The following is a 57,359-nucleotide window of genomic DNA, read 5'->3' on the forward strand; positions in this document are numbered from 1 at the left end:
AAAGCGGACGCAGAGCGTCCAGAACTGCATACCCACGCGGAGCATGGGCACGATAGGTGCTCTCCCGAACGCCTATCTTTCCTCACGCTCCAGCGTGGGAATGCCTTGGGTGACGCTCCGCGTCACAAATCTGCGCCACGCCGCATACTCAAAGCGGACGCAGAGCGTCCAGAACTGCATACCCACGCGGAGCATGGGCACGATAGGTCCTCTCCCGAACGCCTATCGTTACTCACGCTCCAGCGTGGGAATGCCTTGGGTGACGCTCCGCGTCACAGATCTGCGCCGCGCCGCATACTCAAAGCGGACGCGGAGCGCCCTGAACGGCATACCGACGCGGAGCGTCGGCACGATAGTCAAGAAATGCACGGTCGCTCCAGCAGTCAATTCCCGCCGACGGCGAAGTTAGGCAGGCTCTGCACTGGTCTGGCGAATTCGTAAGGGATCGATACCAGTTCATGGCCCGAATTGCGTTGTACGACAAAGTGCAGATGCGGGCCGGTGCTGTTGCCGGTATTACCCGACCGCGCCAGCGCGGTTCCGACGCTGACCCGCTGACCTTCCCTGACACTCACCGAACCGCGCATCAGGTGCAGGTAGACGCCCATCGTGCCGTCTTCGTGCAGAATCCGTACGAAGTTGCCTGACGCATTCGACCCCCTGCCTGACTGGCTGTTTTCGATCTTTATCACCGTCCCGCCGCGTGCGGCGATGATCGGCGTGCCTTCGGGCATGGCAATGTCCATCGCATAGCGGCCCTTGGCACCGTAATGACTGTATTTGCCATTCGGCCCCTGAGTCAGGCGAAACGGTCCGCCAATCCACGGCAATGGGTATTTATAGGCCTGCACCGAACCTTTGGGATCGCCCAGGGTTGAAGTCAGCACCGAGGCGTAGTTCATCGGCTTGCTCCCCACTTTGGGGCTCAGCACCACCACACGTTCATTACTGCGCGCAGGGATCGTACGGCGCAGCGTTGCTGACGAGCCAGAGACGCCCAGCACGTTGGTTACGCTGGAAAGCTTGAGTTCGACCTCGACCGGGGCGTACAGATCGTTGCGCACGTACAGGCTGTGCACGCCCTTTTCACGTCTGACACTCAAATGCACCTGGCCGTCGATGCGCTCGACCATCCGGTCCCGAAACACCATGACCGATGCGCCAGGTGTTGGCCGATCCGAGAATGACACCACGCCATCGGCATCGGTGAATTTATAGATCGTGACTGCCCCGGCCGACTGCACAGTCAACATCAGGGCAAACAGGATAAGCAAGCGTGCAAGCATCAGAGGCGTTCGGGTTCAAGGGCACTGGGTGCCAAGCCTAGCAGCCTTGCAGACAGAAGAGGACTCGTCGGTATCAATCGGACATGAATAGCGCGCCAGACAAGCCACGGACACAGCATGATCAGCGAGGGGGTGATTGCAGCGGGGTGAAGTTATCGGGTAGCTGTGCAGTAGGTATTTGGGGCATGCCAACGCGAACGTCGGCATGCCAGTCAGCAGGAGGCGTGTATCAGGCTCCGGGGATAAAGTGCTTCTGAGCCGTGCCACGTGCGATCAGGCGCGACAGGTAGTCGAGCTTCTGCGCATCCTGATCGACAAAGCGGAAAGTCACTTGCAGCCATTCACTGTCAGGCTTCTGCTCGAACGCGGCAACGGAGTGCAGATAGCCATTCAGGCGTGCGACCTCGTTGCTCTCGCCTTGCTCAAGGTCCAGTACCGCGCTGTCGAGCACCTGCGGCAGGTTTTCGCTGACGCGTATCACCAGTGTGGCGTCTTTCAGCGTCAAAGCCTTGATCACGCACGACTGAATGCCGTTGGGCAGGCGCAACTGACCCTGTCCACGACCGGCAGGCTCCGGCGATTTGGCTGCTACAGGCGGCGCTTTGGCGATACCGGCAGGCGCGGCAGCTGGCGTGGCGCGAACCACTTCGGCCTTGCCGCCGGTCAATGCACTGAGCGAGTCATTGAGCGGCGAGTTCATGCGTGCCGGAGCTGTGGACATGACCGCATCAAGCTTGCCGACCTTTGCCAGCGCCTTCTTGACCTTGGTCAGCAACTGCTCGTTGGTGAACGGTTTGCCGACAAAATCGGTCACGCCGGCCTGAATAGCCTGCACGACGTTTTCCTTGTCGCCACGGCTGGTCACCATGATGAACGGCACGGTTCTCAGGTAATTGTCTTGCTCACGACACCATGTCAACAGCTCCAGGCCGGACATCTCGGGCATTTCCCAGTCGCACAGAATCAGATCGAACGACTCTTTGCCCAGCAAAGCCTGAGCCTTGCGACCATTGACTGCGTCCTCGGTATGAATCCCGGGAAAATAATTGCGCAGCCCTTTCTTGACCAAGTCGCGAATGAAAGTCGCGTCATCCACCACCAATACACTGACCTTACTCATCGACGCTCCTGCGGGCGTGTTCACCTGGAGGCGAACTGCGGTATGCCAACACGCCCTTTGTTTCGGCAAGCATAGCGTTGACCGGTGGCCAACTGCCATATTGATTGACTGCGCCGCGACATTTAATCCGCAGGCGACGGGAATACTCGTCTGCACAACGAAAAACGCCCAGCGCATGCTGGGCGTTTTTCTCGCAGGCAATCTTACTTATCGTCAGCGTCGCCCGGAACATTAGCGGTTTCGCTCGAGATACCCTGCACTTCTTCCTTCATGCGCTTGAGCCCCATGTGCCGCACGTCGGTGCCACGCACCAGATAAATCACCAGCTCGGAAATGTTGCGAGCATGGTCGCCGATGCGCTCCAGAGAGCGCAGCACCCAGATGACGTCCAGCACGCGGGAGATCGAGCGTGGATCTTCCATCATGTAGGTCGCCAGCTCGCGCAGGGCGGTTTTGTACTCACGGTCGATGGTCTTGTCGTACTGCGCGACCGACAGGGCCAGCTCGGCGTCGAAACGCGCGAACGAGTCCAGGGCATCGCGAACCATGTTGCGCACCTGATCACCGATATGACGGACCTCGACGTAACCGCGTGGCGCCTCGCCCTCTTCGCAGAGTTTGATGGCACGGCGGGCGATCTTGGTGGCTTCATCACCGATGCGCTCCAGGTCGATCACCGACTTGGAAATGCTGATGATCAGGCGCAGATCGGACGCCGCTGGCTGGCGACGAGCCAGAATGCGCAGGCATTCTTCATCAATGCTGCGCTCCATCTGATTGATCCGGTCGTCGACCTCGCGAACGCGCTGGGCAAGACCGGAGTCGGCCTCGATCAGTGCCGTGACAGAATCGTTCACCTGCTTCTCGACCAGGCCACCCATTTCGAGCAAATGGCTGCGAACGTCTTCGAGTTCAGCGTTGAACTGTTGGGAAATGTGATGCGTATGGCTGTCTTTGTGGATCATGCTGGGTGTCCTTGGAACGTCCGGTTAATAGCGAAAACGCAGCGGTGGTTCAGGTCTGACGAAGCACGTCCTAGCCGTAACGACCGGTGATGTAGTCTTCTGTCTGTTTTTTTGCCGGGTTGGTGAACAAGGTGTCTGTATCACCGAACTCGACAAGTTTGCCCATGTACATAAACGCGGTGTAATCCGACACCCGAGCCGCCTGCTGCATGTTGTGCGTAACGATCACAATGGTGTATTTCGATTTCAGTTCGTAGATCAGTTCTTCAACTTTAAGGGTCGAAATCGGGTCAAGTGCCGAACAGGGTTCGTCGAGCAGCAGCACTTCCGGCTCCACGGCGATCGTTCTGGCAATGACCAGACGCTGCTGCTGCCCCCCGGACAAACCCAATGCCGACTCATGCAGTCGATCCTTGACCTCATCCCAGAGCGCAGAGGCTTTCAGCGCCCACTCGACGGCTTCATCGAGTACGCGCTTCTTGTTGATGCCCTGAATGCGCAGGCCGTAGACCACGTTTTCATAAATCGTCTTGGGGAACGGGTTCGGCTTCTGGAACACCATGCCGACGCGCCGACGCAACTCAGCAACTTCCTCGCCTTTGGTGTAGATGTTGTGACCGTACAGGTTGATTGCGCCTTCAACGCGGCAGCCATCGACCAGATCGTTCATGCGATTGAAACTGCGCAACAGGGTCGACTTGCCACAACCGGACGGACCGATGAACGAGGTCACCTTCTGCTTGGGGATATTCAGGGCAATATCGAACAGCGCCTGCTTGTCGCCATAGAACAGATTCAGACCCGGCACTTCGATGGCCACGGTCTCATCGGCCAGATCCAGGCGCTGCTTGTGACGCCTCAGGGCCGACATGTTCATGCCATGGGTCGGGCTTTCATGCTGCATGGATTGCTCCTGTGCGAACGATTCGCTTCATCGAACGGCTGCGTTTGCCAAAGGGCGAATTCGGGATCAATTGTCGAGCGCCTTATATTTTTCCCGCAAATGGTTACGAATACTCACAGCCGATAGATTGAGCAAGGCGATGACCAGCACCAGCAACAGCGCGGTGGCGTAGACCAGCGGGCGTGCCGCCTCGACGTTCGGGCTCTGGAAGCCGACGTCGTAAATGTGGAAACCCAGGTGCATGATCTTCTGATCGAGATGCAGATAAGGATAGTTGCCATCCAGCGGCAGCGACGGGGCCAGTTTGACCACGCCCACCAGCATCAATGGCGCAACTTCCCCGGCGGCACGCGCCACCGCCAGAATCAGGCCGGTCATCATTGCCGGGCTGGCCATTGGCAATACAATCTTCCACAGCGTCTCGGCCTTGGTCGCGCCCAGCGCCAGCGAGCCTTCGCGCAGGGTCAGCGGAATACGCGCCAACCCTTCTTCGGTGGCCACGATCACCACCGGCACGGCCAGCAGCGCCAGGGTCAGCGAGGCCCATAACAGGCCTGGCGTACCAAACGTCGGGGCTGGCAGCGCTTCAGGAAAGAACAGCCGGTCTACCGAGCCGCCGAGCACATAAACGAAAAACCCGAGGCCGAACACGCCGTACACAATCGCCGGCACACCGGCCAGGTTGTTCACCGCAATGCGGATCAGCCGGGTAACCGGCCCCTGACGCGCGTACTCGCGCAGGTAAACCGCTGCCAGCACACCGAACGGCGTCACGATCACTGCCATGATCAGGGTCATCATCACCGTGCCGAAGATAGCCGGGAAAATACCCCCTTCGGTGTTGGCTTCGCGAGGGTCGTCACTGAGAAATTCCCACAGTTTCTGGAAGTAGAAACCCAGCTTGGTAACGGTGCCCATCGCGTTGGGCTGGTAAGCACGCACCACTTTGCCCAGGCTGAGTTCGATTTCTTTGCCATTGCCATCGCGTGCCGTCAGGCTGTCGCGATCAAAAGCCTCATGCAGGCCGTCCAGACGCCCCTCGATAACCTTGTAACGCGCGTCCAGCTCGGCACGTTCTGCAGCCATGTCAGCTTGCGCAGCGGCATCGAGCCGGCCATTGAGTTCCAGCTTGCGGGCCTGCAGACGCAGGCGCTCAATACCGTGATTGATGGCCCCGATGTCTTTCTTTTCCAGAATGTAGAGTTCGTCAGCCAGCTTTTCGACGCGTTTGATGCGCTCTTGCAGGATCGGCCAGGCAGCTTCGCCTTGTGCCACTATCCGGCCGTCTTCTTTGACGTTGACCAGATAGCCGTAGAAATTGCCCCACTCCCGGCGCTCCAGTGTCATCAGTTCGGCAGGACGACTCTGGTCGGTCAGCCAGTCGCCCACAACCCAGGTGAAATCGCTGGGGTTGAGGTCACGGTTGCCAACCTTGAACAGCTCACGGGTCATGAACTCCGGCCCTTGGTCAGGCACCGGCAGACCCGCGCTTTTCAAACGCGCACGAGGAACCTGTTCCTGCTCGACCCGCTCACCGACCAGCACACTCGATTCCTGATTGGGCACCGCATAACGTGCGACCACCAGATCAGCGGGCCAGAAGTGCCCAAGACCCCGCACGGCGATCACTGCCAGCAGGCCGATGGTCATGATGACAGCGATGGATACGGCACCCGCACTCATCCAGACGCCGGGGGCGCCGCTTTTGAACCAGCTCTTGAGGGAGTTCCGCTTCACCAACGCCTACCTTCCTTACAACGCCGAGTATTGCTTGCGCAGTCGCTGACGAATCAACTCTGCGAGGGTGTTCATCACGAAGGTGAACATCAACAGCACCAAGGCCGCCAGAAACAGCACCCGATAATGGCTGCCGCCCACTTCCGACTCCGGCATCTCCACCGCGACATTGGCCGCCAGTGTACGCATGCCTTCAAACAGGTTCATGTCCATGATCGGCGTGTTACCGGTCGCCATCAGCACAATCATGGTTTCCCCCACGGCCCGGCCCATGCCGATCATCAAGGCGGAAAAGATGCCGGGGCTGGCGGTCAGGATGACTACACGCGTCAGGGTCTGCCAAGGCGTCGCGCCCAGCGCCAGAGAGCCCAGTGTCAGGCTGCGCGGCACGCTGAACACGGCGTCTTCGGCAATTGAATAGATGTTGGGGATCACCGCGAAACCCATTGCAATGCCGACCACCAACGCGTTGCGCTGATCGTAGGTGATGCCCAGTTGGTCGCGGATCCATGTGCTCATGTCGCCGCCGAAGAACCAGCTCTCCAGGTGCGGACTCATGCTCAGTGAAAACCAGCCCACCAATAGCACAACGGGAATCAGGATCGCGCCTTCCCAGCCATCGGGCACGCGCAGGCGAAGCGAGTCAGGCAGACGGGTCCAGAAAAAGCCTGCCAGCAAAATGCCGATCGGCGTGAGCAGCAGCAAACTGAAGATGCCCGGCAAATGACCTTCCAGGTACGGCGCCAGAAACAATCCGGCAAAGAAACCGAGAATCACCGTCGGCATCGCTTCCATCAATTCAATCACCGGCTTGACCTTGCGGCGCATGCCCGGCGCCATGAAGTAGGCGGTGTAGATCGCGGCAGCCACGGCCAGCGGCGCGGCCAGCAGCATGGCGTAGAACGCCGCTTTCAGGGTGCCGTAGGTCAACGGTGCCAGGCTCAGCTTCGGCTCGAAGTCGGAGTTGGACGCCGTGGATTGCCAAACGTACTTGGGCTCGTCGTAATTCTCATACCAGACCTTGCCCCATAGAGAGCTCCAGGAGACTTCCGGGTGCGGGTTGTCCAGCGCCAGCGGCAACAGCTTGCCAGCGCTTTCGATCAGAACCCGGTTGGCGCGCGGCGATAACGCCAGAATGCCGGGACCGTCAGTTACCTTGTCGATCAGCAAGGTTCGGTGCGCGGTGCTGTGGAACACGCCAAGCTTTCCCGAGGCGTCCAGAGCAATGAAGCCCTTGCGCCGCTGTTCGGCCTTGATCTGCTCGATAGGTGCGCTGCTCATTTTAAAGTCGCGGATGCGCATCAGACGCTGCTCGCCGTCAGTGTCCCGGGCCATGAACCACTGGGACATGCTGCCCTTTGAGTTGCCAATGATCAGCGAAATACCGCCGACCAGCTGGGCACTCGCCGTGATCTCGGCGTTACCGTCTTCCAGCAATTTATAGCGACCATTGAGGGTTCGGTCGCGCAGGCTGAACACATCCGCCTGCGCGCGACCATTGATGACATACAACCATTGCTGGCGCGGGTCGATGTAAATCGCTTTAACGGCGGCCGACATCTGCGGTAGCTCGATGCGCGTCTGCTCACGCGTCATCTCGCCGGTCATCATGTTTTCTTTCTGCTCGAGCGAGATAACGTGCAACTGAGTGCCGGTAGACCCTGCCAGCTTGAGGCTGTCGCCATCGGCACTGACGGTCACATGCTCGACTGCGCGACCGGCCTCATCCAGCACCAAAGGCGCTTCGCCGTAGGGCCAGGCCACGCTCGGGGTGATGGTTTTCTGATTGTTCGGATAGGTCGTCAGGTACGAGTGCCTGAACACCAGCACCTGGCCATTGGACAGGCCCAAGGCTATCAATGGCGCGCCGGGCTGATCCTTGCCGATGGAAGCGACGGACACGCCAGCGGGCAGTGGCAAGGCAACCTTATGCAGCTCTGCGCCATCCTTGACGTTGAAAAAGATGACTTCACCCTTGTCGGAAATGCGCATCCCGATCTGGTTCTGCTCTTCGATTGCGATCATCAACGGCGCACCCGCATCCTGCATCCAGGCGGTATTCAGCACGGGTTCGGAGGTGAGGCTTGCGCCTTTGAAGAGCGGCGCGACGACATAGGCCAGATAGAAGAAGATCAGTGTGATCGCCGCCAGAACGGCAAGGCCACCAATAGCGACGTACCAGTGAGTGAGGCGATCCTTGAACGCACGGACACGACGCTTTCTCACCATCGCAGGCGTATTGAAATCAATACGCGCTGGAGGCGAGCTTTGGTCCATCGTCGATTTGAACAGCTCATTCATGCGCACACACCGTAGACGCCTTGTATGACAGAAACATTACAGCAAGGTGACGCAAGAAAGCCCGCTGCCTGCGAAACCGGCGGCGGACTGTTCAATTTGTATGCAGGCCAGTCCATTGAGCCCCGCTCCAACGCGTACGTGACTACTTTACCGCCACGCCGCCCGCGCCCTGCAGGCCAAGATCGGCCAGCGTCTTCTCGACGACACGGGCGGGCAGCGGGATATAACCGTCCTTCATCACCACTTCCTGGCCCTGTCTCGACAGCACCAGTTTTACAAATTCGGCCTCCAGCGGCGCCAAGGGCTGGTTCGGCGCCTTGTTCACGTACACATAAAGGAAGCGCGACAGTGGATAACTGCCGTTCAAGGTATTGGCTTCGCTGTCTTCGACAAACTCGCCCCCTTCCTTCTTCGCCAGCGGCACAGTTCTGACATTGGATGTCTTGTAACCGATTCCCGAATAACCGATGCCGTTAAGCGAATTGCTGATCGCGCTGACCACCGAAGCAGAGCCGGGCTGCTCGTTGACGTTGGCCTTGAAGTCGCCTTTGCACAGGGCTTCTTCCTTGAAGTAACCGTAAGTGCCCGACACCGAGTTACGACCGAACAACTGAATCGGCTTGCCTGCCAGGCTGCCGCTCACACCGACATCACCCCAGGTTTTCGCATCCGCCCTGGCACCGCACAGGCGGGTCGCGGAAAAGATCGCGTCCACTTGCTGCAGGGTCAGGCCCTTGATCGGGTTGTCCTTGTGCACGAATACGGCCAATGCGTCCACAGCGACCGGAATAGCGGTCGGTTTGTAGCCATGCTTCTGCTCGAAAGCCGACAGCTCGCCGTCTTTCATCCTGCGGCTCATCGGGCCCAGATTGGCCGTGCCCTCGGTCAGCGCGGGTGGCGCCGTGGAGGAGCCGGCCGCTTGAATCTGGATGTTCACGCTCGGGTATTCTTTCTTGTAGGCCTCGGCCCACAGGGTCATCAGATTTGCCAGAGTATCGGAGCCGACACTGGAGAGATTGCCCGACACACCGGAGGTCTTGGTATAGGCCTTGATGGCAGGGTCGACGGCAGCCAGCGTATTGGCTGCCGTCGCGCTGGCGGCAACCCATATCAGTGCAGCCATCAAACGCTTGAGTGTCATCCTTGCGCTCCTGGCAGGGTATGTAGGTGTCCACAAGCCTTTTGGGCCAGTCTTGTGACTACTCTATGAATTGATTATGACAATAAGATGAAAAGGCCATCGCCCCTCGCGGGGAGATAGCCTTTCGCTGTAGCGGATACCTTGAGCGTTTTACCAGTGGGTGCTGATCAACGCTTTCTGGTGAGCAAAAACACGCCGATTGCCATACCCAGGCCGCAGAGAATCGCGACATACCAGGCCGGGCCCATCGGGCTGCTCTTGAGCATGAACGTCACCACCATCGGCGTCAGCCCCCCGAAAATGGCGTATGCCAGGTTGTAGGAGAACGACAGCCCGGAGAAACGCACCACGGGCGGGAAAGCCTTGACCATGACATAAGGAACCGCGCCGATAGTGCCAACGAACAGCCCTGTCACGGCATACAGCGGGAACAGCACTTCCGGATGACTGCCGAGGATGTGATAGAACGTCCAGGAACTGACCAGCAACCCTGCGCTGCCCAGCAGAAACACCCAGCCTGCGCCGAAACGATCAGCCAGCGCGCCCGCAGCGATGCAACCCACGCTCAGGAATACAATTGCCAGGCTGTTGGCTTTCAGCGCGGTAGCGGCCGGAAAGCCATAGATGGTTTGCAGGATGGTCGGTGTCATCAGGATCACGACGATGATGCCGGCAGACAGCAACCAGGTCATCAGCATCGACAGCGCAACGGCGCCACGATGATCACGCAGTACCGCCTTGAGCGGCACCTCTTCGGCCAGTGCCTTGCGCAGTTGCAGCTCGGCAAACACCGGCGTTTCATGCAGCAGGCGACGCAGATAGACCGACATCAGGCCAAACACGCCACCCAGCAGGAAAGGGATACGCCAGGCGTAATCCGACACTTCGACGGGGGTATAGATGCTGTTGATCGCTGTGGCGACCAGCGAGCCCAGCAGGATGCCCGCTGTCAGGCCCGCAGTCAGGGTGCCGCAGGCATACCCGACACGCCGTGCAGGCACATGCTCGGAGACGAAGACCCAGGCGCCAGGCACTTCACCGCCGATGGCGGCACCTTGAATGACGCGCATCAACAACAGCAGAATCGGCGCCCACATGCCGATCTGCGCGTAGGTCGGTAGCAGACCCATGATCAGGGTCGGCACCGCCATCATGAAAATGCTCAGCGTGAACATTTTCTTGCGCCCCAGCAGATCGCCGAAGTGCGCCATGATAATGCCGCCCAGCGGTCTCGCCAGATAACCGGCGGCGAAAATGCCGAACGTCTGCATCATGCGCAGCCAGTCGGGCATGTCCACCGGGAAAAACAGCTTGCCGACCACCGCCGCGAAAAACACGAAAATGATGAAGTCGTAGAACTCCAGCGCGCCACCCAAAGCAGACAGCGAAAGGGTTTTGTAATCGCTGCGGGTCAAAGGCCGCGCAGGCTGCGTGGAACTTGAAGGAACAGATGACATGACAAGGCTTCTCTTTACTTGTTCTTTAAAAAGGGGCAAGCGACAGCAACGCTGGCTGCTGCGGGGTGCCGTGCAGAAGCGATTGTCGAGGGCAAAGGCGCAGATAGGCACCAAAATTGCGTGTACAGGCAGTCTTGTCACCTGTAGAGGTCCAGCAAGATAGCAAATTGCTCTTAAAAACACATGTCAAGAACTGCATCATTACAAAATGGAAACCCGACGGTCGTTCTATGACGCAACGCCCGATATACTCGCAAGTCGTCAGCAGCACTGGGAAGTTGTGCGAAAACGTCTGAATCAGCGGGTTTCGCAGAGTTTCTCTATGGGCCACACCGGCACTGGACACACAATGTTCATGCGCATGGTTTTGAATGGCGCCTGTTAACCGCGGCATACAATAATGAGAGTCATGGGTCAGAGGCACCCTAGGCATGATCGAGCTCGAACAAGAAGATCCAACTCCGCAAGGCGACCTTGCACTGCAAATTACCGCCCTTCCCCGCGAAACCAATGGCTTTGGCGACATCTTCGGCGGCTGGCTGGTCTCCCAGATGGACCTGGCGGGTACAGCCATGGCCAGTAAAGTGGCCGGCGGCCGTGTAGCGACCGTGGCGATTGATCGCATGGCGTTTCTGGTCCCGGTCGCAGTTGGCGAGCAGCTTTCCTTTTACACCCGCACCCTGGAAGTCGGACGCACCTCGATCAAGATGATGGTCGAAGTGTGGAGCGATGACCCGCTCACCAGCGAATGGCGCAAGGTCACTGAGGCCGCATTCGTGTTCGTGGCCATAGATTCCAGCGGGCGGACACGCTCGGTTCCCGCACGACGGTAACTGGTTGCTCAACCCAAGGATGGCTGCCCGGTTAAACTCACCTTGCGTGAAGCGGTCTATTTTCGTCACGGTCATTGAGTGAGAACTTTGCATGCCAACATCCCCGGTTGAACCCAACGTTGAATCTGTCCAGTACGACGAACTGAACTGCTGGCGTATTCGCCACGGCGAAGCAGAGCTGCTGGTTGCGCAGCAGGGCGCGCATATCCTCAGCTATCAAGTGGCCGGACAGCAGCCTCTGGTGTGGCTGAATGAAGAGGCGGTTTTCAAGCAAGGCAAACCCATTCGCGCGGGCATGCCCATCTGCTGGCCGTGGTTCGGTAACCTGGAACGCAACCCGCAAAGCGTGCAGGCAATGCGCGACAGCAGCGAACCTGCCAAGGCGCATGGTGAAGTGCGAGCGCTGGATTGGCAGTTGCTGGGGATCGGAGCAGATGGCGACGCACTGCTGGTGGAATTCGTCCTTCCGGAAGCCGAAGGCCACCTGCCAGGCTGGCCGCACAACGTCGCCCTGAAACTCAGCATCCGTCTGGACCATGCTCTGAACGTCAGCCTGGTCAGCTACAACTGCGGCACAGAATCTGTCGTTATCAGCCAGGCGCTGCACACCTATTTCGCCGTCAGCGATGTTCGTCAGGTCAGCGTCGAAGGGCTCGACGGCCTGCGCTACATCGAAACCCTGGCAAACTGGGAAGAACGTGAACAGGCCGGCGACCTGACGTTCACTGGCGAAACCGACCGTATCTACAAGGATACGCCGGGGGTACTCAGCATCGTTGACCCCCAATGGCAGCGCCGCATCCATATCCGCAGTACCGGCTCGAAATCAGCCATCCTGTGGAACCCGTGGATCGAGAAAACCGGCAAATTCACCGACATGGCAGCAGATGGCTGGCAGCGCATGGTCTGCGTCGAAACGGCCAACGTGCTGGACGACGTGGTGACGCTGGCCCCCGACCAGATGCATGTTCTGGGTGTGAGTATCTGGAGCGAGGCGCTCTGATCAGTTATTGATCAAGCCCATCAAAGGTCCGACTCAACCACAACGCGGACCTTTGACGCATCCATCGCATACGCCGCATCAGCCAGATCGTTACTGACCTTCTCGATTTTCAGGGTGCCTTCTACCCACAGTGGTGTGTAGATATCATCCAGTTTCAGGCCTTTGGGGTAACGCACCAGCACCAACTGGTTGGGCGGCGGTGGCGGGACGTGAATGCAGGCGCCTGGATAGGGCACGATGAAGAACAGCGTGCTGTGGCCCTTGGCATTGGTTTCGAGGGGTACAGGGTAACCGCCAAGACGAATGGTCTTGCCGTTCATTGCCGGGACGGTCTTGGTCGAATACATGACCGCTGGCAAACCCTTGCTCTGCTTCAAGCCACCCTTGCTGTCGAACGTGCCCATCGCTTCCGGAGAATTATGGTCAATCTCGGGCATGGCTTCGAGGGCTTTTTGATCGGACTTGGGCATCAGCTCAAGCCAGTCGGTTTCCGGCAACTGGGCGTGTGCAAGCCCGGACAGCAGCAGAAGAGTCATCAACAAGAAGCGGCGCATGATAAAGCTCGGCAAAGAAGGAAGAGTTGCCGCGCATTCTAGCCCTCTGTGCCACGCAGAACAGAGGGCTGAACATTAAACGTTATTTCTTTTTGATCATGCCGTAGATAACCAGCAGGATGATTGCACCTACCAGCGCGCCGAGGAAACCTGCACCCTCGCCCGCTTGATAGATACCCAGCGCCTGACCACCATAAGTGGCTGCGAGCGAGCCGGCGATACCCAGTACGATGGTCATGATCCAGCCCATGCTGTCGTCGCCCGGCTTCAGGAAGCGAGCCAGCAGACCAACGATCAGGCCGATAAAGATGGTTCCAATGATACCCATGCCATTCCCCTCTGTATTAAGTGAATATGCCTGGGCTAATGAGCAGCCCCGACCTACTGCTATCTGAGAACAGCGGCAGGGAATGGTTCCGGCGCAATGGGCAGTTTGCTTCGCGGTGGAGAATTCTTCATGAATGAGAGGGCCTGGCGATAGCGCAGAACGGCTAAACAGGGCTGACACCCCGCTAATTCTCGTTCCCACGCTCCGCGTGGTAATGCATTTCGTGACGCGGAGCGTCACCCAATGCATGCCAACGCGGAGCATTGGCACGATAGTCAGTTGGATTTGTGTATTACGTCGAGCGCAGAGCATTGGCACGATAGCCGCGGGCCTGATCAGCCCTTGATCAACGCTTCAACCAGCTTCACCTGACGATCCAGCGTAGCGCGGTCAGCGCTGCGGACCGTAGCGTGCCCTACTTTGCGGCCTGCCTTGAACGCCTTGCCGTAGTGGTGCAGGTGGCAATCTTCGACGGCGATGACCTTGTCCACTGCTGGCACTTCACCGATGAAGTTGAGCATGGCGCTCTCGCCGACCTTGGCTGTGGAGCCCAGCGGCAGACCGGCAACCGCCCGCAGGTGATTTTCAAACTGGCTGCACTCGGCGCCTTCGGTGGTCCAGTGACCGGAGTTGTGTACCCGCGGCGCAATCTCGTTGGCTTTCAGGCCGCCGTCGACCTCAAAGAACTCGAATGCCAGCACGCCCACGTAATCCAGCTGCTTCAGGACACGACCGGCGTAGTCTTCGGCCAGTGCCTGCAATGGGTGATCGGTGCTGACGATGGACAGGCGCAGGATGCCGCTGTCGTGCGTGTTGTGAACCAGCGGGTAGAACCGGGTCTCGCCATCACGTGCGCGAACGGCGATCAGCGACACTTCGCCAGTGAACGGCACGAAGCCTTCCAGCAGGCAAGGCACGCTGCCCAGCTCGGCGAACGTACCGGTCACATCTGCTGCCGAGCGCAGGACCTTCTGGCCCTTGCCGTCATAACCCAGCGTACGAGTCTTGAGCACGGCCGGCAGGCCAATGCTGGCCACCGCAGCATCCAGATCGGCCTGCGACTGAATATCGGCGAATGCGGGCGTCGGAATGCCCAGATCCTTGAACATGCTTTTTTCAAACCAGCGGTCACGCGCAATGCGCAACGCCTCGGCGCTCGGATAGACCGGTACGAACTGCGACAGAAACGCCACGGTCTCGGCCGGAACGCTTTCGAACTCGAAAGTCACCAGATCGACTTCATCAGCCAACTGACGCAGATGGTCCAGATCGCCGTAATCGGCACGCAGATGCTCGCCAAGTGCAGCAGCACAGGCATCCGGCGCGGGATCGAGAAAGGCGAAGTTCATGCCCAGCGGCGTACCTGCCAATGCCAACATGCGGCCGAGCTGGCCGCCACCGATTACACCGATCTTCATGGAAAAACCTCAGGCGTGGCGTGGGTCTGGATTGTCCAGGACGCTGTCTGTCTGCTCAGCGCGGAATTTCTTCAGCGCTGCGTGGAATTGAGGGTGTTTGGCGCCCAGGATACTGGCCGAAAGCAGCGCAGCGTTGATCGCCCCCGCTTTGCCGATGGCCAGGGTCGCTACCGGAATACCGGCAGGCATCTGCACGATCGACAGCAGGGAGTCGACACCCGACAGCATCGACGACTGTACCGGAACGCCCAGCACAGGCAGGTGGGTCTTGGCGGCACACATGCCAGGCAAGTGAGCGGCACCGCCAGCACCGGCGATGATCACTTCAATGCCACGGCCCTCTGCTTCGTCGGCGTACTGGAACAGCAGGTCCGGCGTGCGGTGAGCTGAAACCACCTTGACTTCATAAGGGATGCCGAGCTTTTCCAGCATGTCGGCAGTGTGGCTAAGGGTGGACCAATCGGACTTGGAGCCCATGATCACGCCAACCAGTGCGCTCATCGTCGTGCCTCTCATCGGGCGCCCGCAGGCGCGTCTGAAAACAACAAGCCACGCGGGGGAACCGGCGTGGCTTGTTGTACGAATAGTGACCGATTTAGCCGGCCAAAGGCCGCGCAGTATACCGCAAAGTGGTGAGTTTAAAGCACCTGCGATCACCTTCTGTCAGCAGCACCGCCAGAGATCGACGCAAGCCGTGCCCTGGAGCCGGACACACTGAAATTCCAACACGTTAACCAGCGCGCCTTACAACATGAAAGGCCTTGCCCTACGACGCTAAACGACATAGCAGGACTGTCAGGCCCGGACAGTATTTGTTTAACTGGAAGCGCGACATTGAAGTCGCAATCTAACCTGACTCTCAAGGATGAGAACGTACCAATGAAAAACAAACTGACAGTCTGGCTGTCACTTGCCGTCTTTTTTTACCTGCCATTTGCCAGCGCCGACGGCCCCAATCTGGGACTGTTCGTGATCATGCACGATCAACTGACAAAATATGAACGCGCTGAACTGGGTGACAACTACTTGAATCCCTTTCTCGCTCAGTTGCAGGAAATCACGGGGCGCAGGACAACGGTCACATTCATCAACGACGAACCGGGCCTTACAGACTTCGCCTATCGTGGGGAGGAGGATGAACAGTCGTTATACAGGCTATTTCAGACGAGCACCGCTTACGCAGACGCTAAAAACCTGCCACGCCCGTCCGAGCGCCATAAATACGTGCTGGTGACTTCCAATAAAATCCACGGGACGTTACACGGCGTTGCAGCAACAAGCCATCACGTCGCGATGGCGTCCCTGAAAGATTACAACACGCTGCCGCATGAGATCGGCCACCTGTTTGGCGCTACGCATGAGGCGGCTAGCGGTTTTCCATGCCAGACGACTATGTGGGGATATTCCACCACCTCAATCATCCCCTGCTATTACTTCAGCGATGCCAACAAGGAATTGATTCGCAAATACGTCGATAACATATCTGTTCGCTGAGCAAACGGCCTGTTGTCATGCATCACAACAGGCCGTTTTTATGCTTCGCCCGGCGACGCTGCACTCTCAAGCTTGCGCCACAGCAGGCGCACATTGGCCTTGCGTACCAGAGCGCAACGGTAAAGGCGAATCTCCAGCGGCACATGCCACTGCGGCCCGCCACACACCACCAGTTCACCGCGCGCCAGTTCGGCGCGCACACTCAGTTGCGGAACCCAGGCGATGCCCAGCCCTTCCAGTGCCATGCTTTTCAGGCTATCGGCCATCGCCGTCTCGTAAACCGTCGTGAACCGCAGGTTGCGCTGACGCAGCAGCAGATTCACCGAGCGCCCGAGAAAGGCCCCGGCGCTGTAGGCAAGCAACGGCACACTGCCCTCGCCTTCCATATCGAATAACGGCTGCCCATCGGCATCTGCCGCACAGACCGGCAACATCTCGGTATGGCCCAGATGCAGCGAGGGGAAGATTTCAGCGTCCATTTGCAGCGCGGCGTCAGGATCATAGAACGCCAGCATCAGATCGCAGCCACCTTCACGCAACGCGTGTACGGCATCGCCAACGTTGGTGGCCACCAGCCGGGTGGCAATGTTCAGCCCTTCGTTACGTAGCTGGGCAATCCAGCGCGGAAAGAACCCCAACGCCAGCGAGTGTGCCGCAGCAACCTGCATCACCTCGCCCTGCCCACCTTCCAGATGATGCAGATGGCGCACGACTTCGCCCAGTTGCTCGACCACGGTACGCGCGGTGACCAGAAACAGCTGCCCGGCAGCCGTCAGTTCGATGGGCGTGCGCGAGCGATTGACCAGCGTCAGCCCCAAGGCCGACTCAAGACTGCGGATACGCCGACTGAACGCTGGCTGAGTCACGAAACGACGCTCGGCGGCCTGAGAAAAGCTGCGGGTGGCCGCCAGGGCGCTGAAATCCTCCAGCCATTTGCTTTCCAGATTCATCAGGTCCTCCCGGACAATGGATGACTGCTTCGACAGGCGACTGCGCATGCCCTGCACCCACCCGGCTTGAAGCGACCGCAGTGGGACGACCGGCAATGCGCTGCGGATACATGGCCAGACGGCTCTGGCAAGGCTGCAGAGGCAGCGTCCGGGTGCGACATTTTGCCCCCTTTACGCACTTAACGGAATCCGGGTCACACCCTGATTATGCCGTTATTGCATAGGCCAGCGTTTAACAGCATTGGTCAAGACGGGGTGGGAAGCCCACTATTCGCGGCGTTCCGGCATTGTCCGTGCCTTTTTGAGACTTCTTTTATCATGTCCTCGCCTGCATCATCGCGCATCGAAAAAGACCTGCTTGGTGTTCTCGAAGTACCTGCCAACGCGTATTACGGCATCCAGACCCTGCGAGCGGTGAACAACTTTCACCTCTCAGGCGTGCCGCTTTCGCACTACCCTAAACTGGTTGTGGCCCTGGCCATGGTCAAACAGGCGGCAGCTGATGCAAACCACCAGCTCGGACACCTCAACGATAAAAAGCATGCGGCCATTAGCGAGGCCTGCGCCCGTCTGATCCGTGGCGACTTCCACGATCAGTTCGTGGTCGACATGATTCAGGGCGGCGCCGGCACGTCCACCAACATGAACGCCAACGAAGTCATCGCCAACATCGCCCTGGAAACCATGGGCTTCGAGAAAGGCGAATACAAGCACCTGCATCCCAACAACGATGTAAACATGGCGCAGTCGACCAACGACGCCTACCCGACCGCGATCCGCCTGGGTCTGCTGCTGGGCCATGACGCCCTGCTCGCCAGCCTCTCCAGTCTGATCCAGTCGTTCGCCGCCAAGGGCGAAGAATTCAACCATGTGCTGAAAATGGGTCGTACTCAGTTGCAGGACGCCGTGCCAATGACCCTGGGTCAGGAGTTCCGCGCCTTTGCCACCACCCTGACAGAAGACCTCAACCGCCTGCGCAGCCTGGCACCCGAGCTGTTGACCGAAGTGAACCTGGGCGGTACGGCCATCGGCACCGGCATCAACGCCGACCCTGGCTACCAAAAGCTTGCCGTCGACCGCCTGGCGCTGATCAGCGGCCAGCCGCTGGTGCCGGCAGCCGACCTGATCGAAGCGACCTCCGACATGGGCGCGTTCGTACTGTTCTCGGGCATGCTCAAGCGTACTGCGGTCAAGCTGTCGAAGATCTGCAACGACCTGCGCCTGCTGTCCAGCGGCCCGCGTACCGGGATCAACGAAATCAACCTGCCGGCACGCCAGCCAGGCAGCTCGATCATGCCCGGCAAGGTCAACCCGGTAATCCCGGAAGCGGTCAATCAGGTTGCTTTCGAAATCATCGGCAACGACCTGTCGCTGACCATGGCCGCTGAAGGCGGACAATTGCAGCTCAACGTGATGGAGCCACTGATCGCTTACAAGATTTTCGACTCTATCCGCCTGTTGCAGCGCGCCATGGACATGCTGCGCGAGCACTGCATTGTGGGCATCACGGCCAACGAACAGCGCTGCCGCGAGTTGGTCGAGCATTCGATCGGCCTGGTGACCGCACTGAACCCCTACATCGGTTACGAAAACTCCACCCGTATCGCCCGCATCGCGCTGGAAACCGGCCGCGGCGTGCTGGAACTGGTGCGTGAGGAAGGTCTGCTCGACGATGCCATGCTCGACGACATCCTGCGCCCGGAAAACATGATCGCTCCGCGTCTGGCCCCCTTGAAGGCCTGACAGGAAATGACCTGCGCACCAAGCTCACCAGATTGAGGGCCTAGACACCCCTCAATTTTTTGAGGGTCTGGGAGTGATTCTCCAGACCCTTTTTTTTGCCCGCAGCAAAGGGCTCCGACACTGGACCCAGAGCCTTCGGCACCCCACTTTGGCGGAGTAATCTGTGGAAGTATTCATTCATCGTCGCGAATGAAGAATCAGACGTCCAAGAAAGCGACTACAGACGTAAAAACTTTGCACCGGTATAGTGCGCCCCCTCAAAAGTAGCGAGGAATAACAAAAATGCTGGAAATGATTAACGACTTTCTCTCCGGTAAGGTACTGATCGTACTTATCGTTGGCCTGGGTAGTTACTTCACGATCCGCTCGCGTTTCGTTCAGTTTCGACACTTTTTCCACATGTTCTCGGTTTTTCGCGACAGTCTGCGCAGCAGCGCGGGTCAGTTGAGTTCGTTCCAGGCCCTGATGCTCAGCCTTGCGGGCCGCGTCGGAGCAGGCAACATCGCAGGCGTCGGCATTGCCGTAACGCTGGGCGGTCCGGGCGCCGTATTCTGGATGTGGGTCACCGCACTGGTCGGCATGTCCAGCAGTTTCATCGAGTGTTCACTCGCCCAGCTCTATAAACGCAAGGATTCCGAAGGACAGTTCCGCGGCGGTCCGGCGTTTTACATCCAGCACGGTCTGGGCAAGCGCTGGCTAGGCATGGTCATGGCCGTACTGTTGCTGGTGACCTTCGGCTTTGCCTTCAACGGCCTGCAATCCCACGCCGTGACCGACTCGCTGAAAAGCGCGTTCAACATCGACACCCGAACCACCGGCATCTGTCTGGTCGTGCTGCTGGGTCTGGCCTTCGTCGGCGGCATCAAGCGTATCGCGGCAATTTCCGACCTGCTGGTTCCAGTCAAGACCCTGATCTACATCGCGGTCACCATCTACGTCATCGTTCTGCAGATCGACCACGTTCCCGGCATGCTGATGACCATCGTCAGAAGCGCCTTCGGTCTTGACCCGGTATTCGGCGGCCTGATCGGCAGCGCTATCGTGATGGGCGTCAAGCGTGGCGTGTTTGCCAACGAAGCCGGTCTGGGCAGTGCGCCCAACGTGGCTGCCGTGGCGCATGTAGAGCACCCGGTTGCACAAGGCGTGGTTCAGGCGTTCAGCGTGTTCCTCGACACCTTCGTGATCTGCACCTGCACCGCCTTGCTGATCCTGCTGTCCGGTATCTACGACATCGGTTACGACGGCAACGGCATCGTTCTGGCGCAGAACTCGCTGGCCGCAGTGGTCGGTGACTGGGGTAGAATCTTCATCAGCGTGGCGCTGGCACTATTCGTCTTCACCTCGATTCTCTACAACTACTACCTGGGTGAAAACAGCCTGCGGTTCCTGTTTGGCGAGAAGATCCAGACCATCATCATCTACCGTATCGCGGTGCTGGTACTGATCATGTGGGGTGCCGTCGTCGACCTGAAAGATGTACTGGCGTTCGCCGACATCACCATGACCATGCTGGCGTTCGTTAACCTGATCGCACTCGCCATGCTGTTCAAAGTCGTCAAGCGCATTCTGAACGACTACGATTCGCAGCGTCGGGCGGGTATCAAGACGCCGGTGTTCGATTCCAGCCAGTTCCCTGATCTGGACCTGGACCGCAACGCATGGCCAGCCAATCCGACCCGTCAGTCGACACAGGACGCCGAAGCGGCCGCCAAGCCTGTACCCGAAGCACGATAACCAACGCGACCTTACGCCGGAGAACAACCATGACTGATCATGCACATAAACCCGCTCAGAGCGTCATGGTTCTTTACACCGGCGGCACCATCGGCATGCAGGCCAGCGCCAACGGCCTGGCACCCGCCTCGGGTTTCGAGGCGCGGATGGCCGGGCAACTGGCCGAGCACCCGGAACTGCGGGTGCCGCAGTGGCGCTTTCGCGAGATGTCGCCGCTGATCGACAGCGCCAACATGACCCCGTCCTACTGGCTGCGCCTGCGTGAGGCGGTGATCGAGGCGGTGGAGGTCGATGGCTGCGATGCTGTTCTGGTGCTGCATGGCACCGACACCCTGGCGTACAGCGCAGCGGCGATGAGCTTCCAGTTGCTGGGGTTCAGCGCACCGGTGCTGTTCACCGGCTCTATGCTGCCTGCCGGCGTGCAGGACAGCGATGCCTGGGAAAACGTCAACGGTGCCCTGCTGGCGCTGGGTTCGGGTCTGGTGTCAGGCGTTCAGCTGTATTTCCACGGGCAACTGATGACGCCTGTGCGCTGCGCGAAAATTCGCAGCTTCGGTCGTCAACCGTTCGCACCGCTGCAACGCTCGCGTGGCGGTCATGCGGTGGTTTCGCTGCCCGATGCACTGAACTACCGGCAGGCGAAGACGCTGGCGGAGGTCGCCGTGTTGCCGCTGTTTCCCGGCGTCGGCGCAGCTCAGCTGGACGGTCTGATCAACAGCGGTATTCGGGGTCTGGTGCTTGAGTGCTTCGGCAGCGGCACCGGGCCAAGTGATGATCCGCAGTTTCTGGCCAGCCTGGAAAATGCACGAGCGCTTGGTATCTGCGTGGTGGCGATTACCCAGTGCCACGAAGGCGGTGTCGAGCTGGATGTCTACGAAGCGGGGAGCCGTCTGCGCGGTGCAGGCGTGCTCTCCGGTGGCGGCATGACCCGTGAGGCAGCGCTTGGCAAACTGCATGCACTGCTGGGGGCAAGCCTGACGACCGAGGAAGTCAGGCGGCTGGTCGAATTGGACCTGTGTGGCGAGCTGCGTTAAGCCGCCGCAATCTCTGCGTTATCCGAGGCGTTCTGCACACGCGCAACGCCTCACCCTCTTTACGAAGCCTTGCTTTCTTCCTGCGCGCCCCTGAGCATCGAATCCAGATTACGCTCGATGTTTTCGCACAAAGCCGTCATCTGAATCTCATGTTCGCTGGCACGGAACGGACTCTGCAGGTCGGTGCCGATCTTTTCGATGGCCAACAGCATGAAACCCACCACGGTTGATGCCAGCGGCGTGAACCATCCCAGGGTCTCCACCAGGCCAATCGGTACGATCAGGCAGAACAGTGTGATGAACAGACGCGGAAAAGCGACGTACGGATAAGGCAATGGTGTGTTGGCAATACGCTCCATACCGCCCTGGCAATTGGAGATGTCCACCATGGTCGACTCAAGACGCGCCAGACGAATGCTGTCCAGTCGCCCCGCCTGATACTCCTTGGCCAACAGCGCAGCCGACGTATTGAGCAGGTCGTTGGGAAAGTTGTTGGTGTCGTGACGACGTTCGAATTCCTCGCGAGGAATCAGCATCTGAACCTCATCACCACATTTGGCGCCCTTCAGGTGCGCGGACAGGCATTTCACGTAGGCAACATGGCGACGCAACAGCGTGGCCTTGACCGGGTTGATCCCGTCGTCATCCTCGACCAGCGTCAACACCTGCCGAGCGAAGCTGCGCGAACTATTGACCAGCGCGCCCCACAACGTTCGTGCTTCCCACCAGCGGTTGTAGGCGCTGGAATTACGAAAGCTGGTGAGGACCACAAGTGCCGAGCCCAGCAGGGTCAACGGCATGGAAGGCAACGTGATCTTGCGCTCCAGATACAGCATGAAGTCGACCGTGACGATCACATCCCAAATCAACAACCAGAAAAGCGACCAACCCACGTAACCGATGGTCTTGCCGAGAAAACGGATTTTCGAAATGATCGTTTGCTGCAAAAGAACTACCCCATCGAAAAATAAGCGAATCGCAGGCTGACATCTGCCGCATGGCCTTTGAATGCCAAACCGGCAGATGGTTCGCAAACGACCCGCTTTATCTTGGGGTTACAGACTTCCTCAGCAGCCAGTCAGCGTCACTTGCGGGCGTTCGCCAGCAAAGAAAATCGGCCTCAAACGCACGCCGATCACGTTACCGGCGTAGGCTGCAACCAGCCATAGCCAGCCGTGCAGGCTACCCGAGGCAATACCGCTGAAGTACGCGCCGATGTTGCAGCCGTAGGCCAGTCGAGAGCCATAACCCAGCAGCAACCCGCCGATGACCGCAGCAACCAGCGAGCGCGTGGGAATGTCCAGGCTCGGCGCAAAACGGCCGGCCAGCCCTGCCGCCAGCAAGGCACCGAGCATGATGCCGATGTCCATCACACTGGTGACGTCTTCCCACACCGGAGCCGCCAACGCCTTGGCATTCGCCGCGCTCTGCCAGAACACCCAGCTGCCGACGTCCACACCCAGACCACTGGCTACCTTCGCGCCCCATAGCGCAAACGCCGAGGTGATGCCCCACGGACGACCCGCCAGCGCCAGTGTTGCGTAATTGAGCAGCGCCAGCGCGACAGCGCCCCAGACCAGAACCCATGGCCCGCGCAGCACCCGGCTCAACCCACGATGGTCAGTGGTAACCGGCGTTTCAAGCTGTCCATGACGCCGCTTTTCGAGCTTCACGGTTATGAAAGCGATCAAGGCGAACAGAGCGAGATTCACGATCAGCGCAGGCAATACGCCGAAGGTCTTGACCACCGAAACTGCCGGGAACGAAGGCAGGGCAAACCACCAGTCGACGTGATGGGTCGCAATCAACGAACCGAGGATGAAAAACAGCAGCGTCACCAGCATGCGTGCATTGCCGCCACCTGCGGTGAACAACGTACCGGACGCACAGCCACCGCCCAGTTGCATGCCGATACCGAAGATGAACGCCCCCACGACGACCGAAATTCCGACCGGCGCAACCAGTCCGGTAACGGGCTGACCGAACAGCGTGCCAGCACCCAGCGCAGGGAAAAACAGCACCACAGCCACCGCCAGCATGACCATTTGCGCCCGCAAACCCGCACCGCGCCGCTCACGGATAAACACCCGCCACGCCGAGGTGAAGCCGAATGCCGCGTGATACAGCGTCACGCCCAGCGCTGCGCCGACGATCCACAGCATTACCTGGCGGGCGCCGACACTGAGCAGCAGAAACTGGGCGCCCATCAGCAGCAGGAACAGCGCAGCCAGCGGCGCGCCGAACTTGCGTCCGGGTGTTGCAGTAAGAGAGTTGTTCATGGGTATCTCAGGACAAGTAACAGAAAGTGCAGATTATACGCCTGCCAGCGGGACTACTCGGACCAGGCCTTGCGCAGCCTGTTCAATGCAACGGCGATCTCGACCTCGGGCACGGCGGCGAAACCCAAAACCAGCCCGGCGCGGTTATCCACTGGCTCACTGGAGTCGGGCAGCCAGTAATCACTCAAGGCATTCATCTCGACGCCAACGCTACCAGCCTTGGCAATCAGTGCCTGCTCACGCGCGACACTGTCTACCTTGACCATCACATGCAGCCCTGCAACCACCCTGGGCATTGCAGCGCACCCTGCTATGTCGGCAGGCCAGTTATCCAGCAGCGCATTGCGACGACTCAGCGCCGCGCGACGCATACGACGGATGTGTCGTTGGAAATGCCCCGACGCAATGAATTGCGCCATGACCGCCTGCACGCCAATCTCGGTATGGCGCATGTCTACCGCCTTGCGCTGGCTGAACGGGCGGACAAGTTGCTCAGGCAGAACCAGATACCCCAGGCGCAGCGCCGGAAAGGCGACTTTTCCGAATGTGCCGACATAGAGCACTCGACCACTCTGCTCCAACGCAGCCAACGGGGCCAATGGCGAACCGCTGTACCGATACTCCCCATCGTAATCGTCCTCGACAATCCAGCTCTGGTGCCTCTCGGCCCAGGCCAGTAACTCCAGGCGCCGTGCCAGGCTCATGACTACGCCAGTCGGGTACTGATGCGAAGGGGTCACATACGCCAATCTGCAATCGGCCTGCTCAAGCTCGGCGCAACGCATGCCCTCGTTATCCACAGGCACGCCGTGCAATCGCGCACCTGCCAGTGCAAACGCATGACCCGCCGCGCGATAGCCTGGATTTTCCACAGCAACGCCATCGCCCGGCGTCAAAAGCAACTGTGCACAAAGGCTGATTGCATGTTGCGCGCCACTGGTGATCACAATTTGCTCAGCCGTGCAGTGCAACCCACGCGATGAACGAAGATAAACGGCAATCAACTCACGCAGCCGCGAATCTCCCGCAGCGGTGCCGTAACCCAGCTGAGCAAGGTCCGGCTTGCGCCAAAAGGCCGCATACAGCTTGCCCCACAAGGCAAACGGAAAAAGATCGAAGGCTGGAACGCCTACCCGAAAAGCCCGCGGCCTACCCGTCGGCGGCTCGTGCAAATGATGCTTTTCGAGCCGCACGCGTGTCGGGTTGTGGATAACTTCATCGGAACAATTCGACGGCATTTCAGCCGCAATTGTGGACAAACCTGTGTGTAACCCTGTGGATACACCTGTGGGTAAGTTGGTGGATAGTTTTTTACGGCTTGGCCGTCGAGGCGCAGCGCTTCGTTCAGACAGCTGCGCAACATACGTACCGTCGCCAACGCGCCCTTCAATAAAACCCTCGGCATACAGCTGGTCATAGGCCCGTATGACGCTGTTACGGGAGATGCCCAGTGAATGCGCCAAATCGCGACTGGCGGGCAGACGCATGCCGCCACTCAAGCGCCCATCCAGCACTTGCTGGCGCAAAATCTCGTAGAGCTGCTTGCTCAAGCCGTGATTCGGGTCCAGCTCAATGCCGGTAAGCGTGGGTGGAAACGCGACAGGGGCGATGGGCATGAATTGGTCCCATGAAACTTATAAAAAATGGATCTTACATCAGACCAATACCTTGCCTACGATCGCTTCATCAGCCAAGGAACATGACCATGTACATACCTGCTGCCTTCAAGGAAAACGACACGCTCAGCCTGCACGAGCAGATGGATCAAACTCGCCTGGCTATTCTTGTCACACAGGGTGAAGAAGGATTGCACGCGACTCACTTGCCGCTGCTGTTGCGCCGCGATGAAGGTCCGCACGGCACGCTTTACGGGCATCTGGCCAGAGCCAACCCACAGTGGCAGCAGTTGAACGCAGGTGTCGAGGCGCTGGTGATTTTTCCCGGCGGCGATGCCTATGTGAGCCCGTCTTTCTACCCGAGCAAGGCAGAACACGGCAAGGTTGTACCTACCTGGAATTATCTGGCCGTGCATGCCTATGGGCAGGCCACGGTTTTTACCGATGCAGCGCAACTGCACCAATTGCTGGCTGACCTGACCCATCACCATGAATCCAGCCGCCCGCAACCCTGGTCAATCGAGGATGCACCTGCGGACTACATTGCAAAAATGCTGGGGGCGATTGCAGGGTTTGCAATTCCCGTGCAGCGGCTGCAAGGCAAACGCAAACTCAGCCAGAACCGCAGCGCTTCGGACATGGCCGGTGTACGCGACGGCCTCGCAGCAAGCGAGAATGCAAACGACCAGCAAATCGCTCGCCTGATGAGCGCAGGGAGAACGTTTTGACCGATGTCCGGATTCGCGTCGTTACTGTCAACGACCATAAAGCCTGGCTGCCGCTATGGCAGGCCTATCTGCGCTTCTACAATACCGAGCTGGCCGAAAGTGTCAGCGACGTCACCTGGCAACGCCTTGTGGATTCGCACGAGCCGACCCACTCGGCGCTGGCCTGGCTGGATGGCGAAGCGGTGGGCATGGTGAACTTCATCTACCATCGCTCCAACTGGAGCATCAACAATGCCTGTTACCTGCAGGACCTGATTGTCGCGCCCGAACAACGCGGAACAGGCATTGGCAGGCAACTGATCGAGTTTGTTTACGCCACGGCCAAGGCAGACGGTTGCGACAAGGTGCATTGGCTGACCCACGAAACCAACGCCACGGCCATTCAGTTGTACGAAAGGATTGCCGAACGGCCTGGCCTTATACAATTTCGCAAAGCGCTCTGAAACAGGAAGTGATTGATGTCCGACACTCTGCTGGACTGGCAAGCCGCTGCATTGCCCACAACCAACACACTGACAGGCCGTTTCATTCGCCTGGAAAAACTCGACGCCACACGTCACGCCGATGACTTGTGGGCTGCGCTTCAGGGCCCGAATGCCGACCCGAAACTGTGGGATTACCTGCCTTACGGGCCTTTTATCGAGCGCAGTGCCTTTGATGCATGGCTGTCCGGGCATCAGGCAGCGTCCGACCCATGGTTTTATACGGTCGTCGATCAGCAGACCGGTAAAGCCGAAGGTGTCATCAGCCTGATGTCGATCGTCGCCGCCCATGGGCGTATCGAAATAGGTCATGTCACCTTCAGCGCGGCCATGCAACGAACCCCCAAAGGCACCGAAGCCATTTACCTGCTGGCCAGGGAAGCATTCACGCTGGGCTATCGCCGCCTGGAATGGAAGTGCAACGCCAACAACGCCCGTTCCAAACGCGCAGCCCAACGCTTTGGCTTCAGCTACGAAGGCGCCTTCCGCCAGCACATGGTAGTCAAGGGCCAGAGCAGGGACACAGCGTGGTACTCGATCCTTGACAGCGAATGGCCTGAATTGCAGAAGGCCTTTGAATGCTGGCTGGCTGTGGATAACTTCGCGGACGGGCAGCAGATCAAAGGGCTTGAGGCGTTTCGCTGATCCTTAGGACGCAGAGCGTCGAGAACGGCATTCCCACGCTGGAGCGTGCGCAACGATAGCGGTGACAACCGCGCCCGCCTGCACAGAATAAAAAAAGGGAAGCCACGAGTGCTTCCCTGAGGTAAATCGTTGAATTATCTGTATGTGCCCGGTCAGCCTTCGATCTCGACCAGAACCTCACCCGGATTGACGCGGTCGCCCTTGGCAACGTGAATCGCCACAACCTTGCCCGCGACCGACGCCTGGACCTCGGTTTCCATCTTCATGGCTTCGGTGATCAATACCGCCTGCCCTGCTTTGACCATATCGCCTTCCTTGACCAGCACATCGACGATATTGCCCGGCATGGTGGTGCTGACGTGGCCCGGTGCATGAGCCTGCTTGCGTTTGCTGGCACCGCCGCCGACAAATTCGTTGAGCGGTTCGAACACCACTTCTTCCGGCATGCCATCGATGGACAGGTAGAAGTGGCGCTTGCCCTCGGCCTTGACGCCCACGCCGGTGATGTCGACCCGATAGGTTTCGCCGTGCACATCAATGACGAACTCGGTCGGCACGCCCTCGCCGCCCGCTCTGGCCACGCTTCCGGCTTCGGGAATCGGCAGCAGCGCTTCCGGCGTCAGCGTTCCAGCTGCACGCTCTTCGAGAAACTTGCGGCCGATGTCCGGGAACATGGCAAACGTCAGCACGTCCTCTTCGGATTTGGCCAATGCGCCGATATCGGCACGCAGCTTGGTCATCTCCGGCCTGAGCAGATCGGCCGGACGAACATCGATCAGTTCTTCATTGCCAATGGCCTGACGACGCAGCTTTTCATCTACCGGCCCCGGCGCCTTGCCATAACCGCCCTGTAGATAAAGCTTCACTTCATTGGTGATGGTCTTGTAGCGCTCGCCAGCCAGCACATTGAAGAACGCCTGAGTACCGACGATCTGTGAGGTCGGCGTTACCAGCGGTGGATAACCGAGGTCTTTGCGCACGCGCGGAATTTCAGCCAGCACTTCGCCCATGCGATTGAGCGCGCCCTGCTCCTTGAGCTGATTGGCCAGGTTGGAAATCATCCCGCCAGGCACCTGATTGACCTGCACACGGGTATCGACCGCCGTGAATTCGCTTTCGAACTGGTGATACTTCTTACGCACCGCGTAGAAATACAGACCAATTTCCTGCAACAGCTCCAGGTCCAGCCCGGTGTCGAACTCGCTGCCCTTGAGCGCCGCAACCATCGACTCTGTGCCTGGATGACTGGTGCCCCAGGCAAAGCTGGAGATCGCCGTATCAATATGATCCGCGCCGCTTTCAATGGCCTTGAGCTGGCACATGGCAGCCAGGCCTGCGGTGTCGTGGGAGTGAATGAACACCGGTAGCGACTGTTCGGCTTTCAGCGCCTTGACCAGTTCACCCGTGGCATAGGGAGTCAGCAGACCGGCCATGTCCTTGATCGCCACCGAATCGCAGCCCATCGCTTCCATCTGCCGGGCCTGTGCGACGAACGCTTCGATGGTGTGCACCGGGCTGGTGGTGTAAGCGATGGTGCCCTGCGCATGCTTGCCCGCAGCTTTTACCGCTTCGATGGCAACGCGCAGGTTACGCACGTCGTTCATGGCATCGAAAATACGGAACACATCGATACCATTCACCGCCGCCTTGGCGACGAACGCCTTGACCACGTCATCGCTGTAATGCCGATAGCCCAGCAGGTTCTGGCCGCGCAGGAGCATTTGCAACCGGGTATTGGGCAAGGCCGCGCGCAGTTGACGCAGGCGCTCCCATGGATCTTCCTTGAGAAAACGCACGCAGGCATCGAAGGTCGCGCCGCCCCAGACTTCCAGCGACCAGTAACCGACCTTGTCGAGCTTGTCGCAGATCGGCAGCATGTCCTCGGTACGCATGCGGGTCGCCAGCAATGATTGGTGAGCGTCACGCAGGATGGTGTCGGTTACGAAAATCTTCTTGGACATTTCACTATTCCTTACAGACCGGCGTGTGCGGCAATGGCGGCGGCGATGGCCAGAGCCAGCTCTTCGGGTTTGCGCTTGATCGAATAATTGGTCAGCTCGGGGTGGCTCTCGACAAAGCTGGTGTTGAATTCACCGCTGCGAAATTCCGGGTTACGCAGAATTTCCTGGTAATAGGCAGCCGTGGTCTTCACTCCTTGCAGGCGCATGTCATCCAGCGCACGCAGGCCACGGTCCATCGCCTCCTCCCAGGTCAGCGCCCAGACGATCAGCTTCAGGCACATCGAGTCGTAAAACGGCGGAATGGTGTAGCCGGTGTAAATCGCCGTATCGGTGCGCACGCCTGGTCCTCCGGGCGCGTAATAGCGGGTGATCTTGCCGAAACTGGGCAGGAAATTGTTCTTTGGGTCTTCTGCGTTGATCCGGAATTGCAGGGCAAAACCGCGGTGAATGATGTCTTCCTGCTTGATCGACAGCGGCAGGCCGGACGCAATACGGATCTGCTCGCGAACAATATCGATGCCGGTGATTTCTTCGGTGATGGTGTGCTCGACCTGAACCCGGGTATTCATTTCCATGAAGTACACCTCGCCCTCGGCGAGCAAAAACTCCACGGTCCCTGCGTTCTCGTAACCGACAGCCTTGGCCGCACGCACCGACAGATCACCGATATAAGCACGCTGCTCGGGAGTCAGTTGCGGGCTGGGGGCGATTTCGATGAGCTTCTGGTTACGGCGCTGAATCGAGCAGTCGCGTTCGAACAGATGCACTACATTGCCGAAGCTGTCACCCAGAATCTGCGCTTCGATGTGCTTGGGATTGACGATGCACTTCTCGAGAAACACTTCCGCCGAGCCAAAGGCCTTGGTTGCTTCGGAAATCACCCGGGGGAAGGCCTGCTCGAGTTCTTCGCGGCTGTTGCAGCGGCGTATGCCGCGCCCGCCGCCGCCGGAAGTGGCCTTGAGCATTACCGGGTAACCAATACGCTCGCCTTCGACCAGCGCCTCGTCGATGTCCGCGACGTTGCCTTCGGTGCCGGGCGTAACCGGCACACCGGCCTTGATCATGCTGCGCCGCGCTTCGGTCTTGTCACCCATGCGACGAATCACTTCTGCGGACGGACCGATAAACTTAATGCCACGTTCAGCACAGATGTCGGCCAGCTCGGCGTTCTCCGACAGAAAGCCATAACCGGGATGCAGCGCATCGCAGCCCGTCTCTACCGCCAGATTCACCAGCTTGCGCGGGTTCAGGTAACCGGCCAACGGTTCGGCACCAATGCTATAGGCTTCGTCAGCACGCTTGACATGCAGGGCATGCCGGTCGGCATCGGAAAAGATCGCGACCGAGCGAATACCCATCTCGGCGCAGGCACGCACGATCCGGACGGCAATCTCCCCGCGGTTGGCAATCAGAATTTTTGTTATCACTGGCGTTTTCCTCGACCCGTTTTTGTAACAGGGCATGTGACTGAATGCCGCAGGGACACCCTATGCCGAATCAAGGATTAACAAAAATGAGTAAAAGTTGGGACATGCATAAGTAAAAGCTTATAGTTGAAGCTTCTTGTCGTCTCAGGAAGCTCTTATAAATGCGTAAGTCATTGATGCGTATGACATTGCGTCAGCTGCGTATTTTCAATGAAGTATGTGATCTGCGCTCATACAGCCGTGCAGCCGAAGAGATGTCTCTGACGCAGCCTGCCGTCAGCCTGCAGATTCGCCAGCTTGAGGAGCTGATCGGCCAGCCGCTGTTCGAATACGTCAGCAAAAAGCTCTACCTGACTGAGGCGGCGCAGGCACTGCAACTGGCCAGCCGGGATATTTTCGGACGCCTGGAAAGTCTCGACATGCAGCTTTCGGACATGCAGGGCTCGCTGCAAGGCCAGTTGAAGCTGGCGATTGAATCCAGCTGCAAGTATTTCATCCCTCACCTTTTCGCTGCATTCAAACGCCAGCACCCGGAAGTCAGCCTGAGCCTGATGGTGGTCAATCGTGCACAGATAATCAGACGATTATCGGACAACCGCGATGATCTTGTAGTGATGTCAGCGGTTCCGCTGGATATGGGCCTGGAGTTTCTACCCTTTCTCAACAACCCGATTGTCGCCATAGCACCACCCGACCACCCGCTGAGCAGCCATGCGACGCTGAATTTGAAAGACCTGGAGCCCTGGCCGTTGCTGACCCGGGAAACGGGATCAGGTACACGACGGGCCTGCGAGGAGTACTTCAAAGAGAAACGCGTGCATTTCACGCAGACGCTGGAGGTGTCTTCCAGCGAGGCGCAACGTGAATGCGTGGTCGCCGGACTGGGCCTGGCGATACTGACACGGCATGCGGTCTGCCAGGAACTCGCCACCGGTGCTCTCGTGGAGCTACCCGTGGCGGAGCTGCCGCTGTATCGAAGCTGGTGCGTGGCTCAGGCCCGAGACAAACGCCTTTCACCCGTGGCACATGCCTTTCTTGCGTTCATCCGCACCGAACGTGCGCAGATCAACCAGCTTGTCGAGCGTTTCGACGGTCGACCGCGGGCAACTTGATAGTCTGCCATACAGCGTTGTCGATACCATCCATGTAGTCACACAGCTCCTGATTAAGCTGACGCGCTTCACTGTAGCTCTCAATAGCCCGACGAAACTCCATGCGGCGCTGGTCTTCCTGCTGGCGGCGGGTTTTCACGGTGCTGGTAGGTAAATCATCGTAATGCCGAGCCATATCCTGTCTCCCAATACGTTTTGTGGGAGCACCAGAATGGAGCGCGACAGTGACAATCAGGCGGCATGCAGATGACAGATCGATGAATTCCGCTCGGTTGAGCGATCAGTCTTCGTGAGTCTTTATCGACTTCGGCGACAGACGCAAGCCGCGCAGGCTGCGCTTGACGCTCTTGAGGTGATTGACCAGGCTCGGGCCGCGGGCCATTGCCACGCCCATCGCCAGCACATCGATCACCACCAGGTGCGCGATACGGGACGTCAGCGGCGTGTAGATTTCGGTGTCTTCATGTACATCGATGGCCAGATTGACCGATGACAGCTCGGCCAGCGGCGTCTGGCTTGGGCACAAGGTAATCAGCGTCGCGCCGCTCTCGCGGACCAGATTGGCGGTGATCAGCAAGTCCTTGGAGCGCCCCGACTGGGAAATGCATACCGCGACGTCTGTCGGCTTGAGCGTGACCGCCGACATCGCCTGCATGTGCGGGTCGGAATACGCTGCCGCGGTCAGCAGCAAACGAAAGAACTTGTGCTGCGCATCGGCAGCCACTGCACCGGAAGCGCCAAACCCATAAAATTCGACCCGATTGGCCCCGGCCATGGCCGTGACTGCCATCTGTAAAGCATGGGGGTCGAGGTTTTCGCGCACTTCCATCAGCGTGTGCAGGGTAGTGTCGAAAATCTTCAGGCTGTAGTCGGCGACCGAATCGTCTTCGTGAATCGCGAACTGGCCGAAACTCGCACCCGCTGCCAGACTCTGCGCCAGCTTGAGCTTGAGGTCCTGAAACCCGGTGCACCCAATGGCGCGGCAGAAGCGCACGATGGTCGGCTCACTGATGCCGACGCTGTGCGCCAGATCCGCCATGGAACTGTGCATCACAGCCGCAGGGTCAAGCAGCACATGATCGGCAACCTTGAGCTCCGATTTGCGCAGCAAATTACGTGACTGGGCGATGTGTTGCAGCAGATTCAAGGGGCAGACTCGGCAAAAGGAAGATGGGCTGGGTTGTAGCTTTCTTGTAGTTATACTACATGACCTGCAAACCGCCCAGTTAAACGACGCTGAAACCTGTTACACGGGCCCTGAATGGGTGAATCGAAAAAAATTGTGGGAATAATCCTACATTACGCGGAATCCTGCGCCTGGCCTGCGAATGGCCAATCTTCAAGGTCGACTGACCGCGCTCGACCCTGCAACGCTCGACGACCGGTCGTCAGCACCCGGTCATTTTTATTGCCTGACGCAAAGCATGGTTTGCCCGGCATGACGCAGCACCCTAGAATGCGCGGATGCGCGATGATCTCTCTCTTCTTCTGAATTCCCTCAACGATGCCCAACGTCAGGCCGTAGCCGCCTCATTGGGTCGTCAGTTGGTCCTGGCTGGTGCTGGCTCCGGCAAAACCCGTGTGCTGGTGCATCGCATCGCATGGCTGATGCAGGTCGAGCAAGCCTCCCCGCATTCGGTTCTGTCGGTGACGTTCACCAACAAGGCTGCCGCCGAAATGCGCCACCGCATCGAGCAGCTGATGGGCATCAGCCCTGCTGGCATGTGGGTGGGCACCTTCCACGGTCTGGCCCACCGCCTGCTGCGAGCGCACTGGCAGGAAGCCGGGCTGGTGCAAACCTTCCAGATTCTCGACAGCGATGACCAGCAGCGCTTGGTAAAACGCGTGATGCGCGAGCTGGGCCTGGATGAGCAACGCTGGCCTGCACGTCAGGCACAGTGGTTCATCAACGGCCAGAAAGATGAAGGCCTGCGCCCGAAACATATTCAGGCCAGCGGCGATCTGTTCCTGACCACCATGAAAAGCGTCTACGAAGCCTACGAGGTCGCCTGTCAGCGGGCTGGCGTCATCGACTTCTCCGAACTGATGCTGCGCGCACTCGACCTGTGGCGCGATAATCCGGGTTTGCTCGCGCATTATCAGCGTCGTTTCCGCCATGTATTGGTGGATGAATTCCAGGATACCAACGCCGTGCAATACGCGTGGCTGCGTCTGCTCGCTCAGGGCGGCGACAGCCTGATGGTGGTCGGCGATGACGATCAGTCCATTTACGGCTGGCGTGGCGCGAAGATCGAGAACATCCACCAGTATTCGTCTGACTTCCCGGACACCGAAGTCATCCGTCTGGAGCAGAATTACCGCTCCACAGCGAGCATCCTCAAGGCTGCCAACGGCTTGATCGTCAATAACAGCGGTCGCCTGGGCAAGGAGCTGTGGACTGACGTCGGCGATGGCGAGCTGATCAACCTGTATGCCGCTTTCAACGAACACGATGAGGCGCGCTATGTGGTCGAGACCATCGAAAGCGCGCTGAAAACCGGCATCTCGCGCAACGACATCGCCATTCTGTACCGTTCCAACGCCCAGTCGCGGGTGCTGGAAGAAGCCCTACTGCGCGAACGTATTCCATATCGCATTTACGGCGGGCAGCGCTTCTTCGAACGCGCCGAAATCAAGAACGCGATGGCGTATATGCGCTTGCTGGAAGGTCGTGGCAACGATGCAGCGCTGGAGCGGGTGATCAACGTTCCGGCTCGCGGCATCGGCGAAAAAACCGTCGAAGCGATTCGCGAGCATGCGCGTCATGCCGACGTCTCCATGTGGGAAGCCATGCGCCTGCTGGTCGCCAACAAGGGCCTGACCGGCCGCGCCGCCACGGCCCTGGGCGGGTTCATCGAGCTGATCGAGAACCTGTCGGCGAAGGTCATGGAGATGCCGCTGCACCTGATGACCCAGACGGTTATCGAGCAGTCCGGGCTGATCACCTATCACGAGCAGGAAAAAGGCGAGAAAGGCCAGGCGCGGGTAGAAAACCTTGAGGAACTGGTCAGCGCGGCCCGTGCTTTCGAGAATCACGAAAGCGAAGAAGGCCTGACGCCACTTGCAGCTTTTTTGGGGCATGCCTCGCTGGAAGCAGGCGACACCCAGGCGCAGGAGCATGAAGACAGCATTCAGCTGATGACCCTGCACAGCGCCAAGGGCCTGGAGTTTCCGCATGTGTTCCTGGTGGGCATGGAGGAAGGGCTGTTCCCGCACAAGATGAGTCTGGAAGAGCCGGGGCGCCTGGAAGAAGAGCGACGTCTGGCTTATGTCGGCATCACCCGCGCCATGAAACAGCTGGTGATGACCTACGCCGAAACGCGTCGTCTGTACGGCAGCGAAACCTACAACAAGGTCTCGCGTTTCGTACGCGAGATTCCGCCGGCGCTGATCCAGGAAGTGCGCCTGTCCAACAGCGTGAGTCGCCCGTTCGGTGGCACTCCGAAGTTCAACAGCAGCAGCCTGTTCAACGGCACCGGCATTCCGGAAACCGAGTTCACCATGGGCCAGCGCGTACAGCATGCGGTGTTCGGCGAAGGCGTGATCCTCAACTTCGAGGGCGCTGGCGCTCAGGCACGGGTGCAGGTCAACTTCGCCGAAGGCAGCAAGTGGCTGATGATGGGCTATGCGAAGCTGGTGCCGTTGTAGCGTTCAGGGGTTGGGCGCGGTGCCAGTTCTTGTTCCCGCGCTCGGCGTCATACATTAGTCCGCTTTTGATTCTGGCCGCAGGCCGTGGGAGCAAGCTTGCTCGCGAAGGCGCTGTTTCAGTCGATGCATTTTCGGCGATTATAAAGACCTTTTCGCGAACAAGTTCGCTCCCACGCCCTTCGGGCAGAAGCACAGGGGCCATTTATTCCGGGCGTTCCAAGACCTGTGTATAACCTCGGTGCGTGGGGCTAATCAAAAGTCTTACGAAGCGCGCTGAAAAGTCCTACGCTATTTATGTAAAAGTCCGAAACACTAACGCGCTGGTCATGTAGTCATCTGCTGTGCAACATGGCGCGCGTGCAATCACAAAACGGGAATACCCTTATGCAACGTTTTTTAAGCATCGCGATGGCGCTGTGCATCGGGCTCACCATGAGCCTGGATGTGAACGCCGCGCGTTTCGGTGGCGGCAAGAGCATGGGCTCGGCGCCTACGCATCAGGCACGCCAGACCGCACCTTCCACTCCGGCGGCTGCACCTAACGCTGCTGGCCGTCCTGCGCCTGCGGCAAGCGGTGCGTCGCGCTGGCTGGGCCCATTGGCCGGTATCGCTGCCGGTGGCCTGCTCGCGTCGATGTTCATGGGTGACGGCTTCAACGGCCTGCAACTGTTCGACATCCTGATCATGGGTCTCATCGCCTTCCTGATCTTCCGCTTCATTGCGCGTCGTCGTCAGCAGCAACAGCCGAAAATGGCCGCTGCCGGTGCACCGTACCAGCGTGAAAGCAGCCAGCCTGTGCAGAACCCGATCTTCGGCAGTTCCTCACCGGCCTCCGCTGCGCCAGTGATCAACGCCCCGGCCTGGTTCAACGAAGAGCGCTTTCTGGAAGCCGCTCGTGGCCACTTCCAGTCGCTGCAGCAGCACTGGGACGCCAACGAAATGGACAAGATCGCCGAGTTCGTTACCCCGCAAATGCTGCAGTTCCTGAAAAAGGAACGTGCGGACCTGGGCGATGGCTTTCAGTCGACCTACATCGACAACCTCCAGGTTCAACTGGACGGTGTGGATGATCGCGCCGACAAGACCATCGCTACCCTGACCTTCTCGGGCGTGTCCAAGTCGTCGCGCTTCGACCAGGGCGAAGTGTTCAGCGAAAGCTGGAATATGGAGCGCCCACAGGGTGATAACCAGCCGTGGCTGGTAGCAGGAATTCGCCAGAACGGTTGAACCAGATTCCTTTCTCGCGTTCAGAACCCCGGACATGTCCGGGGTTTTTGCTTATCCGTTCGGATAGTTATTTTGAGAAAGGCTTTACGCTACTGTATAACCCGCGCCATCAAGTGAGAGGATCTGTGTCGTGGAAGAAGTCATCGAACAACTGCGTGAAGCAAACGAACCGGTCCCGGTTCCGCTTGAGCTGCCAGACGAAGACCAACTGGTCGAAATTGAAGAACAGCTGTTCATCAATATTCCGTTCGTCTTCAAAGAGTTTCTCCTGACGGTCAGCGATGTGGTGTACGGCAGCCTTGAGCCCGTCACCGTGACCGATCCGCAGTCGCACACCTATTTGCCGGACGTGGCCGCCACGGCCTGGGATCTGGGCGTGCCGCGCGAGCTGATTCCGATCTGCCAGGACGGCGACGACTACTACTGCGTCGAAGAAGACGGCACGGTAGTGCTGTGGTCCGCCGAAGAGGAACTGGTCACCGAGGAAAGCTGGGAGTCAGTCTGGCACTGGGCTCGGGATGTCTGGCTGGAAAGCTGAGACACCCCGTTTGGTAAAGACTGTAAGGTAATCGCCGGGCTCAATGCCCGGACGATTCCTGATTATTGCCCAGCGTCTCCAGCAGCGCGATCTGCATCCGCGTATGCACGCGGATCAGCCAGCGCCAGAGCAGTGCCGCAACCAGAGCGGCAATCAGGGCGATGACCAGCAGCAATTCGTTGGCAGGCAGAATGCTTGCCGACAATGCTGCCAACATCACGAAAATCACCACCAGCGACAACAGCGGAATCACTTCCGCCACGACCTTGCGCACCCGCACGGTATGTCGGCCCGCCATCTCGGGTTTGACGCCCATCTCCGCCAGCAGCATCGACAGCGCCTTGAGCTTGCGATACGCCGCAATCAGAAACGGCAGCGACAGCAGCAACGCCGCGCCGCAGATCCAGGCTTTCTGGTGACTGACATCGGCCACCCATTCGTCCATGTATCCGCCAAGACGCTCGGCAAAGTAGCCACCGCTGAAGAAAATCGCCATTACCAGCGCCAGATTGACCCCGACCTGTAGCAGAATCCTCCGGATCATTCCGGCAAGCACTGCACTTTGCCCTTGCGGCTGAATGCTGCGCAGCCATTCACCGTACATGCCGAACACCCGCGCCACCCGCCGGGGCATGATCGACGCCAGCTTGAGTGACAGCGGATCAGCACCGCGAATCAGATAGGGCGTCAGCAAAGTAGTAATGGCTGATACCGCCACTGCCACCGGGTAGAGAAAGTCGCTGGTGACCTGCAGGGTCATGCCCAGCGCCGCGATGATGAAGGAGAACTCGCCAATTTGTGACAGCCCCATCCCCACGCGCAATGAGGTGCGACCGTCATTGCCGGCGATAAACGCCCCAAGGCCGCAAGACAGCATTTTGCCCAGCACCACAGCGACAGTGATGACTGCAATCGGCCAGGCATATTCCAGCAGGATTTTCGGGTCGATCATCAAACCGATGGCGACAAAAAAGATTGCGCTGAACATGTCGCGAACCGGTTCTATCAATCGCTCGATTTTCAGCAGCTCACGCGACTCGGCCATGATAGCGCCGATCAGGAACGCGCCCAGCACCATGCTGTATTCCAGCTTGACCACCAGCAGGCAGAAGCCGAAACACAGGCCCAGCACGGTAATCAACAGCATTTCATTGCTTTCGAACCTGGCGACATAAGACAGCAAACGGGGCACCAGCAGAATCCCGATCACCAGCGCTACGATCATGAACAGCGACAGTTTGCCGACCGTGGAAAACACTTCCCCCGAACTGACGGAGCCGCTGACTGCGATGCCGGACAACAGCGCAATAATGCCGATGCCGAGAATGTCTTCGACGATCAGCACACCGAAGATCAACTGGGCAAAATGCTGGTTCTTCATCTTCAGGTCGTTGAGCGCCTTGACGATGATGGTGGTGGAAGAGATCGCCAGAATCGCGCCGAGAAACAGCGAGTCCATGGTTTTCCAGCCAAAGAACTGGCCGATCTCGTAGCCGATCCAGATCATCAGGGCAATTTCCAGGAAAGCCGCGATGAACGCCGTCGCGCCGACCTTGAACAACTTGCGCAGGCTGAATTCCAGCCCCAGGCAGAACATCAGGAAAATCACTCCCAGCTCGGCCAGAATCTTGATGGTGTCCTCATCGTGAATCAGGCTGACCGGTGGTGTATGCGGACCGATAATGAAGCCCGCCACGATATAACCGAGCACCACTGGCTGCCTGAGACGGTGAAAAAGGATAGTCACCACGCCGGCCACCAGCATGATTACTGCCAGATCCTGAATGAAATTGATGGCATGCATGGGGGTACGGCTCCTTGTGGGTGATGACTCCCAAAACCGCTGGCGCTGTTCTTGCAACGGCGTCGGCGGGTAATTGCGCCATCAAAATCGGATGAAAGCGTAGGAAAATTCCCGATCCACGGGTTTTTGCAGGTTAACACCGCCCCCTTCGACATAAAGCCGGTGCAATATATGGAAACAGATAGTTATGACGCGTGACGGCCGCCTGCTGGCCAGCGTCCCGATAACTGTCGCAAGCCCCATTGAGCGCCAGCATAGGCGCCCCTTGAACACCTTGACCGTGTGAGTACGCTATGGAACCCGGAAACGCCCAGCTGTCGATGACTGTATTGATGACCCCGGACATGGCCAACTTCTCTGGCAATGTACACGGCGGTACGTTGCTCAAGTACCTGGACGAAGTGGCCTACGCGTGTGCCAGCCGCTACGCCGGACGCTATGTGGTAACGCTGTCGGTGGACCAGGTGATTTTTCGCGAGCCGGTGCATGTCGGCGAACTGGTGACCTTTCTCGCCTCGGTCAATTACACCGGCAACACGTCCATGGAGGTGGGCATCAAGGTGGTCACCGAAAACATCCGCGAGCGCTCGGTACGCCATTCCAACAGTTGCTTCTTCACCATGGTTGCCGTGGACGACAATCGCAAACCCGCCAGCGTACCGCCTTTGGAACCGGAAACCCCGGAAGGCAAGCGTCGTTTCATTCAGGCGCAACAACGCCGCCAGATTCGTCAGGAACTGGAAAAGCGTTATCAGGACATCAAGGAAGAAGCCTTGTAAGGGACAGGCTCAGACATGGATGCTGAGCCCTCGGTTACATCTGAAGGTTACAGACGCACAGCGTCGAACTTCACCCGTGGGTGCGCGATGCGATCCTGGGCGCGCACCAGTTCCAGCTCGTAACTGCCGCAAGCCTGCGTTTCCAGCAACACTTCGTGGACTGCCGCTGCGGTGAATTCGAACGCTGCGACCAGATCGTCGCCCAATAAAATGCGTGACAGAAACAACCCGGACGTCAGATCCCCCACACCGACCGGCTGACGTGGAAATGCCAATAGCGGGCGACGCAGGTGCCAGCTTGCCTCGGCGGTCACCAACAGCATTTCAAAGCCGTCGGCAGCCTTGCCGGGGTAATCAAGGTGTTTGACGACAACCGCTTTGGGACCCCGCGCCAGCAAGGCCCGCGCCATCGCCAGGCAGTCGGCCAGCGATTCGGGCTTGCGGCCTGAGAAGCTGTCCAGCTCCAACTGATTGGGACACATGAAATCTGCCATGGCCGCAGCCTCCTCCAGCAGGAAGTCGCTGACTTCAGGCGCAACGATGCAGCCTTTTTCAGGATGGCCCATCACCGGGTCGCACAGGTACAGCGCCTTCGGATTGGCAGCCTTGATGCGCGCCACGCCAGTCAGGATAGCCCTGCCCTGCGCCGCACTGCCCAGATACCCGGACAGCACGGCATCACAGTTGCCCAGCTCGCCGATGGCGGCTATCCCCTCGATCAGTGCGGGAATCTGCTGCGGGGCCAGCACTTCGCCTGTCCACTGCTTGTATTGCGTGTGGTTGGAAAACTGAACCGTATTGAGCGGCCAGACATTGACCCCGATACGCTGCATCGGGAACACCGCTGCGCTGTTGCCGGCGTGGCCGAATACCACATGGGACTGGATAGCGAGCAAGTGAGGCGTACGTTTCATTGGGGGCGGAATCCTGAACACGATGCAAATGCAATAATGAGAAATATAAGTTGCGCAGTATGGCTGTAAATCACTCAGGGCAGTTAAGCTGGTAACTCCTACGCTGGAGCACTCCGTCATGCTGACCCTGGGAAACATCTTCGTGCTGATGCTGTTCGCAAGTGCTGCGGCCTGGTGGTGGCACGCCCATGGTCTGCGAGAGAAAGCGCTGGCGCGCGTCAAGCAGCATTGTGCACGCCTTGAGCTGCAACTGCTGGACGACGCCGTTGCCCTGCGCCGCCTGACCTTTGCCCTCGACGCTCAGGGTCGCAAGCGCCTGGCCCGCGTGTATGGCTTCGAGTTCACCGTGACCGGCGAGCAGCGTCACCCTGGCACGATCACCATGTTCGGCGCGCACACTGCGCAAATCGAACTGGCACCCTACCCGTTTGAAATCAAGACGCCACCACCCAGCGCTGAAATTATTCAAATGAGCGAGTGGCGTCAATCGCATCAGAAATGGAAGCAGTAGCGGCTGGTTAAATGCAAATCGTTGTGGGAGCGAGCTTGCTCGCGAAGAGGGCGTCAAAGCCCCCGAAAAGAGGGCGTTTGAAGGGTCGCCTTCGCGAGCAAGCGGCGCATCACGCCAGACACTCCACCATCTGCGCCTGCAACTTATCCACATCCTGCGGTGTAGAGAAGATCAATTCCAGGCGTGAATCCTGACGCCATTCGCTGATTTGCCAGGCCAGCGGAGCACCGTCGACTACATTCCCGGAATACCAGCCGCCTTCGCTGTGGATAACCATCTTCGCGCGCCGCCACTCAATGCTTTCCAGCCAGTACAGAATGCGCTGCAGGTCGAAGCGCTGCGACGGATGCCAGCGCCAGCCGATGCTCCAGCTTTCAGCACTGGCCTGAATCAGGCAGATCGGTACCTTCGGGTCGACCCATAGCGCAGGCAACTGGCCAACGCTGTTGGGCAGCATCAACTTATCCACAGCCTGTTTATCCACAACGGCAGCGGCGTTGAACCCCGGTATCTGGCTCCGGTGCAGCTCCCCGTATCGGGTCCAGATCAAGGCGTGCGGCAGCAACTGTTCGGCCAATGCCCGGCGAGAGACTTCATCCAGTTGCTCGGACTTGTTCATGACCACAAGCCCTGCATCCGCCAGTGCTTCCTGTTGAGTGCTCGGCAACGGTTGTCCGGCGAGCATTGCTTGCGCGTCCAGCACCACCACGCCGGGCTGAACATTCAGGACGCCGCGCCAGGGCGCCTCGCGCAATTGCGCCATGAGTTGCGCAGGATGACCCAACCCCGAAGGCTCGATCAGCAGACGATCAGGCCGGGCCTTGCGCAACAACCGCCCCAGACCGATCTGGAACGGCACGCCATTGACGCAACACAGGCAGCCGCCAGCCACTTCGCCAAGTGCGATACCATCGGCATCCGTGGTCAGCAGGGCGGCATCCAGACCGATCTGTCCGAACTCATTGATTAACACGGCCCAGCGTTCATGGGCGGGTTTCTGCGCCAGCAGGCGTTTGATCAGGCTGGTCTTGCCGGCGCCCAGCGGGCCACCGATGACATGCGTCGGTATGTTTTGCAGCATGGGATCACTTTTGACGAATGCGTGGGTCATTGAAGAGCAAGGAAGGGTAATGATGCAAGTGATGTGGCTGCCCGTCCGCCTGGCCCTGACGCTGCTGGCGGTGAGTTCGGGTACGGCGTGGGCCGAGGCGTGTCTGGTCCACAGCCAGGCCGAAAGACTGGATGTGAAAGTCTGCCAGGAAAATATCAATATCCCGGCAGACCTGTTCCACGACAGCTTCTGCAAGCCACAACTGGCCGGGCAGAAGACCGAAACGACCTACTCGCAACAGTGCCCGGCAGGTGCCTTCGGTGTCTGCCGCAATGCGCAGGTCGCCAATCTGCCGTATCGCGAGCACATTCACTATTACGGGGTCGCCCGTGACGCGCTGTACCTCAAGCCCTTCTGTGAAGGCCAGAGCAAGGGGCAATGGGTAACGCCTGAATAGAACTTCAGTCCAGCCAGTCCAGCGTCAGAATCAACCTGCGCTCGTTACGCAGCAGTTGCGGCGAGCGATGGATCAAACCGAAGCCTTCGTTACCGTGCCAGCGTTCACCCTTGAGCAACGCCACTTCCCCGCTGTTGATCTGCTGGATGTCGGCGGCATTGGTGGGCTCGGCATCGAGGCGACCGAGTTGTTTGCGGTCCATGACGTCTTCATGCAGCCACTGGCTGCCCACCCCGCCGTAAGTGGTGATGAGGCGCACCGGCACATGATCGACATGGAAACGCGGGCACATGGCTTTATCGAGCACCCGCAGGCGCAGGCCAACGCACTCGGCACCCAACAGACAGGCATAAGCGCTGACCAGCCAGGAAACGTCGGCAATGAAACCCTGATATCCCTGCAAATCGGAATATCCCCGAGCCAGCGTGGTCAGGTCAGGCTCGACTTCACCCCCCCTTACTTGCAGGGGCATGGACTCGGCAAGGGGCTCGCCCATCGACAGCAACAAGGCACCGAAATCTTCGATGTGCGCAGGCAGCTGACGCTGCCAGACCGCAAGGTTGACGTCATCCTGGAGGATCTCGCTCAATACCTCAGGCGTGCCGCCGTGTGCCTGACGAACGGCGTTCTTGTCATTCAAACGATAGGCCAGCATCAGGCAGCCACCTCTTCTTCGTACCAGTCGCCAAAAGGATCGGCCAGCGTGCGCCAGCGCTCGACACCCGCCGCCATCTCGGTATCAGTGAGCAGGCATTTGTCCAGTTCGGCTGTCAGCAGGGCAAAATCAATGTTCTGACCGATGAACACCAGTTCCTGACGGCAGTCACCGGTTTCAGTCGACCAGTTCTCCAGAATGGATTTGACGCTTTCTCTGTCCTCTGGCCAGCTTTCACGGTTCACGAAGCGCCACCAGCGTCCGGCAAAACCGTGGCGCATCAAGCCGCCCGCCTGCGACCAGCTACCTGCATCCTTGTATTTGCTGGCCAGCCAGAAGAAGCCTTTGGAGCGCAGCAGTTTGCCATTGGTCCACGGGCGATTGATGAAATTGAAAAAACGCTCCGGATGGAACGGGCGCCGGGCACGATAGGCAGTTGATGCTATGCCGTACTCTTCGGTTTCCGGCGTGTGTTCGCCGCGCATTTCCTTGAGCCAGCCCGGTGCCTGAGACGCGCGCTGGAAGTCAAAACGCCCGGTGTTGAGAATCGTCGCCAACGGCACCTGGCCCATCACCATCGGCACAATCTCGGCTTCGGGGTTGAGGCGCTTCAGGATCGCCATCAGCTCTTCACGCTCACTGGAGCTGATCAGGTCGATCTTGCTGAGCAGGATGACGTCGGCAAATTCGATCTGCTCGATCAGCAGGTCGGTAATCGAGCGGTCATCGTCTTCACCCAGGCTTTCACCGCGTGTGGACAAGCCGTCCGCCGCTTCGTAGTCGAGCAGAAAATTCACGCCATCGACGACGGTGACCATGGTGTCCAGACGCGCCAGATCCATCAGGCTTTTGCCAGCTTCGTCACGAAAAGTGAAGGTCTCGGCCACTGGCAGTGGTTCGGAGATTCCAGTGGATTCGATCAATAAATAGTCAAAACGACCGTCCTGAGCAAGACGACTGACCTCTTCGAGCAAGTCCTCGCGCAAGGTGCAGCAGATGCAGCCATTGCTCATCTCGATCAGCTTTTCTTCGGCACGGTTCAGGCTGACATCGCGCTGAACTTCGCTGCCGTCGATATTGATCTCACTCATATCGTTGACTATTACGGCAACCCGCAGGTTTTCACGATTGCGCAGCACATAATTGAGTAAAGTGCTTTTACCGGCCCCTAGAAAACCGGACAGAACGGTAACGGGTAGAAGATTTGCCATCAGGATTCTCCAGGCAGCTGCAAGGCTTGAACCTTGTTCATGTCGGCTGCAACGAATCCCTCAGGCAGCCGACTCTAATCACACTGAGATGTTATAGTATAACAACACATAATAGCTACGGCGTTGGTGAAGGGATCTTCATGAGACGGGTTTCAACAGGTTTGGTGGCGATGTTGATCAGCGCGCACTTGATGGCAGCACCACCCAGGCCTTCTGCCGACCTCGCCACCTGTACGCGTAGCGCGACGGTGCTGGCGTGCAGCGATGCCCAAGGCAATAGCTACAGCGTGACCACAGCCGGATCGACGACCTGGTTGAAGGGTTACGAGGTACTCGATAAGCGCCGCTGGACGCAGACCAACAGTCGCTATGGTCAGCTGACGTTTTTTACCGGGCTGGCTTCCAATGGCGAAGCCTGGGTAGGCACTGTCCAGCGCGTGGGCTGGACAACAATCACGCGGGTGTCCAGCTCAAGCGGTACGCGTAGCAAGATCACCTGCAGCCGGCTGAACGGCTGCCGTTGACCTGCTCAGACCTGCTGTTCCTGCTTCTGCGCTTGCAGCCAGGCCATGTGCGAATCCACTGGCGGGTTGCGCTGGAAATAGCGCTGCAGGCCATCGAACAAGCCGTCTGCAACGGCCTGCTGATGGCGCGCTGTGACCAGGCGCTGACTGTCTCGACTGTTGGAGATAAACCCGGTTTCGACCAGAATCGACGGTACGTCCGGTGACTTGAGCACGGCGAACCCGGCCTGCTCGACACGCTTCTGATGCAACGTGGTAATGCCTTCCAGACTGCCGAGAACGGTGTGGCCCAGTTGCAGGCTGGCTGCAATGGTAGCGTTCATCGACATGTCGAGAATCACCCCGGCGAGCATCGGGTCCTTGTCCTTGAGGTTGAGCAGCGACGAGGCACCCAACAAATCGGCACCGTTTTCTCGCTGAGCCATGAAACGCGCCGTTGCCGAGGTTGCACCGCCTTCGGAAAGGGCAAACACCGAAGCACCAGAGGCCGTCAGACGAGGCGCTGCGTCGGCATGTACGGAGATGAACATGTCGGCGTTGGACTTGTGCGCGAACTCGACGCGCTTGCGCAGTGGTACGAAGAAGTCATCGTTGCGCACCAGACGCACGTCGAAACCCTTCTCGCGCTTCAGGCGTTTGGCCAGCAACTGCGCGATGGAAAGCACCACATCTTTTTCGCGTTCACCCCGAGAACCTACAGCGCCCGGGTCCTTGCCGCCATGACCGGCATCGACCACCACCATGATGTCGCGTCCGGTGTGCGCCTTGTTGGTCTGGATCGGGACGGGCACCGGTGGCGGCAGCTCAGCCATCTGCACGGGCGCATGGGCCGTGGAACTCATGTCCAGCACCAACCGGTGTCCCTGCCCACCTTCCGGGCCGAGCAGAAAACTATTGAGTTGCACTGGCGCGGTCAGGTCCAGCACGATGCGCGTGTCGTCACCCTGGCCGTAGTGCCCGGAGCGAATGGACTTGATAACGGTACGGTCCAGCGCCAGCTGGCTGAAGTCGCCGGTGAGCCGCGAACCGCTGACATCGATGATCAGGCGGTCGGGGGCGGTAAGCGTGAAGGTTTTGTATTGCACCGGGCCGCTCAGGTCGAGGACCAGTCGCAGCTTGTCGTTGGTACGCCACAGGCGGGCGTTACGAATCTGTGTGGCATACGCACCCAACGGCAACGTCAGGGCCGCGCTGGCCAGCAGCATGTTGAGCAACACTTGGCGTCGGTGCATGGAACATCTCAAAGAGCAAATTGAGCATCCCGGCTCACGAAGGGTTCATCCACATCATTAGTAACAATATAACATGCAGTTACGGACGAAACATGAAGCCCTTCATGAAGATTCCGTCATCTGGCGCCCCGCCAACGTGACAAAAAATCACCGCCTTCAGACAGAGTGTTCCACGTGGAACATAACCCTCTGAATTTGATCAGGTACGCGGGGCGACATTGCCGCACTGTGGCCCCAGCCATACAGCGCGAGTGTCCATGCTGCCATTCTGTTGCTGACCAGTGGCATTGAAAGTACCCACCACATTTGTGGTGAACTCACGATCACTAAGGAACTGCGCCTGCCCGGTGCCCTGAGCTTTCGGGCAGCTAAACTGAAAGTTCCAGGTCTTGCCATTTCGCGCGGTGATTTTTTGCGTGCACCCGGAAGCCGGATCAGTCAGCGGGATGTTGTCAGACTGTACCTGAGCCTGTGTCAGGCAGGCTCTCACGCCCTTGCCGCCGAGCGACACGCCCTGCTTCTTCATCATCTGTTCCATCATGGCGCGCTGCTCAGGCGGCAGATTCTGCAATTGCCCCAGCATCAATTGCATGTCCGGCAATTGCTGTCCGTCCACCTTCATATTGCTCGACGTCAGTTCCCACAAGCCGGGTTGCAGCATCTGCGCTTGAGCCAGGGGGGTAGCCAAGCAAAACATCCAGGCCAATATGCGTTTATTCATTTCAAGATTCCTGATGGGCGATTGCAGATGTAAACGGGGCCGGAATCATCCAGCCGGAAGATAAGCCTTAGACGGCACAGGCGTCGCCCAGTTGCATGGGTAATAAAATAGCGACATTCCCGTTCAGCTGTGGTCTGTTAGGCAGCAAAGACGAGGAGCATTGTTCCACATGGATTATCACGACCCGTACTTTTTCGGTTATGTCCTCGGCTTCATTCATTTGCTGGGCACATGCGCCGCTATTCACGCGCTGCTGACGGTGCGTACCTCTCAAGGTGCGATTGCCTGGGCGATGCCGCTGCTGTTCATTCCGTATTTCACCCTGCTGCCTTATCTGGTGTTCGGCAGAAGCTCGTTCGACGCGTACATCAAGGCGCGTCGCCAGGCCAACCAGGAAATGCGCATTGCGATTGGCAGCCTCAACTGGCGGCCGTGGATCGAGGAAGCTGTGGCAGCACGTCGCTCGGATGCCTATGCAGCGTTGCGCGCCATGCCCAAGTTGGGAAACATGCCTGCACTGGCCAACAACAAAGTCAGGTTATTGATTAATGGTGAGGAAACCTTCGGAGCGATCTTCAAAGCCATCCGTGAGGCGAAAAAGACAATCCTGATTCAGTTCTTCATCATTCATGACGACAACCTCGGTCGCCAACTGCAAACACTGCTGCTGGAAAAAGCCGCCGAGGGCGTAGGCATCTTTGTCCTTTATGACCGGATCGGTAGCCACGCACTGCCGGGGGCCTACATCGACAAATTGCGCGACGGTGGCGTGCAGATAAAAGCCTTTGCCACACGTGGCGGCTGGTTGAATCGCTTTCAGATCAACTTCCGCAACCACCGCAAGATCGTCGTCGTCGATGGCCTGAAAGGCTACATGGGCGGGCATAACGTGGGTGACGAATACATGGGGCTGAAGCCGCCGCTGGCTCCCTGGCGCGACACCCATGTAGAAGTCATCGGCCCGGTGGTCGCCTGCCTGCAGGAGTCGTTCGCCGAAGACTGGTTCTGGGCCACCCGCGAGCTGCCACCATTGAGCCTGCCCGATGAGTTTCCCGAGGATGGTGTGCTCTGCCAGCTGCTGACCAGTGGCCCGGCCGATGCGCAGGAAACCTGCTCGCTGTTCTTCGTCGAAGCCATCCACGCTGCCGAAGAGCGCGTATGGATCACCAGCCCTTACTTCATACCTGACGAAGCCGTGACCGCTGCGCTGACCCTGGCGGTACTGCGCGGGGTGGATGTGCGCCTGCTGCTGCCCTCACGGCCTGATCATTATGTGGTCTATGCCGCCTCCAGCCTGTACGCCTTCGATGCCGTGCGTGCCGGCGTGCGGGTATTCCGTTACGAACCAGGCTTCCTGCACCAGAAGGTCGTGCTGGTCGACAACGACATCACTGCCATAGGCAGCGCAAACCTCGACAACCGCTCGTTCCGTCTCAACTTCGAACTGATGCTACTGACGGTCGACAGCGACTTCTCCAGCCAGGTGGAATCCATGCTCACTGCCGACTTCAACCTTGCCCGTGAAATATCCGTGCAGGAAAGCCACGAAACGCGGCGCCTGCATCAACTGGGTATGCGCGTGGCGCGGCTGATTTCACCGATTCTTTGAAGATTCAGGTGTACTACTTGTTGCACCTCAAGCATTGGATAACCAATGAATTTTCACTAGAATTTTGATAACCACGCGCATCAATGGATTTTACGAGGCTCAAAATGAAGGCGTCGCTGCAGCAGGTGTTACAGGCTGATCGAATAGACGACCTGCAAAAGCTCGGAACATTTATTGAAGTGAAGAGATGCATCGAAACTCAGCTGATGTTGAAGCTCGGGGTCAATGGCTGGGTAGCGTTATTCTCGAAACTGAATGTTCTGAAAACCGCGCTCTTGGCGAGTAAGAGCTCCGTCCACATGGCCGCCCATGAAAACACCTTCAGAGAAGCCAAACGCAAACTCTCAAAAAGCCTGGGTTTTCAAATAACGGCACACAATCAAGCAGAGCTCGACCGGCTGATACAAACATGCTCACTGTATGTTCTCGGTCGTACGGTTGTTGACCCGCGTAAGCGCTTTGAAGAGAAGAAACACAGAAATTTCATAAACAGTTCGAAACTGGAAGGAATCCACATACCCTTCACCGACGAGAAAACGTCTTTGGAGATGATACTGGCCAAGCACAGAAGATGATCAATGGACAGATACGATGCTTCTCATGACCACTATTGCTATCCCGGCTCATCGGTACTGAAAAACAAGCTGAACATTCAAGACATGGATGACCTTGAAGCAGCAGAGCGAGACATCACTGCCATTACCGTTAATCGCGTCCAGTACGTCGCACCTCCTTACAGTCTCGACAATTTAAAACAGCTGCATCACCTACTCTTTTCCGACCTCTATGAGTGGGCCGGAAACATCAGAAGTGTCGATATTTCAAAAGGTGGAACTCGCTTTTGTACCTGCGCACGAATTGAGGTGGAGGCGGCTAAAATTTTTGCCAGTCTTCAGAAGAAAAACTGGCTGGGCGCATTGGACAAAGACGCTTTTTGCGGAGGCTTGGCAGAGTATTACTGTGAACTCAATATGATTCACCCCTTCCGCGAAGGCAACGGCAGGGTTCAGCGCATTCTCTTTGAGCACCTTGCCTTGTCTGCAGGCTATGAGCTCGATTGGGCAACCGTCAGTCAGGAGGAATGGGTAAGGGCCAATATTGATGGCGTCAACGTGAACTATGGCCCCATGAAAGACATATTCGAGCGCATCGTAACCCTCTGCTAATCGGCCTGCCGAGCACGAACGCCGCCTTGCGTGCTCAAGACACTTAAGACTCTCAGAGTATCCCGGCCTCGGTGTTCGTAACTAAAGCTCATCTATAAATATCCTCCCGCGTCAGCGGCAACCCGGTCTTGCCATCGGCAAAGGGCTTCACGGCGAGTATCTGGTGCAGGTTGATCCAGCCCTTGGCGAATCCATAGGCGCAGCCCGCCAGGTACAGACGCCAGATGCGCAGGGTATGTTCGGGCACGATACGGGCGGCTTCGCCGAGCCTTGATTCAAGCCGCGCGCTCCAGTGTTCCAGCGTTCTGGCGTAGTGCGGGCGCAGGCTTTCCACGTCGACTATTTCCAGCCCGGCTTCACTGATATGGGCGCTGATCATGGCCATGTGCGGCAGCTCGCCGTTGGGGAATACATAGCGGTCGATGAACTCCCCGGCACCGCGCCCGACAGGACGCCCATCAGTATGCCGCGCGGTGATCCCGTGATTCATGACCAGGCCGCCCTCCTTCACCGCACCGAACAGGCATTGCGCATACAACGGCAAGTTAGCGTGCCCTACGTGCTCGAACATACCGACGCTGACCACCTTGTCGAAGCGCGCATCCTGCGGCAGGTCGCGGTAGTCGAGCAGTTGCAGGTCGACCTTGTCCTGCAAGCCCTCGGCCTGCACTCGTTGACGGGCCAGCGTCAGTTGTTGCTCGCTGAGCGTGATGCCGAAAACCTTCGCGCCATATTCGCGAGCGGCAAACCGCGCCAGTCCGCCCCAGCCGCACCCCACGTCCAGCAGATACTCACCTGGCTTGAGCCGTAACTTGCGGCACAGGTGGTGGAATTTATCCTGCTGCGCCTGCTCGAGCGATTCGTCACCGGTCTTGAAGTACGCGCAGGAGTAGACCATCTCTTTGTCGAGCCAGAGCTGGTAGAAGTCGTTGGATACGTCGTAATGGTAGGCAATCGACGCGGCGTCAGTGTCCTTGTCATGCTGGACGCGGATCGGGTTGTCGGTGCTGTCGTCATCATCCACAAGGGCATGAGTCAGTTCATCGCAAACCCGGACAACTTCGCTGATCGAACCTTCCAGCTCCAGCCGCCCCTCTACGAAGGCACTGCCGAGCAAGCCCAGGCTGGGGTGGTTGAAATCGGAGACCAGTTGCGGGTCCTTGACCACTATCGTGACGCTGGGCGCAGGCCCCAGGTCCATCTGATGGCCGTCCCAGAGCTTCAGCCTTAACGGCAGATGAAGGTTCTGCAAGGTCGTTGGAAGTTGTGTAAGCATTCAAAATCACCCCCTTATCCAGAAACTCAAAAAGAGTAATCCAGCAAGGGCCCCGCAAAAGGGCCCGCAAAGGCTATTGGCGACGGCAAAACTGCAATGAATCAACTTCGGGGAACAGCCCTGTACCCACTGATTCGAGCCGAAAGACAGCCTGAATTTGGATCACGCACTGAAACACAGCGCTTAATTTGTAACAGAATTCGTCAAAGCTCAAGCCGTTTTAAAGCGCTGATCAGCGCCCCTAGCCTGAGCCTTGTCGTTCACCAAATGCCTAGAGCTTCAGCAATGGCTCCTGAAAGCGCAGCAGACGTCCAGCATTGCCCAACACCAACAAGGTGCTCAGATTGTGCAGGATAGCTGCGACCATCGCGCCGGCAGCGCCGAGCAGACCAAAGGCGGCCAGCGCAACGATGGCCAGCGTCCAGCCCAGACCGATGATCACGTTGACCTGTAAGGTCTGACGGCACTGACGGCTGAGCCGCACACAGGTGCCCAGACGACGCAGATCGCTGCCGATCAGCACGATATCGGCGGAAGCCAGGGCAATGTCCGCCCCGCCCGCCCCCATCGCGACGCCGACCACGCCTGCTTTTAGAGCCAGCGAATCGTTGACCCCGTCGCCGACCACCATCGGCCGGAAGCCACTGGCGATCTCGCCCATGACACGGTTCAGTTTGTCCTCCGGCAATGCCTGCGCCTGGACGTCTGCTATGCCAATATCGTGTGCAAGGTTGTCGGCCACACTTTGTCGGTCGCCGGTCAACAGCAACTGCCGTCCCATGCCCAGTTCACGTAATTCAAACAGCGCAGCCTGCGCTTCAGGCTTGACGCTGTCGGCCAGCAGCAGCCAGGCCAGGAAAACGCCATCCAGCGACAACCCGGCCAGCGGGCCGTCATGTGCAGGTACGCCGCGGGTGACAATGCCCAACTGCTCGAACAATTCCGGACGACCCAGCGCTGCCTCACCCTGCCCGGTGGACGCCACCACACCCAGTCCCTGCCGCTCACGGGTGTCCAGCAACGGCAACAGCCGAGTGTTATCCACAAGACCGGCCAATGCACGGCTGACCGGGTGACTGCTGGCCGACCCCAGGCTGGCCGCCAGTTCGAGCAATTGCGGATGCTGCGGCCCTTCAGCCTGCACCGACTGCAAGCGCAGTCGGCCATAGGTCAGGGTGCCGGTTTTATCCACAACCAGTGAGTTCAGGTCAGCCAGTTCTTCGAGAAACGCCGAACTGCGGATCAAAATGCCGTGCCGTGCGGCGACTGCGATACCGGCGATAGCCGTGGCCGGAGCCGAAAGCACCAGTGCGCAGGGACAGGCAGCCACCAGCACCGCCAGCATCGCCTGAGCATCCTGAGTGATAAACCAGGTCAGCGCCGCGATCAACAGGACCAGCACCATGTAGCTGCCTGCGTAGCGTTCCAGCAGGCGTGTGATCGGCGGCTTGGAACGCTCCGCGCTCTGCATCAGCGCGATGACCTTGCCCAGCGTGGACTCATCGCCGATGCGGGTCACTTCGATACGCAGCAGCCCGTCCAGGTTGATCGCCCCACCAAACACTTCGATGCCGATACTGGCTTCCAGTGGCACCGACTCGCCGGTAATTGATGAAGTGTCCAGACTGGCCTGCCCGGAAAGAACCCGACCATCCGCCGGGACCCGGTCACCTGCACGCACTTCAACCTGATCGCCAGCCTTGAGCGTAGCGTTGTCGACCTCGCGAATATTGCCATCAGGCCCCAGCAAACGTGCCTGGCTGCGGGTCAGACGACCCAGCGCTTCGATGGCTTCCTGCGAGCCGATCACGCTGCGCTCTTCCAGCACATGGCCAAAGATCATGATGATCGGCAGCAAGGCGGCGGTCATCAGATCGCCAGTGGCCCAGGCACCGAGCATCGCCAGCGCGATCAACTGATCGGTGATGCCATGCAGGCTTGGATGCCGCAGGCTGTGCCAACCAGCGCTGATCACAGGTATCGCCACCAGCAGCGAAGCGGCGCCCAACAGCAATTGGCTGACACCTGCCTGTTCCGGAGCGAAAAAACGCCAGACCAGACCCAATGCCAACAGGCCCAGCGCCAGCATCGCGAGGGTCAATTGCCGGGCTGCGCTACGCTGCTCTGCGTTGCTCAGCAGACTGCCATCCGCTTGCGGTTTGATGGCGTGATGGGTGTGAACGGCTTCGCCACTCATTGCGGTGCTCCCTGAATGATCAGGCGGGAATCGTCTTTGGGATCGACGGTGGTGACCGAACCTGCCTGATGCAGAATGCCCGGCACACGTTCACGATAAAGGCGCTGCATGAGGCCGGGATCGCTGCGGTTCTCGGCAGATTGCGTCAGGCTGACGACGGTCGCGGTGGCTGCCTGTGCCTTGGCCAGGCGCTCGGAAGCCTGTGCGTGCGCCACTTGCAGGGTCCGGTCAGCGTATTGATTAGCGGTCTGGGTCAGTTTTTCTGCATCCGTACGTGCGTTGGCCACGGCCTGGTCGGCCTGCTGACTGGCCGTCAGCACGGCATTGAAAGCATTGACCGCCGACGTCGGCAGACTCGACTGCACATCCACCCGAGCGACTTCGACGCCAATGCCCATCCCGGTCGCGTTGAGTTCAGTCAGGCGTTGATTGATACCGCGCACCAGGTCGCCGCGCAGCCGCTCACGGCGCTCTGCTGCCTGGCTGTCAGCGCCGATCAGCTCGGGGCGGGCAACCAGAATGGTGTCCAGGTCTCGCGCTGCAGTCAGCGCCACGGCGCTGCGATTGACCAGCCGGTCCAGTGCGGGCAATACATGATCGCCCTGCAATACGAAGGCGTTGGGGTCAGTCACTTTGTAGAACACGGTGACGTCCAGCTGCACCACACCGGCATCACCGGTCAGCAGAAAACCGGAACCAGCCAGAGCATCGCTCATTGGCGCCGACAGGGTCGCGATTTCATCGGCTTTGAGTGCCGCTGGCGAACGCAGCAAGGTTTCCACCCGTCGCTCGATCACCCGATCAGCCGAGGGCAGCAGCACTACCTGCTCGAACGGCTGCGGCCAGGCGGTCAGCAATCCTGCGTTCTGCACCCGCTCGAGCGCGCCGAAGCGCATGACCACGGCACGGTTCTGCGGATCGATCTGGCGCACGTTGGACGTCGCCCAGGCAAGCGCAGCCAGCAGGGTCACGCCATACAGCCCGATGAACGCCAGTCGGCTCGCCTGCAACCATGGGCTATTGGCAGGCGGTCGTTGCGTTACGGGCTCGTCGACCGGTTGGCTCATGGCTGCGTTCCGCTCTTGCCGTCCAGCGTTGGCGGGCCATCTACCAGCACGCGGAATGGCGCGGCGTCGGTGCGCAGTATCAGGCGAGTACCCGGCGTCACGATGGTGCCCAGTGTGTCCAGCGAGCGCAGCAGGTTGTAGAGCTGCGGCGAACCCGCATAGGCGCGGCCATAGATCTGCGCGGCTTCAACACGGGATTGCGCTTCGATATCGGCCGCCTTGACCGTGGCATCGGCCTCGACAATGCGCGCGTCGCGCTCGGCTGCCGAACGAATCTGCGCTGCTTCACGCTTGCCCACGGCGGTCCGCTCGGTGGCGATGGTCTCGCGTTCGGCGCGCATGCGGTCCACCGTGGCATTGAGCGTCACCGACGGCAGTGTCAGTCGTTCGACGCCTACCTGCAGAACACGAACGCCATAGGTCGCCAGCAGTTGCTGATCGATCTGCTGGCGCAACTGATTTTCGAACGCGGTGATATTCACCTTGTTGGCGTCGGTGTTCACCAGGCTGGACAGGTCGAAACTGCTCGCGGTGGTCTCCAGCGCAGAGCCGACAAAGGTGCGGATCTGCCGCGCTGCTTCGTCGGGCTGGTTCTGTACCGCGCGCATGAAGCGCTGCACGTTGTCGGCATCGCCCTGTACCTGCCACGCCACATAGGCCTGAACGATGATGCGCAAGCCGTCACGGGTGCCGACATCCTGCAAACCGCTGGATGTGGTACGCAGGCGCAGATCCACCGGAATGGTCGCTTCGAACGGTGCGGGCCAGCGCCAGTTAAGGCCCGGGTCGAGCAGAACGCGGGAAGGATTGCCGAAGCGGGTGACGACGGTCGCTTCACCCGAGCGCACCTGCACCAGGCTCGCCGCCGCAATCGCGAAGGCGATCAGCACCGCCGCCAGGCTTGCCCGTCGCCAAGGGAACGCTGCCGGACCGGTCGCGCCATGATGATGGTGATGATGGCCGTGGCCGCCATGACCGTGACTGTCATGGCTATCGTGGTCGGCGTGATCGTGATGATGATGAAACAGACTCAAGGGACGACTCCTTACTGAACGGCTTTACGCGGCGCCGTTGGGTCTGCCGGTGGGGTGAAGGTACGCAGGTCGATGGTCGGCGCGTTGTCGCCGCCCAGACGGTGGTCGAGTATCAGCAGCTTGGCATTGCCCAGGCCTTCGGTCAGTTGCGCCAGGTATTGTTCCAGCAAAAATGCCTGCCCTGCCTTGGCATAGGCCTGGCGCTCGGCACTGAAGCGCAGGTCCGCGCCTTGCGCTGTGGCCAGAACTTCACGGGCTGCAGCGCTGGCCTGATCTCGGGCAACGCTGGCATTGAGTTGCGCCTGGTTGGCCTTGTCACTGGCCGCACCGCGTTCGCGGGAGATCAGCGCCTGTGCGCCGATCTGCGCAGCCTGCACGGCATGATAGGCATTGGCGGCACCTGCTGGCGGATGGATGGCTTCGACCACCGTGGCGAGCAGTTCAACGCCGCTGTCCAGACGCTGCAAGTCAGCCTGCACGGCTTTGCCGATGTCATCGGCCAGCCCGCTGCGCTGTTCGCCGAGCAGCTCGTCCAGCGTGCGCGAGGCAAAGTCATGCACCAGCACGCGGCTGGCCGTGCTGCGGATCAGAGAAGGAATATCGGCGCTGTTATAGGTCGAGGCCATCGCCGCGGCATCTGTCAGGCCGATGCGGTAGACGAACCGCACATCCATATTGACGATCTGAAAGCTCTGCTTGTCGCCGGCACTGCTGGCAATGACCTGGGATTTTTCGTTGATATGGCTGGCATCCCATAGCCGGTTGGCGCTGCCCGGCGGCGGGCCTTCGGCCGGGTCCAGCGTCTGCTCGGCCGCGTCGGCCGCAGAAACACTGGTCGCCAGCTCATGAACCACACCGTTTTCAACCGCCAGGACCCGGCCGAACGGCCAAGGCAAACCGACATGCAGACCCGGTCCGAAGACCTCGACCGGCTTGCCGAACCGCTCGTAAATGCCTCGCCCCTGCATCGGAATTTCATGCACGCCGCTCAGCGCCCACCCCAGCGCCACCACCACCGCCAGCACCGGCAAAAAGGCGCGGCGCATGTAGGTAAAGGCCCAGATCTGGCGCAGATCAATGCCGAAGCGGTTGTGCAGCTCATGCTGCAAGGCGAGCAACGGGCGCGGTGGCCAGCGCAGCAGGTCAGCGATAAAACTGGCGGCCAGCAGGCGCGGCTCGAGACGCGGAGTGCGCGGGCTGAACACCGACAACACAGCCCGCAACAGAAATTCAAGCGCCACACCCAATGGCAGCAGGCCGATCAACACAGCCAGCCGTGCAGGCCAGACGCGATCAGCGCTGGAGAAGAACAGGCACAACGCGCCGACCAGCAGAACGATAAGCGTCATGCGCACCAGCTGCGCCAGCGCCCCGGCCTCTGGCGACTGGCCTTCGGGCTCGCTGCTCAGTTGCCGCTCGATGACCAATAGCCCGAACGCCAACAGCAACAGAATACTGCCCGCCAGATTGCCTGAAGTGGAAAGGT

52 protein-coding genes (1 of these 52 running past the window's edge) are annotated in these 57,359 nt (G+C 59.1%); 20 read left to right on the forward strand and 32 right to left on the reverse strand.

Translation table 11 applies throughout. The features are described 5' to 3' along the window. Positions 1–383 precede the first annotated feature (383 nt). The 8 genes from RYA97_RS23805 to RYA97_RS23840 all read right to left on the reverse strand — a co-directional run bounded on the left by RYA97_RS23805 (position 384) and on the right by RYA97_RS23840 (position 10,911). A complete protein-coding gene (locus RYA97_RS23805) occupies positions 384–1,286 on the reverse strand; it encodes a peptidoglycan DD-metalloendopeptidase family protein (protein WP_004659063.1) in 903 nt (300 codons plus the stop codon). Between the two features lie 229 nt (positions 1,287–1,515). Beyond that, a complete protein-coding gene (locus RYA97_RS23810) occupies positions 1,516–2,406 on the reverse strand; it encodes a response regulator (protein WP_002555886.1) in 891 nt (296 codons plus the stop codon). A gap of 203 nt (positions 2,407–2,609) precedes the next feature. Continuing rightward, positions 2,610–3,371 (reverse strand): phosphate signaling complex protein PhoU, encoded by a 762-nt coding sequence (gene phoU, locus RYA97_RS23815; RefSeq protein ID WP_002555887.1) that lies wholly within the window; start codon positions 3,369–3,371, stop codon positions 2,610–2,612. 70 nt (positions 3,372–3,441) lie between these two features. Further along, the gene (gene pstB, locus RYA97_RS23820; protein ID WP_005734982.1) at positions 3,442–4,275 is read right to left on the reverse strand and encodes a phosphate ABC transporter ATP-binding protein PstB; all 834 of its coding nucleotides are present in this window, start codon (positions 4,273–4,275) and stop codon (positions 3,442–3,444) included. Positions 4,276–4,341: 66 nt separating this feature from the next. Continuing rightward, positions 4,342–5,958: a phosphate ABC transporter permease PstA gene (gene pstA / locus RYA97_RS23825; RefSeq protein ID WP_170947386.1), complete on the reverse strand. Its 1,617-nt coding sequence runs from the start codon at positions 5,956–5,958 to the stop codon at positions 4,342–4,344. A 69-nt stretch (positions 5,959–6,027) separates the two neighbouring features. Continuing rightward, entirely contained in the window at positions 6,028–8,313 is a 2,286-nt protein-coding gene (locus RYA97_RS23830; RefSeq protein WP_162882918.1) for an ABC transporter permease subunit, read from the reverse strand. A 142-nt stretch (positions 8,314–8,455) separates the two neighbouring features. Continuing rightward, entirely contained in the window at positions 8,456–9,454 is a 999-nt protein-coding gene (locus tag RYA97_RS23835; protein WP_117139746.1) for a phosphate ABC transporter substrate-binding protein PstS family protein, read from the reverse strand. A gap of 167 nt (positions 9,455–9,621) precedes the next feature. Continuing rightward, positions 9,622–10,911 (reverse strand): MFS transporter, encoded by a 1,290-nt coding sequence (locus tag RYA97_RS23840; protein ID WP_005744882.1) that lies wholly within the window; start codon positions 10,909–10,911, stop codon positions 9,622–9,624. 431 nt (positions 10,912–11,342) lie between these two features. Between RYA97_RS23840 and RYA97_RS23845 the strand changes: the two genes are divergently transcribed. Together RYA97_RS23845 and RYA97_RS23850 are read left to right on the forward strand one after the other, a co-directional pair. Further along, positions 11,343–11,744, forward strand: a complete 402-nt coding sequence (locus RYA97_RS23845) for an acyl-CoA thioesterase (protein ID WP_002555893.1) — start codon at positions 11,343–11,345, stop codon at positions 11,742–11,744. Between the two features lie 91 nt (positions 11,745–11,835). Beyond that, positions 11,836–12,747 (forward strand): D-hexose-6-phosphate mutarotase, encoded by a 912-nt coding sequence (locus tag RYA97_RS23850; protein WP_004666602.1) that lies wholly within the window; start codon positions 11,836–11,838, stop codon positions 12,745–12,747. 20 nt (positions 12,748–12,767) lie between these two features. Here the strand turns inward: RYA97_RS23850 and RYA97_RS23855 are convergent, their stop codons facing one another. The 4 genes from RYA97_RS23855 to purE form a co-directional block, all read right to left on the reverse strand. After that, entirely contained in the window at positions 12,768–13,301 is a 534-nt protein-coding gene (locus RYA97_RS23855; RefSeq protein WP_117139747.1) for a DUF3299 domain-containing protein, read from the reverse strand. Between the two features lie 82 nt (positions 13,302–13,383). Further along, positions 13,384–13,629 carry a GlsB/YeaQ/YmgE family stress response membrane protein gene (locus RYA97_RS23860; protein ID WP_002555896.1) on the reverse strand — a complete coding sequence of 82 codons (246 nt, stop codon included), beginning with the start codon at positions 13,627–13,629 and terminating at the stop codon, positions 13,384–13,386. A 335-nt stretch (positions 13,630–13,964) separates the two neighbouring features. Next, positions 13,965–15,047: a 5-(carboxyamino)imidazole ribonucleotide synthase gene (locus RYA97_RS23865; protein WP_117139749.1), complete on the reverse strand. Its 1,083-nt coding sequence runs from the start codon at positions 15,045–15,047 to the stop codon at positions 13,965–13,967. 9 nt (positions 15,048–15,056) lie between these two features. After that, positions 15,057–15,548, reverse strand: a complete 492-nt coding sequence (purE, locus tag RYA97_RS23870; RefSeq protein WP_002555898.1) for a 5-(carboxyamino)imidazole ribonucleotide mutase — start codon at positions 15,546–15,548, stop codon at positions 15,057–15,059. A 378-nt stretch (positions 15,549–15,926) separates the two neighbouring features. On the opposite strand from purE, the gene RYA97_RS23875 reads away from it, so the two are divergent. Beyond that, on the forward strand, positions 15,927–16,541 hold the full coding sequence (locus RYA97_RS23875) for a reprolysin-like metallopeptidase (protein ID WP_005781454.1): 615 nt from the start codon (positions 15,927–15,929) through the stop codon (positions 16,539–16,541). A gap of 38 nt (positions 16,542–16,579) precedes the next feature. Here the strand turns inward: RYA97_RS23875 and RYA97_RS23880 are convergent, their stop codons facing one another. Further along, positions 16,580–17,491 carry a LysR substrate-binding domain-containing protein gene (locus RYA97_RS23880; protein ID WP_002555901.1) on the reverse strand — a complete coding sequence of 304 codons (912 nt, stop codon included), beginning with the start codon at positions 17,489–17,491 and terminating at the stop codon, positions 16,580–16,582. A 318-nt stretch (positions 17,492–17,809) separates the two neighbouring features. Here RYA97_RS23880 and aspA point away from each other — a divergent pair, with 318 nt between their 5' ends. From aspA to RYA97_RS23895, 3 genes are all read left to right on the forward strand, one after another. Further along, a complete protein-coding gene (gene aspA / locus RYA97_RS23885; RefSeq protein WP_002555902.1) occupies positions 17,810–19,234 on the forward strand; it encodes an aspartate ammonia-lyase in 1,425 nt (474 codons plus the stop codon). A 282-nt stretch (positions 19,235–19,516) separates the two neighbouring features. Beyond that, positions 19,517–20,968 carry an alanine/glycine:cation symporter family protein gene (locus tag RYA97_RS23890; RefSeq protein ID WP_005744886.1) on the forward strand — a complete coding sequence of 484 codons (1,452 nt, stop codon included), beginning with the start codon at positions 19,517–19,519 and terminating at the stop codon, positions 20,966–20,968. 29 nt (positions 20,969–20,997) lie between these two features. Then, a complete protein-coding gene (locus RYA97_RS23895; RefSeq protein WP_004659093.1) occupies positions 20,998–22,002 on the forward strand; it encodes an asparaginase in 1,005 nt (334 codons plus the stop codon). A gap of 59 nt (positions 22,003–22,061) precedes the next feature. Here RYA97_RS23895 and RYA97_RS23900 read toward each other — a convergent pair whose 3' ends face one another. From RYA97_RS23900 to RYA97_RS23910, 3 genes are all read right to left on the reverse strand, one after another. Then, positions 22,062–22,949, reverse strand: a complete 888-nt coding sequence (locus tag RYA97_RS23900; protein WP_004659096.1) for a bestrophin family protein — start codon at positions 22,947–22,949, stop codon at positions 22,062–22,064. Between the two features lie 120 nt (positions 22,950–23,069). Then, the gene (locus tag RYA97_RS23905; RefSeq protein ID WP_005781451.1) at positions 23,070–24,281 is read right to left on the reverse strand and encodes a YeeE/YedE family protein; all 1,212 of its coding nucleotides are present in this window, start codon (positions 24,279–24,281) and stop codon (positions 23,070–23,072) included. Between the two features lie 53 nt (positions 24,282–24,334). Beyond that, on the reverse strand, positions 24,335–25,897 hold the full coding sequence (locus RYA97_RS23910; protein ID WP_016982137.1) for a PLP-dependent aminotransferase family protein: 1,563 nt from the start codon (positions 25,895–25,897) through the stop codon (positions 24,335–24,337). A gap of 89 nt (positions 25,898–25,986) precedes the next feature. Here RYA97_RS23910 and RYA97_RS23915 point away from each other — a divergent pair, with 89 nt between their 5' ends. The 3 genes from RYA97_RS23915 to RYA97_RS23925 are packed head-to-tail and all read left to right on the forward strand — an operon-like array spanning position 25,987 to position 27,752. Continuing rightward, positions 25,987–26,625, forward strand: coding sequence for an FMN-binding negative transcriptional regulator (locus tag RYA97_RS23915; RefSeq protein WP_016982140.1), 639 nt, complete (start codon positions 25,987–25,989; stop codon positions 26,623–26,625). Next, positions 26,622–27,068, forward strand: coding sequence for a GNAT family N-acetyltransferase (locus tag RYA97_RS23920; RefSeq protein WP_005756992.1), 447 nt, complete (start codon positions 26,622–26,624; stop codon positions 27,066–27,068). The genes RYA97_RS23915 and RYA97_RS23920 overlap by 4 nt, the downstream gene beginning before the upstream one ends. 15 nt (positions 27,069–27,083) lie before the next feature. Next, positions 27,084–27,752, forward strand: coding sequence for a GNAT family N-acetyltransferase (locus RYA97_RS23925; RefSeq protein WP_005734965.1), 669 nt, complete (start codon positions 27,084–27,086; stop codon positions 27,750–27,752). A 152-nt stretch (positions 27,753–27,904) separates the two neighbouring features. Here the strand turns inward: RYA97_RS23925 and oadA are convergent, their stop codons facing one another. Together oadA and RYA97_RS23935 are read right to left on the reverse strand one after the other, a co-directional pair. Further along, the gene (gene oadA / locus RYA97_RS23930; RefSeq protein ID WP_004667159.1) at positions 27,905–29,713 is read right to left on the reverse strand and encodes a sodium-extruding oxaloacetate decarboxylase subunit alpha; all 1,809 of its coding nucleotides are present in this window, start codon (positions 29,711–29,713) and stop codon (positions 27,905–27,907) included. Positions 29,714–29,724: 11 nt separating this feature from the next. Further along, positions 29,725–31,140 (reverse strand): acetyl-CoA carboxylase biotin carboxylase subunit, encoded by a 1,416-nt coding sequence (locus RYA97_RS23935; RefSeq protein WP_002555912.1) that lies wholly within the window; start codon positions 31,138–31,140, stop codon positions 29,725–29,727. Positions 31,141–31,301: 161 nt separating this feature from the next. Here RYA97_RS23935 and RYA97_RS23940 point away from each other — a divergent pair, with 161 nt between their 5' ends. After that, on the forward strand, positions 31,302–32,252 hold the full coding sequence (locus RYA97_RS23940; protein ID WP_016982142.1) for a LysR family transcriptional regulator: 951 nt from the start codon (positions 31,302–31,304) through the stop codon (positions 32,250–32,252). Here RYA97_RS23940 and RYA97_RS23945 read toward each other — a convergent pair. Continuing rightward, positions 32,206–32,391, reverse strand: coding sequence for a PA3496 family putative envelope integrity protein (locus RYA97_RS23945; protein ID WP_004659112.1), 186 nt, complete (start codon positions 32,389–32,391; stop codon positions 32,206–32,208). The genes RYA97_RS23940 and RYA97_RS23945 overlap by 47 nt on opposite strands. Positions 32,392–32,532: 141 nt before the next feature. Next, on the reverse strand, positions 32,533–33,399 hold the full coding sequence (gene hexR / locus RYA97_RS23950; RefSeq protein WP_002555915.1) for a transcriptional regulator HexR: 867 nt from the start codon (positions 33,397–33,399) through the stop codon (positions 32,533–32,535). Between the two features lie 317 nt (positions 33,400–33,716). Here hexR and uvrD point away from each other — a divergent pair, with 317 nt between their 5' ends. From uvrD to RYA97_RS23965, 3 genes are all read left to right on the forward strand, one after another. After that, entirely contained in the window at positions 33,717–35,900 is a 2,184-nt protein-coding gene (uvrD, locus tag RYA97_RS23955; protein ID WP_117139751.1) for a DNA helicase II, read from the forward strand. 384 nt (positions 35,901–36,284) lie between these two features. After that, a complete protein-coding gene (locus RYA97_RS23960; RefSeq protein ID WP_054077402.1) occupies positions 36,285–37,127 on the forward strand; it encodes a Tim44 domain-containing protein in 843 nt (280 codons plus the stop codon). Between the two features lie 130 nt (positions 37,128–37,257). Continuing rightward, positions 37,258–37,665 (forward strand): SMI1/KNR4 family protein, encoded by a 408-nt coding sequence (locus RYA97_RS23965; protein ID WP_004659120.1) that lies wholly within the window; start codon positions 37,258–37,260, stop codon positions 37,663–37,665. A gap of 40 nt (positions 37,666–37,705) precedes the next feature. On the opposite strand, the gene RYA97_RS23970 is transcribed toward RYA97_RS23965, so the two are convergent. Continuing rightward, positions 37,706–39,469, reverse strand: coding sequence for a cation:proton antiporter (locus RYA97_RS23970; RefSeq protein WP_011169911.1), 1,764 nt, complete (start codon positions 39,467–39,469; stop codon positions 37,706–37,708). 293 nt (positions 39,470–39,762) lie between these two features. On the opposite strand from RYA97_RS23970, the gene RYA97_RS23975 reads away from it, so the two are divergent. Then, positions 39,763–40,248, forward strand: a complete 486-nt coding sequence (locus RYA97_RS23975) for an acyl-CoA thioesterase (RefSeq protein WP_002555921.1) — start codon at positions 39,763–39,765, stop codon at positions 40,246–40,248. Positions 40,249–40,295: 47 nt separating this feature from the next. Here the strand turns inward: RYA97_RS23975 and pdxY are convergent, their stop codons facing one another. Further along, the gene (pdxY, locus tag RYA97_RS23980) at positions 40,296–41,162 is read right to left on the reverse strand and encodes a pyridoxal kinase PdxY (protein WP_005781432.1); all 867 of its coding nucleotides are present in this window, start codon (positions 41,160–41,162) and stop codon (positions 40,296–40,298) included. 118 nt (positions 41,163–41,280) lie between these two features. Between pdxY and RYA97_RS23985 the strand changes: the two genes are divergently transcribed. Beyond that, positions 41,281–41,673, forward strand: a complete 393-nt coding sequence (locus RYA97_RS23985) for a DUF3301 domain-containing protein (RefSeq protein WP_004659125.1) — start codon at positions 41,281–41,283, stop codon at positions 41,671–41,673. Between the two features lie 109 nt (positions 41,674–41,782). Here RYA97_RS23985 and RYA97_RS23990 read toward each other — a convergent pair whose 3' ends face one another. Continuing rightward, positions 41,783–42,754: a CobW family GTP-binding protein gene (locus tag RYA97_RS23990; RefSeq protein ID WP_117139763.1), complete on the reverse strand. Its 972-nt coding sequence runs from the start codon at positions 42,752–42,754 to the stop codon at positions 41,783–41,785. 52 nt (positions 42,755–42,806) lie between these two features. Between RYA97_RS23990 and RYA97_RS23995 the strand changes: the two genes are divergently transcribed. Next, entirely contained in the window at positions 42,807–43,181 is a 375-nt protein-coding gene (locus RYA97_RS23995; RefSeq protein WP_004667160.1) for a hypothetical protein, read from the forward strand. Positions 43,182–43,185: 4 nt separating this feature from the next. On the opposite strand, the gene RYA97_RS24000 is transcribed toward RYA97_RS23995, so the two are convergent. Beyond that, positions 43,186–43,836 (reverse strand): DUF1826 domain-containing protein, encoded by a 651-nt coding sequence (locus RYA97_RS24000; RefSeq protein ID WP_002555926.1) that lies wholly within the window; start codon positions 43,834–43,836, stop codon positions 43,186–43,188. Further along, on the reverse strand, positions 43,836–45,047 hold the full coding sequence (zigA, locus tag RYA97_RS24005) for a zinc metallochaperone GTPase ZigA (RefSeq protein WP_005781428.1): 1,212 nt from the start codon (positions 45,045–45,047) through the stop codon (positions 43,836–43,838). The genes RYA97_RS24000 and zigA overlap by 1 nt, the downstream gene beginning before the upstream one ends. Before the next feature lie 140 nt (positions 45,048–45,187). On the opposite strand from zigA, the gene RYA97_RS24010 reads away from it, so the two are divergent. Continuing rightward, positions 45,188–45,571: a hypothetical protein gene (locus tag RYA97_RS24010; RefSeq protein WP_016982157.1), complete on the forward strand. Its 384-nt coding sequence runs from the start codon at positions 45,188–45,190 to the stop codon at positions 45,569–45,571. Between the two features lie 5 nt (positions 45,572–45,576). Here the strand turns inward: RYA97_RS24010 and RYA97_RS24015 are convergent, their stop codons facing one another. After that, positions 45,577–46,803, reverse strand: a complete 1,227-nt coding sequence (locus RYA97_RS24015; RefSeq protein ID WP_004666611.1) for an N-acetylmuramoyl-L-alanine amidase — start codon at positions 46,801–46,803, stop codon at positions 45,577–45,579. Positions 46,804–47,002: 199 nt separating this feature from the next. Then, positions 47,003–47,524: a DUF3617 domain-containing protein gene (locus RYA97_RS24020; RefSeq protein WP_002555930.1), complete on the reverse strand. Its 522-nt coding sequence runs from the start codon at positions 47,522–47,524 to the stop codon at positions 47,003–47,005. Between the two features lie 169 nt (positions 47,525–47,693). Here RYA97_RS24020 and cls point away from each other — a divergent pair, with 169 nt between their 5' ends. From cls to RYA97_RS24035, 3 genes are all read left to right on the forward strand, one after another. Beyond that, complete coding sequence (gene cls / locus RYA97_RS24025; protein WP_005781422.1) at positions 47,694–49,133, forward strand: cardiolipin synthase; 1,440 nt, start codon at positions 47,694–47,696, stop codon at positions 49,131–49,133. A gap of 104 nt (positions 49,134–49,237) precedes the next feature. Next, entirely contained in the window at positions 49,238–49,708 is a 471-nt protein-coding gene (locus RYA97_RS24030) for a YhfG family protein (protein WP_039847491.1), read from the forward strand. Between the two features lie 3 nt (positions 49,709–49,711). Continuing rightward, positions 49,712–50,299, forward strand: a complete 588-nt coding sequence (locus RYA97_RS24035) for a putative adenosine monophosphate-protein transferase Fic (protein WP_005756965.1) — start codon at positions 49,712–49,714, stop codon at positions 50,297–50,299. An 88-nt stretch (positions 50,300–50,387) separates the two neighbouring features. Here RYA97_RS24035 and cfaB read toward each other — a convergent pair whose 3' ends face one another. The 5 genes from cfaB to hflK (RYA97_RS24060) all read right to left on the reverse strand — a co-directional run. After that, positions 50,388–51,575, reverse strand: coding sequence for a C17 cyclopropane fatty acid synthase CfaB (gene cfaB, locus RYA97_RS24040; RefSeq protein WP_005781418.1), 1,188 nt, complete (start codon positions 51,573–51,575; stop codon positions 50,388–50,390). A 271-nt stretch (positions 51,576–51,846) separates the two neighbouring features. Beyond that, positions 51,847–53,772, reverse strand: a complete 1,926-nt coding sequence (locus RYA97_RS24045; protein WP_316893216.1) for a cation-translocating P-type ATPase — start codon at positions 53,770–53,772, stop codon at positions 51,847–51,849. Further along, positions 53,769–54,839: a protease modulator HflK gene (hflK, locus tag RYA97_RS24050; RefSeq protein WP_005781414.1), complete on the reverse strand. Its 1,071-nt coding sequence runs from the start codon at positions 54,837–54,839 to the stop codon at positions 53,769–53,771. Before hflK (RYA97_RS24050) ends, RYA97_RS24045 begins: the two co-directional genes overlap by 4 nt. Then, positions 54,836–55,873: a protease modulator HflC gene (gene hflC / locus RYA97_RS24055; protein ID WP_002555935.1), complete on the reverse strand. Its 1,038-nt coding sequence runs from the start codon at positions 55,871–55,873 to the stop codon at positions 54,836–54,838. Before hflC ends, hflK (RYA97_RS24050) begins: the two co-directional genes overlap by 4 nt. A gap of 11 nt (positions 55,874–55,884) precedes the next feature. Then, a protein-coding gene (gene hflK, locus RYA97_RS24060; RefSeq protein ID WP_010199678.1) for a protease modulator HflK crosses the window boundary here: on the reverse strand, positions 55,885–57,359 show its 3' portion. 472 nt of this gene lie beyond the right edge of the window; 1,475 of the gene's 1,947 nt are visible here — the last part of the coding sequence; its start codon lies beyond the right edge, outside the window — the gene reads right to left on this strand; the stop codon is at positions 55,885–55,887.

Source organism: Pseudomonas syringae group sp. 26L6, from assembly GCF_032587815.1.
In the GTDB taxonomy this organism is placed as follows: Bacteria; Pseudomonadota; Gammaproteobacteria; order Pseudomonadales; family Pseudomonadaceae; genus Aquipseudomonas; species Aquipseudomonas amygdali.

Excerpts from the sequence above, each read along its gene's own strand:
- RYA97_RS23805 (WP_004659063.1), bottom strand. The coding sequence starts at position 1,286 with ATGCTTGCACGCTTGCTTATCCTGTTTGCCCTGATGTTGACTGTGCAG.
- RYA97_RS23810 (WP_002555886.1), bottom strand. The coding sequence starts at position 2,406 with ATGAGTAAGGTCAGTGTATTGGTGGTGGATGACGCGACTTTCATTCGC.
- phoU (WP_002555887.1), bottom strand. The coding sequence starts at position 3,371 with ATGATCCACAAAGACAGCCATACGCATCACATTTCCCAACAGTTCAAC.
- pstB (WP_005734982.1), bottom strand. The coding sequence starts at position 4,275 with ATGCAGCATGAAAGCCCGACCCATGGCATGAACATGTCGGCCCTGAGG.
- pstA (WP_170947386.1), bottom strand. The coding sequence starts at position 5,958 with ATGAGTGCGGGTGCCGTATCCATCGCTGTCATCATGACCATCGGCCTG.
- RYA97_RS23830 (WP_162882918.1), bottom strand. The coding sequence starts at position 8,313 with ATGAATGAGCTGTTCAAATCGACGATGGACCAAAGCTCGCCTCCAGCG.
- RYA97_RS23835 (WP_117139746.1), bottom strand. The coding sequence starts at position 9,454 with ATGACACTCAAGCGTTTGATGGCTGCACTGATATGGGTTGCCGCCAGC.
- RYA97_RS23840 (WP_005744882.1), bottom strand. The coding sequence starts at position 10,911 with ATGTCATCTGTTCCTTCAAGTTCCACGCAGCCTGCGCGGCCTTTGACC.
- RYA97_RS23845 (WP_002555893.1), top strand. The coding sequence starts at position 11,343 with ATGATCGAGCTCGAACAAGAAGATCCAACTCCGCAAGGCGACCTTGCA.
- RYA97_RS23850 (WP_004666602.1), top strand. The coding sequence starts at position 11,836 with ATGCCAACATCCCCGGTTGAACCCAACGTTGAATCTGTCCAGTACGAC.
- RYA97_RS23855 (WP_117139747.1), bottom strand. The coding sequence starts at position 13,301 with ATGCGCCGCTTCTTGTTGATGACTCTTCTGCTGCTGTCCGGGCTTGCA.
- RYA97_RS23860 (WP_002555896.1), bottom strand. The coding sequence starts at position 13,629 with ATGGGTATCATTGGAACCATCTTTATCGGCCTGATCGTTGGTCTGCTG.
- RYA97_RS23865 (WP_117139749.1), bottom strand. The coding sequence starts at position 15,047 with ATGAAGATCGGTGTAATCGGTGGCGGCCAGCTCGGCCGCATGTTGGCA.
- purE (WP_002555898.1), bottom strand. The coding sequence starts at position 15,548 with ATGAGCGCACTGGTTGGCGTGATCATGGGCTCCAAGTCCGATTGGTCC.
- RYA97_RS23875 (WP_005781454.1), top strand. The coding sequence starts at position 15,927 with ATGAAAAACAAACTGACAGTCTGGCTGTCACTTGCCGTCTTTTTTTAC.
- RYA97_RS23880 (WP_002555901.1), bottom strand. The coding sequence starts at position 17,491 with ATGAATCTGGAAAGCAAATGGCTGGAGGATTTCAGCGCCCTGGCGGCC.
- aspA (WP_002555902.1), top strand. The coding sequence starts at position 17,810 with ATGTCCTCGCCTGCATCATCGCGCATCGAAAAAGACCTGCTTGGTGTT.
- RYA97_RS23890 (WP_005744886.1), top strand. The coding sequence starts at position 19,517 with ATGCTGGAAATGATTAACGACTTTCTCTCCGGTAAGGTACTGATCGTA.
- RYA97_RS23895 (WP_004659093.1), top strand. The coding sequence starts at position 20,998 with ATGACTGATCATGCACATAAACCCGCTCAGAGCGTCATGGTTCTTTAC.
- RYA97_RS23905 (WP_005781451.1), bottom strand. The coding sequence starts at position 24,281 with ATGAACAACTCTCTTACTGCAACACCCGGACGCAAGTTCGGCGCGCCG.
- RYA97_RS23910 (WP_016982137.1), bottom strand. The coding sequence starts at position 25,897 with ATGCCCATCGCCCCTGTCGCGTTTCCACCCACGCTTACCGGCATTGAG.
- RYA97_RS23915 (WP_016982140.1), top strand. The coding sequence starts at position 25,987 with ATGTACATACCTGCTGCCTTCAAGGAAAACGACACGCTCAGCCTGCAC.
- RYA97_RS23925 (WP_005734965.1), top strand. The coding sequence starts at position 27,084 with ATGTCCGACACTCTGCTGGACTGGCAAGCCGCTGCATTGCCCACAACC.
- oadA (WP_004667159.1), bottom strand. The coding sequence starts at position 29,713 with ATGTCCAAGAAGATTTTCGTAACCGACACCATCCTGCGTGACGCTCAC.
- RYA97_RS23940 (WP_016982142.1), top strand. The coding sequence starts at position 31,302 with ATGCGTAAGTCATTGATGCGTATGACATTGCGTCAGCTGCGTATTTTC.
- uvrD (WP_117139751.1), top strand. The coding sequence starts at position 33,717 with ATGCGCGATGATCTCTCTCTTCTTCTGAATTCCCTCAACGATGCCCAA.
- RYA97_RS23960 (WP_054077402.1), top strand. The coding sequence starts at position 36,285 with ATGCAACGTTTTTTAAGCATCGCGATGGCGCTGTGCATCGGGCTCACC.
- RYA97_RS23970 (WP_011169911.1), bottom strand. The coding sequence starts at position 39,469 with ATGCATGCCATCAATTTCATTCAGGATCTGGCAGTAATCATGCTGGTG.
- RYA97_RS23975 (WP_002555921.1), top strand. The coding sequence starts at position 39,763 with ATGGAACCCGGAAACGCCCAGCTGTCGATGACTGTATTGATGACCCCG.
- pdxY (WP_005781432.1), bottom strand. The coding sequence starts at position 41,162 with ATGAAACGTACGCCTCACTTGCTCGCTATCCAGTCCCATGTGGTATTC.
- RYA97_RS23985 (WP_004659125.1), top strand. The coding sequence starts at position 41,281 with ATGCTGACCCTGGGAAACATCTTCGTGCTGATGCTGTTCGCAAGTGCT.
- RYA97_RS23990 (WP_117139763.1), bottom strand. The coding sequence starts at position 42,754 with ATGCTGCAAAACATACCGACGCATGTCATCGGTGGCCCGCTGGGCGCC.
- RYA97_RS23995 (WP_004667160.1), top strand. The coding sequence starts at position 42,807 with ATGCAAGTGATGTGGCTGCCCGTCCGCCTGGCCCTGACGCTGCTGGCG.
- RYA97_RS24000 (WP_002555926.1), bottom strand. The coding sequence starts at position 43,836 with ATGCTGGCCTATCGTTTGAATGACAAGAACGCCGTTCGTCAGGCACAC.
- zigA (WP_005781428.1), bottom strand. The coding sequence starts at position 45,047 with ATGGCAAATCTTCTACCCGTTACCGTTCTGTCCGGTTTTCTAGGGGCC.
- RYA97_RS24010 (WP_016982157.1), top strand. The coding sequence starts at position 45,188 with ATGAGACGGGTTTCAACAGGTTTGGTGGCGATGTTGATCAGCGCGCAC.
- RYA97_RS24015 (WP_004666611.1), bottom strand. The coding sequence starts at position 46,803 with ATGCACCGACGCCAAGTGTTGCTCAACATGCTGCTGGCCAGCGCGGCC.
- RYA97_RS24020 (WP_002555930.1), bottom strand. The coding sequence starts at position 47,524 with ATGAATAAACGCATATTGGCCTGGATGTTTTGCTTGGCTACCCCCCTG.
- cls (WP_005781422.1), top strand. The coding sequence starts at position 47,694 with ATGGATTATCACGACCCGTACTTTTTCGGTTATGTCCTCGGCTTCATT.
- RYA97_RS24030 (WP_039847491.1), top strand. The coding sequence starts at position 49,238 with ATGAAGGCGTCGCTGCAGCAGGTGTTACAGGCTGATCGAATAGACGAC.
- RYA97_RS24035 (WP_005756965.1), top strand. The coding sequence starts at position 49,712 with ATGGACAGATACGATGCTTCTCATGACCACTATTGCTATCCCGGCTCA.
- cfaB (WP_005781418.1), bottom strand. The coding sequence starts at position 51,575 with ATGCTTACACAACTTCCAACGACCTTGCAGAACCTTCATCTGCCGTTA.
- RYA97_RS24045 (WP_316893216.1), bottom strand. The coding sequence starts at position 53,772 with ATGAGTGGCGAAGCCGTTCACACCCATCACGCCATCAAACCGCAAGCG.
- hflK (WP_005781414.1), bottom strand. The coding sequence starts at position 54,839 with ATGAGCCAACCGGTCGACGAGCCCGTAACGCAACGACCGCCTGCCAAT.